Below are 57671 nucleotides of genomic sequence, written 5' to 3'. Positions count from 1 at the left end.
ATCTAAAATTTTTATAACTCTTGTGGGATGGGCAAGATGAGCGCCCTAATTATGCGATTTAAATGTGGAACAGCTTATAACTCCTCACTCCTAACTTGTTTTTGGCTTGATATATGCGATCGCATGTTTCCAAATGATGGTTTGCTGACTGTTTTCATCAGCAATACAGATACAGTGTGGATCTTGCCATAAAACCTTTCCTATGAGTACATCACCAGTCAGCAACTTTAATTCCACTGGCGTTGTTTCTTTAATCAGGTTTTGGACTTGTCTAATACTCGGTAAAGTGGTGTCAAATTCGGTAAGCATTTTTAGTAAAGATGAACCTACAAGGCAAAATAAAGAGTAACTAATCCTTGATAATTCATCCTTGAAGAAATGGCAATCGAATTTACTAAGTATCATGGTCTAGGCAACGACTTTATTCTGATTGACAATCGCTCGTCATCTGTGCCTGTAGTGACTCCAGAGCAAGCCATCAAGTTATGCGATCGCCATTTTGGTATCGGTGCTGATGGTGTCATTTTTGCCCTCCCTGGAGAAAACGGCACTGACTACACCATGCGAATTTTTAATTGTGATGGTTCAGAACCGGAAATGTGTGGTAATGGCATTCGCTGTTTAGCTGGCTTTTTAGCAGATTTAGAAGGCGAATCGCGGAATAAAGATTCATATCGCATTCATACTTTGGGTGGTGTCATGACTCCCCAACTCTTATCTAATGGTCAAGTTAAAGTAGACATGGGTTTACCCAGATTACTAGCTGGCGAAATTCCGACTAATCTTGCACCCGCCCAAGAAAAAGTAATTTCTCTGCCGTTGGAGGTGGCGGGACAAACTTGGAAAGTCACCTGTGTAAATATGGGAAATCCTCACTGCATCACTTTTGTAGAAGATGTAGCAGCAATTGAGCTAGAAACCATCGGCCCGAAATTTGAACATCACCCAACTTTTCCCCAACGCATAAATACCGAATTTATGCAAGTGGTGCGCCGTGACTATTTGAAAATGCGGGTATGGGAACGGGGTGCTGGGATTACATTAGCTTGTGGGACAGGTGCTTGTGCTTCCTTGGTGGCTGGAGTGTTAACTGGGAAATGCGATCGCACTGCCACTATAGAATTACCAGGTGGCCCGTTACAAATTGAATGGTCAGAAATCGACCAACGGGTTTACATGACAGGCCCGGCTGAAAAAGTATTCACGGGTAAACTGTAACTAACTCATTACTCATTACTCATCGGGTAAACTGTAACTAACTGAGCCATTCTAGTAGGGTGCGTTATGGATGTTAGTTCTAACGCACCCAACCCAAAATCTAAATGGTGCGTTAGCCTTTGGCATAACACACCCTACAAAACTTCATTTTCTTCTGACGATTTTATGGGGAGATTAACACTAGATTTAATCGATTCTTGATTAGAAATTCCTAGATATATACCCCCTAAAATTAAAACCAAACCTAGCAAGTTAAAAATACTCAATTTTTCCCCGAAAAGTATCCAAGCAAGAATCGCAACAATCACTGGATTGAGTAGCAAGAGTAAAGAGATGAATCCTGAAGAAAAAGTTTTCAGGCTGTAGACAATTAGCCCATGACCCAAGGCTTCGCAAATAGCAGCTAGAGCAAATATTACTAACCATCCCGACAAAGAAACTGGGAAAACTTGTTTTTCAAAGATTAGTACTACTGGAATCATCAATGAAGTTGCGATCGCACAGCGCCACAGAAGGATAGTAATAATTGAAAACTTATTGCGGATCTGCTCGATCAGTAAAAAGTTTGCTGCATAAAATATCGATGAGAAGAGGGCAACAGCATCACCTGTAAAATTATTATTAGAGCGTAATAAATCTTCAAATCCAACTGCGATCGCACCGAGCATGGCTAATATTAAACCGATGATAAATTTGCGCCCAAAAATTTGATTAAAAAATAGCCATCCCCCTAATGTAGTAAATAGCGGATTGAGGCTACCTAACACATTAGCATTAGCAGCGCCAGTCTGAGTTAGCGCCCAAGTCCAAGATAATCTACCTAATACATGAACTAAACCTACTGCTATTAATAAAATTATCTCTTTGATTGGATAACGCTGCTGTGGTAATACAGGTTCATCATCTTTGATCTGAGTCCATGCTTGATTAATTCCGCTCCCTAATCCAAAGATAATAGTTGCTATCCATAAGCGATTAAATAAGATAGTAATAGCGCTCATTTCGTTGACAGCAATTTTAATGAATATTGCTGTTGAAGATAAAGCTAATAATGCAATTATTACTATTATTATTGGTAAGATATTTAAAAATTTTTGAGATTTCTCTTCTGTTAGGTTTAATTGATTTTCTACCATTTATTTTATATTTATTAAACGAACCGCCAAGTTGCCAAGGGAGAAGAATCAATTATTAAGTGCAAGTTTGTTATTACTCAGATAGTAGTGCCATAGAAGTCTTGCAGCTACCGCCCGCCACGGTCGCCAGTGCTGTGTCATTGCTTCTAGTTGTGCTGGTGTTGGACGTGTTGCCAGGTTTTTGAGTTTTTGTAGAGCGATCGCGATCGCTAAATCGCCTTTAGGAAAGACATCAGGACGTTGCAGCGCCATCAGCAAATAAATATCAACTGTCCAGTCTCCTATCCCTTTAAGACGCTTTAACTCAGTTCTGATAGTCATTTCGTCCATTGTTTCCAGCTTGCTGAGGTCAAGCTGACCAGTTGCGATCGCATCCGCCAAACCACGACAGTATAGAATCTTTTGGCGACTGAATCCAATCCCTTTCAATTGAACATCATCCAGTGTCAGAAAGTTTTCTGGTGTCAGAGTTACAACAACCGCACATAATCGATTAAATATAGCTTTTGCAGCTGCTAAAGAAACTTGCTGTTCTAGAATGATGCACAACAGCGTTGCAAAACCTGGTTCTCTTTGCCACATAGGTGGAGGCCCCAGTGTTTCTAAAATTCCAGCCAAATCGCTGTCTAGATTGGCAAGCACCATTAAACCACGAGTGAGACTTTCTTCAGTCAGCGATTCTAGTTGTGGTGTTTGAGTCATAAAACCTCGCGGGATGTGGGAAACTCAGACACTTTAGTGCTGAGAGGGAAACGGCTCGTGCGGTAATAAAGGCAGTCAGGATTAATTGCACTGGATGAGTTATAATACTGTCATGACTCAACCCATCTCTGTTAAATGCAAGCTGATAGTACTCCCTAACTTTTGTGGCGATATTGACCGCACGATGGAAGGGTTTGCCGATGCTTGCAATCAGATATTGGAAGTAGCTAAACGTGAAAATTGCTGGAATACTACCAAGCTTCACCATTTGGTTTATAAGCCAGTGCGTGAAGTGACTGGATTGAAAGCTAACCATGTTTGTCAAGCTATCCGTCGAGTTATTGGTAACGCTAAAGCTGTTAAGCAAATCCACAAGTTTAGACCCACCTCTATCAGCTTGGATGTTCGCACCTTTGTTTATAAGGAAGAAAGCCAATCGGTAGGTGTGACTTTGATATGTGGACGGGTTCAGTTTAAATTGTCTATTGGTGGATATCAAATTGCACTGCTGAGGGGACAAAGCCCAACGAGTGCAACATTGAATAGAACTAAGCAGGGACAATATTTTATCAACTTCGTTGTGGATATCCCGACTCAACCCAGTGGTAAAACTCCAAGAGTGATTGGCGTTGACCTGGGGAGACGCGATATCGCCACCACATCCACAGGTAAGTCGTGGAACGGTAAACAGATTCAATCCGTTCGTGACCGATACAGTCAGGTTAGAGCTAACGTTCAATCCAAACCTCTTAAAGAGCTTCATCTTGTTTAACTCCTCTAAAATTCATTTTTTGAATTAGCTGAGAAATTTCTATTTGACGCTCAATCTTTCTATCAACTCCCCATCCAAGTTTGTTTTTCTTTAAACTACCTATCTCTTGCAATAACAATGCTTGAGGTTTTTTTAGCTTCAAGTATGGAATAATTTTTTCTAGCATCGAATTAAGTTGCTGACCACTACATTCGTAACGATGTAGATGTTACCAAGTTGGTTGGTTAATCCTGCTCTGTCCTGTTATTGACCCAACACCTGTAACTTCCCGCGCCCATTGAATTACCGTTTCATCGCACATGGAGACAATCAACTTGTAATTAACGACAACTGAATTACGTGATTTTCCGACGCTTGCTGTCAAGCAGCCATCTCCATCAATTAGCCCAGCAATGTATGCAGCATCAGCAACACTTAAATCATTGCACTGCTTTAAATCAGTTCTTCCTCTTAACTCTCTCTCGTTATTTTTTAAGAACGATCGCATAGAAGGTTCAGTCACGCCATATTCTTGAGATAATTCTTTTACTGAACTGCCGTCATCAAACCTTGCAAGAATTTCATCTTTATTAGGATGAAGCTTATTGGGTGTTGCCATTCCTTTAAGCCAATGTTCAATACAAATGTTGTAGCAGTGAACGTTAACTTTACTCGGTCGTCTAGGCGACTTTTGAGAAGGCTTTCTGGGAGAGAACAAAAGTTTCAAGAATGGTTGAATCACAATATCAGTAAGCAACTTGTTCAAGATGCGAAGCGAATAAACGCGGCGTTGGCTTTTGAAGATTTGACTAATATTCGACAGTCCTTGAATCAATTGCCACGAGGAAAGACTGAGCGCCGTAGAACCAATAATTGGGCGTTCTATCAACTGCGTTTGTTTGTTGGGTATAAGGCAAATATCGCTGGGGTAAAAGTGGTATTTGTCCCACCTGCCTATACTAGTCAAACTTGTTCCCGATGCCATCACGTCCACCCAATCAAGGGCAAATCGTATCGCAACGGAAAAGTTTTCAAGTGTGGACATTGTGGATTTGAACATGATGCTGATATAAACGGGGCGTTGAATATTGCTGCTTTGGGGTTGTCTGTAAGCCAGCCCGAAAGTCCGGGGATTGCTTGTCAATTAGAGGGACAATTGTCTCTATCGACCGACAGGCGAAATCTGGGCTGAAGCTCAGTGTCTTTAGACCTGAGTTGCTTACCTTTGAGTAATTTCGATTCTTGTATAAGCAGTTTTTGTTTGCGCTCAATTCCCCAGCGATAACCACCAACACTGCCATCACTCCGCAGCACTCGATGACACGGTACAATCAACGCGATCGGATTAGCTCCACAAGCATTTCCCACGGCGCGGACTGCGTGCGGCTTGGCAATATCACGGGCAATATCAGTATAGGTGCGGGTTTCGCTATAGGGAATTTTTTGTAATGCTTGCCAAACCTGTTTCTGAAATGCTGTCCCACGGACATCAAGTGGTAAATCAAGATGTGTTTTCTCTCCCGCAATCAAGCCGAGAATTGCTTGTATCCATTCTTTGTATATGTCGTCATCACGCATAATCTGCGCTTGGTGAAATTCCTGATTTAAAATGTGTTCCAGCTTATCTGCTTCATCACCTAGTTTAACGGCACAGATCCCCTTATCTGTTGTTGCCACCAGTAAATATCCTAGCGAACATGGAGCGATCGCATAAACAATGCTGATTGTCTTTCCAGCTTGCTGATAAGTTTTTGGTGTCATTCCCAGTTGTTTAGGCGCTTTCTCATACAATTGACTACTTGAACCATACCCCGTATCATAAACTGCATCAGCAATTTCCTCTCCTTCTTGTAAACGCTGTTTCAATCGTTGGCTACGCTGCGCATCTGCATATTGAAAAGGAGATACACCAATTATTTGCGTAAATACTTTTTGCAGATAACTGGGACTCATTTCCACCTGAGAGCATAATTCCGAGAGGGTTGGGATGTGGTCAACTTGTGCGTCAATATATCGACATACTGCTAAAACTTTTGCTTTGGCTGGATTTGGAACTGTTTCAGATTGTGGCTGACAGCGCTTACAAGGTCGAAAACCTGCAATTTCAGCCTCTTGTGCGGACTGGAAAAAACAAATTTGATTGCGATTTGGTCTGCGACTAGGGCAAATCGGTCGGCAATAAATCCCTGTAGAGCGAACACCATAGAAAAGCTTACCGTCAATTGTTGAGTCTCGATTGAGAACTGCTTTCCAAAGAATTTCTTCCAAAAATTGTGTCTGTTGTAATTCCATTCATGCCTCCTTGGATGTATTGCACAATATCCCCACTTTGGAGTGCCCGTTATTAGTTTTTGCCTTTAAGTAAAACTAGATTAAATGTATCGATAAACTACTTTCTATCTGATTGTTGCGATCAAAGTTGATTATCTCAGTTTTTTAATGTACCAACTCGCTGAACGGGTGTTCACTGCTACAGCAAATCGGGAACCTTAAATTAGGTCAACACAGGGGAATCAAAGGATTTACCTAGCTTATTTTGCCGACTCCAAGCTGTGAATTGATACGTTAAATCAGCATTACGGTCACTAGTACAACACGGCGTAAATAAGCCACCCATTTAAAATCGCTATAAATCTTACAAAATCAGCGTTTTTTCTTTTTACTTTTGCCTTGTTGTACTAGTACTACTCCCTGTTGGTGGCATAATAATTAATTCCCCTGAAGCTGTCCGCTCAAACTTTAAGGCTCGATTATTTTGACAAAGCTGAAAAAATTGCTCGTCAGTCAAGTCGATGTTTAATTGGAGGGTAGGAGGTAAACTGACGGTGATAGTATTTATATTATCAGTTTAAGTGGAAGCTATATATCTATTTTAGTAGTCTGTCAAGTCAACTCTGCTAAGTAAATAAACTTGTAATAAAGACTCAACTCCTTAACTGATTCGCTCTTTGACATCTTTGACAACTTGTTCACCCGATTGGGTGAATGCGATCGCAGCATCCAGAACTACTCTGAAAGTAGAGGCACTTTTTCTGCTGTTAGTGATAACGCTGACAGTCATAAAACTCTTAAAATGACTATGATTGCCTTAAATATTATGCCAATTGCTTATATATCAAAGGGTCTAAGAGTGGATGAAATTGTAAAATCACCCCATAAGCCAGATGTCCAACCAGAGAATATCACTCTGCTGGAAACAATTGCTGCCAATTTACCGGGGATAATTTTCCAAATTCTGCAACGGCAAGATGGTTCTGTGTTTATCCCTTATATTAGTTCTGGTTGTGAATATTTGTATGAATTAAAACCAGAAGCTTTACAGGCAGACTTTCAGGTGATATACAACCTAATTCATCCACAAGATATAAAAGCTTTTGCAGAATCTATTACTCTTTGTAGTACTACTTTTAAACCTTGGCATTGGGAAGGTCGGATTATTACGCCTAGTGGCAAACTTAAGTGGATTCAAGGTAGTTCGCAACCAGAACGACAACCAGAAGGCGATTTTCTTTGGAATGGCTTAATTTTAGACATTACAGACCGAAAACAAGCCGAAGAAAAATTACTTGAGAGTGAGGCACGCTATAAAGCAATTTTAGATGCTATCCCCGACTTGATGTTTCGCATCAGTCACGATGGCGAGTATCTAGATTTGAAAAGTGAGAATGCAAATGTCATTCTTTCGAGAGAAGAAATAGTTGGGAAACATGTGCAAGAGTTATTGCCTAGTGATGTTGCAGCCATTAGCCTAGAAGCGATGCCTACGGCGGGCTACGCCTACGCAAAAACTTTAGATTCTGGAACTTTCCAAACTTGCGAATATCAACTACCAACGCCTTTGGGAGTCAGAGATTATGAGGCGCGGTTGGTAGTGAGTGGTGAAGATGAGGTACTAGCAATTGTGCGAGATATCACAGAACGCAAACAAGCAGAAATCGCCTTACAAAATCTGTCCCAGAAATTTGCAAAAGCTTTTAGTTGCAGCCCCGATTCAATTACCATCAGCACGCTGCATGAAGGGCGCTTTATCGAAGTTAACGACAGTTTTGTAGAACTTTCCGGTTATGGGCGAGATGAAGCGATTGGTAAAACTTCCTTTGAGTTAAATCTTTGGGTAGACGATCGCGATCGCTTAAATTTGTTACAAGAGTTGCAAACTACAGGAGTTGTTCGCAACTTGGAATGTAAATTTCGGCAAAAGTCTAGCAAGATAATTACAACGCTGCTTTCAGCCGAAGTTATTGATTTGGATGGTATTCCTTGTATTTTAGCCGTCCATCATGACATTACAGAACGCAAACAGGTAGAAGCACAATTCCTTCTTTCAGCACAACGCGATCGCTTGTTGGCAGAAACCTTAGTGAGAATTCGATCTTCCCTTAACCTAGAGGAAATTCTGCAAATCACCGTGACTGAAGTCAGACAATTTCTGCAAACAGATCGAGTTTTTATTGCTTTAAATAATGCCAAATTAGGAGTCAGAACTCTTGCCGAATCAGTAGATCCCAAGTATCCATCAGTCTTAGGTTGGTCTACTAATGATGAAGCTTATTTACAAGAATTAAGAAACTTATTAAAAAATAATCTTGTGCGTGTGGTTGAAGACATTACACAAATAGCAGTATCTGCCAAAGTTAAAGCACACTATCAAAAATTTCAAACTAAGGCTAGCTTGGCAGTACCAATTATGCTAGACAATGAATTATTTGGGGCGTTAATTGCCAATCAATGCTCAGGTTCGCGTGATTGGCAGCCAATAGAAATTGATTTGTTACAGCAGATGTCAGAACCAGTAGCGATCGCCATTCAGCAAAGCCAGATATGCCAAAAACTTGCAGAACTTAACACTAATTTAGAACACCAAGTAGAAGAACGAACAGCACAGTTGCAGCAGAAAATGCAAGAAGTTGAAACATTGCATCGCGTCAAAGATGTTGTTTTGCACACAGTTGCCCACGATTTACGAACTTCAGTCATGGGTAACTTAATGGTGTTAAAGAATTTATTAAATCAGGGAATGGGGACTGGGGACTGGGGACTAGCGACTGGGAATCAAGAAAAAAGGGCACAAGGAAAAATTATTGCAGAAGTCTCTCCTCAATCTCCAATCCCCAATTCCCAATTCCCAATTCCCAATTCCCAATCCCCAATTTTAGTACCTCGCTCAATAATCGAGCGCATGATTCAAGGCAACGATCGCCAACTCGCAATGATTAACTCATTGTTAGAAATTAATTCTGGTGAAAAGTCGGGTATGGATCTCAAACCCGAACATGTAGACTTCAGCATCCTACTGCAAACGATTCTTGCCCAGTTGCAACCCCTGCTGACACAAAATCAAGCAACTTTGAAGAATTTGGTTCCCGCCCATTTACCGTTAGTGATGGTAGATGCAAGTCGGTTGGATAAATTTTTGGCACATTTATTAACACATAGCTTGTATAATAATCCACCAGGATTAAATTTTATTCTGAGTGCCACCGTTGAGGGCAGAATGCTTCACACTCAGATTCAAGATGATGGTGTGGTAATGAGTAAAGTAGAATGCGATCGCCTTTTCGATCTCCATGTCCGCGATCCTCAAGACTGTTGTTCTACAAGCATTGGCTTAAAAATGTATCTTTGTCGCAAATTTATTCAGTCACATGGCGGCGAAATCGGTGTTATTAGTAACCGCAAGCGCGGGTTAACTTTCTGGTTTACATTACCTTTAGCAACTTCATCCGCAACAAATCGCCCATAAATCACCAAAAAATGAGAGGGTGTTATTTATAGCAATATTGAGTAAGGAAACACCCTCAAGTTATGGGCATTGCTCGGATGCTAATGGCTACTCAATTTACAACAGTGCAAAGGTGGTGGAGACAAACCTTTTCTGCACCGACGAGAGATGAAACTACTACTCTTTACAGAGTTTGGCGTAACCGTTTTTTGTGGCAGAGATTGCGTTTATGGTTATGGCTGGCGCTGATTTGTTTGCTGTCTTTTACTTTCCGAGACATTTACGGCTTGTTTTTCCCATTCCAAGAGTTGCAGCAGTTGCCAGAAGTACTTAGAACTCAACGCCTTGTAATCAATATTGCAATGCTGCTGAGTATACTAATCTGTTTTGCCTTACATAAAACTAAATTAGGTCGTCATCGTCCAGATTTATTATTTTTAGGGTCTTCTTGGGCTATTAGTCTAGCATCGCAGTTGTTTGCCACCCTCAGAGGTTTTGCACTACCCGATCCGATTGGTTGGTCACTTCTGTTCTTGAGCCAAGCTGTATTAATGCCAGTCTGCTGGATTGTTCACTTGCTATCACAAGTGGGTGTACTACTTTACTATTTCAGTGTAAATACTCTACTTGGGCTAAAGACACCAGTCCCTGAACACCCAGAAATATATAGCGTCACATTTATTTTATACATTTTTTGGTTTTGTGCTATATGCGACATTGGTGTTTATCTATACGATCGCCTACAACGTTCTGAGTTTTACGCCCGTAAAGAACTGGAATCTGCCTATCAAAAACTCAAAGTTGCAGAAACTAAATATCGCACCATTTTTGAAAACTCTGTTGAAGGTATTTTTCAAAGCAGTCCCGATGGACATTACATTACAGCAAATCCTGCTTTAGCACGCATTTATGGCTACTCCTTAGCGGAGGAGGTGACAGCAAATTCCACTGATATTGAACAATTGTACGTCGATCCGAACCGCCGCGCAGAATTTGTCCGCCTGATGGAAAAGTATGGCAGCATTGCCGAGTTTGAATCTCAAATTTATCGCCGAGACGGAAGCATTGTCTGGATTTCGGAAAAAGCCTACGCAGTCCGTGACGAACATCTTAAACTCCTTTATTACGAAGGTTTGATTGAAGATATTACGCAGCGCAAACAAACTGAAGCAGAACTACGAGTATTTTTTCATGCAGTTTCTCACGACTTACGCAACCCAGTGCTGGGTACTTTAATGGTGCTGAGAAACTTGCTTAACAGTGAGGGATCTGGGGCTGGGGACTGGGGACTGGGGACTGGAAATCAAGGACAAGGGGGAATTATTGAAGAAGTCTCTTCCCAATCCCCAATCCCTGTTTCCCGCTCAATTTTAGAGCGGATGATTCAAAGTAGCGATCGCCAACTAAGCTTAATTAATTCGTTGATGGAAGCTCATGTCAGCGAAATTCAAGGTGTGGTTTTGCAATGTCAGCCTGTACAATTACTGACGGTTGTGGAAGCTGCGATCGCTGATTTAGAGCCATTGCTAGAGCAAAATCAAGCCAAGCTAACAAATCTAGTGTCCGCAGACTTGCCATTAGTGAATGCAGATAGCACGCAACTATGGCGAGTTTTTTCTAACTTAATTGTCAATGCTCTGAAACATAATGCTCCTGGTTTGTTCTTGACAATTAACGCTATTTGTGAAAATGAGATGATTTATTGTACTGTTAGTGATAATGGGGTAGGCATTAGTCAACAACAAAGCGATCGGCTTTTTGACCTTTACTTTCGGGGGGCAAATATCCGCAATTCTGTAAGTTTGGGATTGGGCTTGTATTTATGTAAGCAAATCATCAATGCTCACGGGGGCGAAATTGGTGTCAATAGTGCATTAGATGCAGGGGCAACTTTCTGGTTTACATTACCTATTAACTAGTACAAGAAGGCGAAAGAAAGAAGGCTTATTTTGTGGCGTTATTTTAGATGGTTAGTTTAATTTTATCTTTTCTTCGGGAAAGCAGCTAAATAATTCGTAATAGAGCCTCCGGCACGCTCCGCGTTAAGCGAAGCCATGCCGCAGGCTTTACGTAATTCGTAATTAAAGATTATGATATTAGGAGATTAAGATAATTTGTAATTAGTTAAATTAAAATCATAATGAAAAGTGGAAGTTCAATGGAAACTCTGTATGCTGACATTTACCCAACTTCAAGCACCTAATGAAGATGTAGTAGTTACTTTTACTCTGGCGCTAACAGCAGAAGAACGTACCCGCAGCCGTCATCGCTTTGAAACGGAAGATGGTAAAGTTGTGTTTTTACATTTACCCAGAGGAACTGTTTTACACGATGGTGATATTTTACTAGAAGAAACCCATAACAGTTTAATTAGAATTACTGCCAAACCAGAATTAGTAGTAACTGCCTTTGCCCAAACACCACTTTTATTATTACGCGCAGCATACCATTTAGGAAATCGCCATGTTCCTGTAGAAATTACGCCAACTTATTTACGGTTGTCCTCAGATTCGGTTTTACGCGCGATGTTAGAACAACTGGGGTTAGAAATAAAAGAAGAAATTTTACCATTTCAGCCAGAATTAGGAGCTTATGGACAACACCATCATGCTCACTGATAGCCATCTTTTGAGTATTTTGCAGTTGGCTAGCCCCGCTTTACCTGTGGGAGCATATAGCTATTCTGAGGGTTTGGAAATGTTAGTTGAAAATGGTACGATCGCTAACCACACACATCTCAAAAATTGGTTAAAAGCAGAGTTGCTCTACGGGGCAATTCGCTTAGAGGCGGCGGTGATGGTGCGATCGCAGCAATCTGCAAAAATGAATGATCTAGAGTCGCTCTGCCGTTGGAATCTCTGGTTATCCGCAGCTAGGGAAACAGAAGAATTACGCGCCTCTAGTTGGCAGATGGGGCGATCGCTGATCCAATTACTTGGTAAACTAGAACCGCAAATTAGACCTATTGCCAATGCTGTCGGTAATCCTTGCAATTATGCGATCGCTTTTGGTATTGCCGTTGCCCATTGGCAAATCAGTATCCAAGCCGCATTACTCGGATATCTGCATAGTTGGGCCAGTAATTTGATTACTGCTGGCGTGAAACTTATCCCCCTTGGACAAACAGCAGGACAGCAGTTATTGCTAGATTTACAACCATTATTTAGCGTTGCTGCATTAGAAATTTTAGCGTTGGAGGATGATGAACTCGCCTGTTGTAGTTGGGGTTTGTCCCTGGCGAGTATGCAGCATGAAACGCAGTATACAAGGTTGTTTAGGAGTTAGGTATTGGGAATTGGGCATTGGGCATGGGGCAAAACTAAGGACTAATAACTATGTACCAAAGACAAATGACAAATAACAAATAACAAATAACAATGAATGCATTTAGAGTGGGGGTTGCTGGCCCGGTGGGTTCGGGGAAGACGGCTTTAGTTGATGCTTTGTGTAAGGGATTGCGTGAGCAGTATCAGATTGCGGTGGTGACGAATGATATCTATACTCAGGAGGATGCTCAGTTTTTAGTGCGTTCTCAAGCGTTAGCAAGCGATCGCATTTTGGGTGTAGAAACTGGCGGTTGTCCGCATACTGCTATCCGCGAAGATGCTTCGATGAATTTGGCGGCAATTGAACAGTTAGAGGAACGTTTTCTCGATTTGAATTTGGTATTTTTGGAAAGTGGTGGCGATAATTTGGCTGCTACCTTTAGTCCCGAATTGGTAGATTTAACAATTTATGTCATCGATGTTGCGGCTGGTGATAAAATTCCCCGTAAAGGTGGGCCAGGTATTACCAAGTCTGATTTATTGGTGATTAACAAAACTGATTTAGCACCTTATGTTGGTGCAGATTTAAGCGTGATGGAACGAGATGCTAAAAAAATGCGCGGCGAAAAACCTTTTATTTTTACTAATTTGAAAACTCAGTCTGGACTTGCAGATGTAATTAACTTTGTTTGCACAAATATCTGTTAAAGCCAGAGAACCCCACCCTAACCCTCCCCGGATGTATTGGGGAGGGAACCAGATTTAATTTCTTATTTCCCCCCTTGTAAAGGGGGGATTAAGGGGGGTAACACGCCCTGGTTCTAAGTTGACTATCAAGCTCGTAAATGACGACTTCGCACCCGTTCAGCACTACCAGTAGGAATTGCAGCAATTAATTTTTGCGTGTATTCTTCTTTGGGTTCCAGGTAGATGCTTTCAGCTGTCCCTTCTTCAACAATTTGACCGCGATTCATGACTAAAATGCGATCGCTCATAAATTTCACTACACTTAAATCGTGAGAAATAAAGATATAAGTAAGCTGAAAATCTGACTGTAATTCTTTGAGAAGATTTAATACCTGCGCTTGTACAGAAACATCCAGTGCTGAAACTGATTCATCACAGATGATAAACTTAGGATTTAAGGCCAAAGAACGGGCTATGCAAATCCGTTGGCGTTGACCGCCAGAAAACTGATGTGGATAGCGGTTAATCGCATCTGCACTCAATCCCACCCGTTCTAAGAGTTCGGTTACTCGTTGTCGTCGTTGTTGTTTTGTCTTCCCAACGGAGTGAATTAACAACGGTTCCATCACCGCATCCCCAATCTTCATCCGGGGATCTAGAGAACTGAAAGGATTTTGGAATACTATTTGCATTTCCCGCCGCAGTTTTTGCAACCGTTCTCCTTTGAGGCTAGTAATATCTTGTTTTTCAAAGATAATCTCACCACTCATCGGTTCAATTAAGCGCAACAAGGTTCTGCCAAGGGTGGTTTTACCGCAACCAGATTCTCCCACCAAACCTAATGTTTCCCCTGGTTTGACATCAAAAGAAACGCCATTCACCGCCATGTTGTAGCGTTTTGTCCCACCAAACACCCCGCGCACTGGAAAACCAACTTTCAAATTACGGATTTGCAGCAGAGGTTCCTTTTCATTGAAGTTTGCCAATCTTGTAGCAATCTCTTCGGTGGTGACTTCTATAGGTAGTGCGGGTTCTTTCGCCTGAATTACTACTTGTCCCGTTGGTGTCTCTTCTGCACTCATGTAATCAGAAACAGTGAGTAATTTTTTGGGACGGCGGTTAAGTGTGGGGCGACAAGCTATCAAGCCTTTAGTATATGGATGCTGGGGTGTGCTGAAAATTTGCCGAGAAGTGCCAGATTCGACAACTTTGCCTTTATACATCACCGCTACTTCGTCAGCAATTTCGGAAATTAGCCCTAAATCGTGGGTGATAAAAATCATTGCCATATCACGGCTTTGCTGTAATTCTCGCAACAAGTCCAAAATAGTTGCTTGCACCGTCACATCCAAAGCTGTAGTTGGTTCATCGGCAATTAAGATTAATGGGTTGCAAGAAATTGCCATTGCAATCATTACCCGTTGCAACTGTCCCCCAGAAAGTTCATGAGGGTAGCGTTCCAGCATGGCTTCTTTGTGTTCTTTAAGCAACTGTGCCAACTTTGATGGTTGTGGTTTCGGTGAATTGCTGTTGGTTTGATGCCAAGTTTCGATATACTGCTGTTGTATCTCCTCATCGCTCGGTAGAAGTTTTACCTCTTGCAGACCTGCGATCGCAATTTGTCGTGATTGGGCTGCTGACACATTTTGATGCCGCCTAATCGCTTCTGTTAGCTGAAACCCAATGTTATAAACCGGATTCAGCGAACTCATCGGTTCTTGAAAAATCATCGCAATATCGCCACCCCGGTGTAGCTGCATTTGCTCAGGAGGCAATTTTACCAAATCGATGGGCTTGCCATTCTCCTGTGGACGAAACCAGATTTCACCGCCAGTCACTATACCGGGAGTTTGCAACAAACCCATCACAGCTAAGGCTGTGACTGATTTACCACTCCCCGATTCTCCTACTATTCCTAGAGTTTCACCTCGATGCAGCGCCAAGGAAATACCATCCAAAGCTCTGACAATATTGCCATCACCGGGGAATTCAACTTGTAAATTGCGAACCTCTAGGACAGTTTCTCTCATAGGAGTTTGGTATGAATATTAACTTAAAATTATTTGATTTTAACAATAGTTTTGATGTATATGTGGGTAAATTTGGTTTTTACACTCTTTGGCAGTTTTTCACATAGGGACTTCCACAATATACACACATTTGCGATGTCCAACTGCTTGTGATTTCTGCAAATCGTCATCGGCTCATGGTATCCTCTGTTTTCAGAGTTCCAGTCTTTACATAATAGAATTAACTAAAAAAATTGCCACCACGAACAAAACAGCCAGGAGAACAAATCCGTAAATTGGTTAATGAGCGTCGCCAGTCTGCAATGCTGAGTTATGCATTTGCAGTGCTTGTTCTCATGGGGACAGTACTGTTATTCAGTATCTTCAGAACTTCTTTTGTGGGGATGTTGCTCTCGCTAGGGGCATTGGTAGGCTCATCCTACCTGTATCGTAATGGGCAACACTTAATGAGAAGAGCGGGTGATGCTCAACGTGGTGCTACAGCCGAAACCGAAGTAGCTAAATTATTGCGCCTTTTGGAACATCAAGGATGGAAATTAGAATACAACCTCCGAATTAGGAGATGGGGAGATGCAGATGTAGTGTTGCACTCTCCTCAAAGTAAGTGGTACGTAGTCGATGTTAAGTCCCATAGCGGCACTAAAGTTTATGAAAGCGGTCGTCTACGTAAACGCTACGGCAGAAATACCTTTGATTTTAACGAAGGTGATTTGATAGCCAAAGTTAAAGGACAAGCAACAGAAGTAAAACACTTAAAAAGCGCACGGTGGGTAACTGCGCTGCTTTGTTTTACAAAAGGTAATGTCAATATTTCTAGCAATCAAGTTGATGGTGTTTATGTTGTAAATGCCGATGATTTAGTTAATACTTTGTTACATTTAGACAAATAATAGATATTCTCTGTAAAATTACTTAATTATAACTTATATAGATGGAGTTAAATGAAAGTGAGCGATAAATTTACTCATGGTTATGCATTATTAATTGGTGTAGGAGAGTCTAAATATAGTAAGCTTTCGCTGCCAGTAACAGTAAAAGATACTCAAGCAATTTATGCTGCTTTAATTGACCCGCAACTATGTGCCTATCACGATGATAAAGATCATATTCAGGTGCTGAATAATCAAGAAGCAAATAAAGCCGCGATTTTAGATGGATTGAATTGGTTAAAAGAAAAATCAACCACAGACCCAAATGCAACGGTATTTGTTTATTATTCAGGACATGGCTGGATAGATAAAAATACACAACATTATTATTTACTACAACATGATATTAAGCCAGCTAAACTTGCTAGCTCTGCACTTGCAGCTGAAACTTTCACTGATGCATTAAGGCAAATAAAAGCAGAACGTTTATTAGTTGTGATTGATAGTTGTCATGCAGCAGGAATGGCAACTTCTAAAGAGGCTGATTTGGAATTAGAAGAAGAATTTGAAGATTTTATTCGAGTTGCTCCATCTAAAGGTTTGATTAATGATTTGAAACAAGGTAAAGGTAGAGTAGTTTTTACTTCCTCTGAAGGTGAGCAACAATCTTGGATAAAAGATGAATCAAGCAGCATCTATACTTATCACTTTCTCGAAGCTTTGCAAGGTGCTGGCAATCAGCCCGGAGATACAGAGGTTCGGGTTTCTAATTTAATGAATTATTTAGGTAAAACTGTACCTGAAAGTGCGCGTAAGTTGTACAAAGCAGAACAAATTCCACATTTTGACATGGATGCAGGAGATTTTGTAATTGCCAAACTTCAGGGTGGTAAAGGTTTACCTGATAAGGGATGGGATGAAGTCAAGCCCCAAGCTACACAAAAGATTAATAAAATTGCCGAGACGATAAACCAGTATGGAAAGTTTATCACGAATATTAATAAAGCTAGTGATATCCATATTGGTGATATTTACAATAAATAACTGCTGCAAAACTATAAAGGGATAACTGATGACTACCCCAAATGAATTGAAGGATATTTTTGAAAAGATTGCAGCCGATACTCCTATCTTATTAGACTAGTAATAATACATAGAAAACTCAAGCTTGCATCACAACCTGGAGGTACTTTTGAACGCAGCCAGCAAAGTAGATAAAATTCTTAATGCGTGGTTCGATTACATTGCATTGGATGATTACAGTAATGCCAGAATTGAAGCCAACAGTGATAAAGTCAAACAGCGTGGTGTCAAGCTAGTAGGCGACCATATATTAATTGACATAGCCACTTTTTCAGAACTACAAAAAAAAGTTAACCAAAGGCAAAAATTTCAACAAGAAGCAGCGTGGGTTTTATCTTTTCCACAAGTTTTACATGTAGAAAAGGGAAAATCTTATCTTTGTCCTCTGTTTAGCTTGGATGTTACATCCATCCTCAAGGGAGAGTATCAAGAGCAAGGATGGAACTTAGATAGCTTGACACTCATAGAAGCCGGACAAAACTTAGCCACATTCTTTAAATTAGATGATGAACAGTGTGAACAATTGATTACTAAAGATGGGCTACAACGGTTTCTTGAAACAACTTTTGGGCTAATATTTAATAGCTACCAGGATTGGATGGAGCGAATTATTATACCTCGTCGTTTTAGTGACCAAATTCAACCTCAGCCCTACTTGTTTGAGTTTACAGGCGGCAGATTTAATGGTAATCTCCAGGACGATTTGAAAGATATTAAATTAGGCTCGAAAAATTGGTCAAAAGGACATCCAGCTTATGAATATTTGTTCGGTGTGCCTAACTCTGCAAAAGATGAAGTTATTTACATGGGAGCTTTCCCAACCCATGCACCGACTGATTCACAATCAACAGCACTCAAACACGCTCAAAGCGAACCTATAACAGCTGTACAAGGGCCTCCTGGTTCGGGTAAAACTACTCTTATTCTTCATGTTATTGCTCAACAGGTAGTCAACCGCGCACTCAGCTTAATTGAAACTGGTAAGAACATCAATAACCTGACAGTAGTGAGTAGCACGAATAACAAAGCAGTTGATAATGTTATTGAAAAGCTAGATAAATTTTTCAAAAATGAATTATTTTATCTAAAAGGAGGAAATAAAACTAATATTCAATCATCTAGTGGAGCCATTGAACAACTGCGGCAAGCTATTGATTTTTTACAAAAAAATAGCTTTGATGAACAACTATATAATTCCTTGAAACAGAGTATTAAAGCAATTAAATTTGAAATATTAGCAGAGGAGTCTAAATATTTAGAACTACGTCATCAACGAGATTTAGATGAAAAACGACACCAACATCTTTCCGAGAAAATTCAAACACTGCAAAAGTATTTAGATGAAATTATAGCTGCCATAACCCCCTTTCAAAGAGGAGCAAGAGCTTTATCAGAGTATAATCAACTACCAATCCAAACTTATCGGACAATAGAGAAGCACTTTAATAAGGCTGAATCACTGCTATCTGAAGGAAGATTAATTTGGTGGGTTCGTCTATGGCGTTGGCTGACTGGTAAAACAGAAGAACGTATTTTACGTGATGTCAATTCAGTTTGCCAATCAGCAATAGCACAAACATCTGGAACTAGTTTCCCTATAAAACCACTTAGCACTCGTGCTGATTTAATTCAACAAGTGCGATTAGTTAGAGAAAGAATAGATAAGGCAGATGAGTTAAAAAATATACAACAAATATTAGAGAAAAAGTATAACGATAGAGACAAGACAAAGCAACAAAGTGATGATGCTTTTAAGGAATTCCAGATATTAGAAGTTAGCTTGGCAACTCCACTAGAAGATTTTTATACTTCGTTTCATCAAAATTTTCACGACAAGCACCAAGAGCTATTTAAGTTATCGTGGCAATTTCTTAATCAGCAAGCACTATACAATAAAGACAGAGGAAAACAGACTTTAGAACTATATTCAAATGTTCTCTCAGGATATAGGAAAGATAAAGATAGGATGGCAGAAAACTTAGATGAACATATCAAATATCTGAGTTTAATTTTTCCTGTCATCACTACTACCTTACCCTCAGTACGAAATATGCTTCCGTGGATTGGGGAATGTGTTGACCGTACAATTGTAGATGAAGCTGGAATGATTGATCAGCATAAGACTTTTCCGTTATTGGTGCGATCGCGCAGAGCTATTATTGTTGGTGATCCTCTACAAATTGAACCTATTATCACTCTAAGTCAGCAGAGACGCGATAATTATCGCCAAACAGCGTTTCTTGGCAGAGGATTAACTGAAATTGATTACCATCGTTATAGTCCAGAAGAAGAGTATAGCGCTACTACTTATCATCGCGCCGCCGGAGCAAGTGGAGAAAATAATGATCAAGGCCACGGAATCTTTTTGAAGGAGCATTATCGTTGTCAGCCTAGTATTATTCAATATTGCAACGCTATTACTAACTATAATTTAGAAGTAAAAACAGAACCAGTAAATTCTTTATTAGATTCACACTTAATTGCTTACGACGTTGAGGGTAATATCCACAATAATGCAAATGAGGAAGAAGTTACTGCTGTATATGAAATAATTCAACATTTGGTTAAGCAAGGTTACTCATTAGAAGACATAGGCGTTATTTCACCCTTTAAAGTTCATGCTGCTGTATTAAAAGAACGATTAACAAAGAGATTCCCTAAACTAGACTCAAAATCTGTTGGAACAATTCACACCTTTCAAGGTTCTGAGAAGAGAGTAATTATCCTGTCTACAAAGGTATGCCGATCTCAAGATAATGTTTACTGGATTAACAAACGACCAAATCTTCTGAATGTGGCTGTATCGAGAGCAAAAGAACTATTTATTTTGGTTGGCAATCTTTACAAACTAGAAAAAGCAAATCTGACGCGTCAGCTAGTTGAACATATTCGGGAGCATGGGGTTGTTTTGGAATACAAATCTGAGGCTGAAATTCCCAAGGCTGAACCTGGAAATATTCTAATTTATGATTGTGAGCATTTACAGATTTTTAGAGAAGCTATTGAGCAAGTTGAAGAAGAATTGCTCATTGTCACGCCTTGGATTCGAGGCTCTGAATCAAAACGCTTTGTTAATGATGTTGTTTCAGCATTGGAAAGAGGGGTGAAAGTAACCGTAGTTTATGGAAATAAAGGCACTGAGAAAAATGATTATAATGAGACTGCTATTGAGAATAATTTGAGATATTTATTCTCACAGTATTCAGGTTCACGATTCAGTCGTTTAGGTGAAGGAATACATATAGAAAGTAGGGGAACAAATGCAAGAATTTTAGTTTGTGATACGAAACTTGCTGTTATGGGTAGTTGGAATTGGCTGTCTCATCCTTACAGAAGGCAGTGTAGCAGGTCATCAATGAATATTAAGCCTCAAATTCGCCAAGAGACAAGCATAAAAATTTCTGACCTATCATATATTGAAGATGTCAAAGCAACTATTTCTCGACTAATTACACCATAATAAAAAAATTATGTCAAATTACAAACAACCCGAAAACCAAATCTACTATCAGTAACGCTTGCCATTTCAGAAAAGCGAGATGCAGAACGACAACAGCTTGGAGAAGAATCCCAAGAACCACCGCGCAAAATTCGATATTCCTCATTGCCATCATTTAACCATGCACTCCCATCTAAAGGTGCGCCTTGATAGTCTTCATGTTCGTAGTCATCACACCACTCCCAAACTAGCCCGTGCATATCGCATAATCCAAAAGCATTAGCTGGAAAATTACCAACCTCTATTGTCTGCTGGTGATAAAAAGTATGAATACTTTCGTTGTGTCCACAATAATTTGCTAAATTAGCCGTAATTGTTTTGCCAAAATGGAATGGAGTTGATGTTTGGGCGCGACAAGCATATTCCCATTCAGCTTCGCTAGGTAAACGATATTTTCTTCCTGTCTCTTGTGAAAGTCGCTCACAAAACTCTTGTGCATTATACCAAGAAACCATTTCTACAGGTAAGTTATGTCCTTTAAAACAAGATGGCTCCAGTTTAAGACAGCGTTTAATTTTTGGAAGCTTTGCAATAACTCTCCACTGTGCTTGAGTAATAGGATACTTACCTAGAAAAAATGGATTTAAAGTTACTATGTGCTGGGGACGTTCATCTTCAAGTGATTCAGATTCATCTTGAGGTGCGCCCATTTGAAATTTACCACCAGCAATAGAAACCATTTGTAATATAATGCCATCTGCTAAATTTTCTGTAAAATACTCAGCTTGTTTAAGACAACGCTTAATTTCTATTCCTTGAGTATCTATAGTTACGACTTCAAACTCGAACTTTGTGATAGCTGGTAGGATTGAAGGAGTAGTTTGTTGCTTTTCTAAATTGCTTTTTGGTACTAAATCTTCATTTGTAATTTGAGATAATAAATTAGCTTGAAAATAATTTCCTTGAGGCAGTTTTTCTGGATTAATACTATGAATTAGCTCTGTTAATACTTCTTGAATAACAGCTTTGATAGTTTTGGCATCAGTATTATAGTAAGTGCGATCGCCAATATGAATATCCTTGCCATCGGCAATATTGATAATGTTTTTTCCTATTTGCAAAATATTCTGAGCATTGCTATTTTTAAGCCATTTTGTTAATAGTAAAATATCTCTTTCGTCTTGAATCCCATCGCGGATACGGTCAAATATGCCAACTAATTCGTCAGATGTATTCATTTACTATAAAGTGTTTAAACGCTGTTTAAAAAAAGTATATCGTTCTCTATCTGTGACTTACCGGTAAAATCAGCGATGTCTTATGACAAGATGCAAAACATCAACCCAGACAAAAAAATAGCACATCCTCAAGGATGGCTATTTGTAGAAATTGTCTAATCGTAAGTTAGCAAATTGCATAGACGCTCAACTACCAACTTTAGAAGGGAATATCATCTGGATCTGGTTCTTGCTCTTTCACTGCTGGATAAGTAGTTCGCTCATAATTTGTAGATTGAGGTACAGGTTCGTAACTTGTCGGTTGGGGAGCAACACCAACAGGATTTGCAGCCGGGGTAGGCGCTGGACGTGGTGACTCGTAAGTGTTAACTTCTTTCTGTGGAGGACGAGATGCTGAAGATGCTTGTCGTGGAGTGGTTTCAGTGAATGATGGAGTTACAGCTGCTGAAGGCAATGGATCGGTATTAAAACTACCTCCAACAGGTTGAATTTGTTGCACTGTCAATTCAGCGCGTTTTTCTTTAAAACCTTCCATCGGAACAGTGTTCATACCTAAACGCCCTACCAAGATGACGCGATCGCCTTGGTGGTAATTTTGCTGAATTTCTGTCGCTAAATTCCCCCAGCCGACAACTTTTAGGGTAGCTGGCGGATCTTCTGGTTTCAGGGAATTGGAAAACTGCACCAGCATTTCCGTAACTCCTAAATTATTGTCGGCTGTGTAGCGGAGTTGCGGCTCGTTAATAATTTCCGCCATTAAAACGCAACTATTCATTAAAATTACTCCTGACTGCAAAAAGTACTGATTGAAAAAGAGGGATTTTTCTATGTAGTGCCAATTAATATCTAGATATGTTTAAGTGTTCGCATTTTTTAATAATGCCTGAGTTTTTAGTTATTTCTAGCATAAAAGCCAAGCGATCGCTTTGAACAGCATTAAGTATACCGTCCGCCACTTTCGCTTGACTAAATTGAGCATTCAATTCTGCATGAGTAGTATGATTGTACCATTGATTCCAGAAAGATCAAAAATTCTTGGCAAAAATTAAGTCTTGACATGAGAGGGAAAAACACCGAAGGCAATTAACCTAGCTGGTAAGTCGCGCAAGATGGGGAAACGCAAAAATGCAGGTGGTACAAAGGTGCTATTTGAGGTGAGAACCGGGGCAAAAACCCGTTTTTGGATAAAAGTTTGAAACGCTTGAATGATGCGTGTGGGCAACTCGCGTTGACGTTGTACTTTTGCTAGGTCGCTAAGTTGTACTTTTTGGTTCTTAAGCGGTTTGCTGAGTACATTCGCCGCAACTACAGCATCTTGAATCGCGTAGTTAATGCCAACTCCACCCACAGGGGACATTATATGAGCTGCATCACCGATGAGTAATAGTCCCGGATGATACCAGCGTTTGACGCGGCTAGATTCGACCGAGAGAAAAGCTATTTGTGACCAATCATGTAAATTTTCGATGCGTTGCTGGAATTCTGGTACTACTTCCACAACAGATTTTTTTAATTCCTCCAAACCCTCAGCCCGCAGTTGTTGATAGCCTCCCTTGGTGATGACATAAGCAACTTGCCACTCATCACCACGGTCAAGCATGGCGATGATTTTACTTTGACCAAAACGCCCCATTCCCCCCTCTGGGTCTTCTGGCTGACGCGGTAGGCGAAACCAAAGGATATCCATTGGCGGCGAGGTTTCGATGGACTCAAACTCACCCAAATGGCGTAAACGTGAGTGGCGACCGTCTGCACCCACCGTCAGTATTGCCCGGACTTCATGCCAACCCCCACCTCCCCGATAGCGGACACCTTGAATTTCGCCATTTTCGGCAATTAATTCTTGTACGTTTGCACCCATTACCAGATGGAAACTTGGATATTTTTGTGCTTCTTGGGTGATGAACTCCAGAAATTTAACCTGGGGAAGCATTGTAATGTAGGGGTAGCGAGTTTTTAGGTGACTAAAATCTGCAAGAGTGACAGTATCTTCAGGAGTTTGAAACCTAATTTGGCGCATTTTGGCATGGGGGAGTTCTAGCAAAGCTTTACTAAGTCCCAATTCTTCCATAATTTCCATCACCGATGGATGAATCGTATCACCACGAAAATCGCGATCGAAGTCTTTGTGTGTTTCCAGCAGCATCACCGAAATGCCTTGACGCGCTAACAACAGCGCCAATACTGCTCCGGCTGGCCCCCCACCCACAATGCAACAATCTGTAGTTTGTGCGTCTACAATATCATGGACAGGGTTAACGCTTGGGTCTTGGGAAAGATTTTTAGCTACATCGGAAGTCATCACAACACCTTTTAATAATTCGTAATAGAGCCTCCAGCACGCTCCGCGTTAAGCGAAGCCATGCCGCAGGCTTTACGTAATTCGTAATTATTTGTTGACAGCCCTAAAATCTAGGGTAGTTTGCTTTTTATGGTGCAAGCTGTTTTTTTAACTTTTCGTATTTAAATAGAACGTGTATTATGATGGGCGCTAAACTGTCATTGGTCACTTGTCCCTTTTTTAATCCAATGCCCCATGCCCAATGCCCAATTCCCAAATAATTAATTGTGTCCCAAGTTATTTTAGAAAACGTTTATAAAAGTTTTTCCGCGCGGAAAGTGGAGGGTGTAAGTTCACAAACCCAATCTTCCCTCATGTCTGAGGATAAAACTGATGTAGCGCCAGAACGTGCGGGAAGTGTTAATGTCTTGCGACGGATTAACCTGACGATCGCAGATGGCGAATTTATGGTGCTGGTAGGCCCTTCTGGTTGTGGTAAAAGCACTCTGCTGAGATTAATCGCTGGGTTAGAAACGATGACTGGCGGTAATATCTGGGTAGGCGATCGCTTGATCAATGATCTACCACCCAAGGAACGCGACATCGCAATGGTGTTTCAAAATTACGCCCTCTATCCTCACATGACGGTGTATGACAATATCGCCTTTGGCTTACGCCGCAGGGGAAGCAGGGGAGCAGAGGAGCAGAGGAGCAGAGGAGAAAATACTCCATATCTTCGGGCGTGGGCTGAAAATCTTTTTGTAGGGGTGACAAGAAAGTTACCTAAAGGACTGCGCTATGTTTCTGATAAGGAACGGGCGGTGGATCAACAAGTGCGTAGTGTTGCTCAACTGTTACAAATTGAAACATTGCTGAATCGCTTACCCAAACAGCTATCTGGGGGACAAAGACAACGGGTTGCATTGGGGAGAGCGATCGCGCGTGACCCCCAAGTATTCTTAATGGATGAACCGCTTTCTAACTTAGATGCCAAACTGCGGGCAGAAACCCGCGCTCAAATTGTCAAATTGCAGCGCCAACTGGGGACAACGACAATTTACGTTACCCACGATCAAACAGAAGCGATGACAATGGGCGATCGCATTGCGATTATGTCTGAGGGTAAAATTCAACAAGTTGCTTCTCCCTTAGAACTTTACAACCGTCCTGCCAACCTTTTTGTAGCAGAGTTCATTGGTTCACCACCAATGAATTTTATTCCTGTAGAATTTCATGCCCCGCAGTTGATTACTCATTCGCAGTTGCGTTTCACTCTCCCAGAAGTTTGGGGAAAAGCCTTACAAAAATATGATGGGAAAACTTTAATTTTAGGTATTCGCCCAGAACACTTAAACTTGAGTATGCCTGCCACCAAAAATCTCCCAGTGCAAGTGGATTTGGTAGAGAATCTCGGCAACGATTCCTTTCTCGCTGTTAAGATTGCCGAACCTGGTTCTCAACCTGCTACTACAGCCAATTCCCTACAAGTGCGAATTCCACCAGACCGATTTGTCCAAGTTGGTGAGCAACTTTGGTTATCTCTAACTCCAGAAAAAATTCACTTTTTTGACCCGGAAACCGAGTTGGCGATATTTCCTTAAAACTATCCGGGTTCATATCAATCAAAATTTTCATGCACTTGTTAGAGGAACTTCTAAGGATAATTGTAGCGACTGTTTTAAAAGTCAAGCGATCGCTTTGTTTTTGGAGATTTATGAAAGCGATGCCTACGGCGGGCTACGCCTACGCACCTGTGTACTTGATCGCGGTGCGACAAAGTTTGAAGTACTCCAATACGATTTTCAAGTACTTCAACACGATTTTCAAGTACTTCAACATGATTTTCAAGTACTTCAACACGACTTTCAAGTAGTTCAACACGACTTTCAAGTACTTCAACACGACTTTTAAGTACTTCAACATGACTTTCAAGTACCTCAACATGATTTTCAAGTACCTCAATACGACTTTCAAGTACCTCAATACGACTTTCAAGTACCTCAACATGACTTTGAGGTATCTGTTGCTTATATAGCAGTCTTAAATCATTCGTGAGAATTTGAGATCGTTTTAACCCCCCTGTAGTCCCCCCTTGGTAAGGGGGGACGGCTCAGACATCAGACATTGAGATCAAAAGTGCGATGCCTGCTCTGGGCTACGCCATCGCCTGATATTGTAGGTTGGGTTGCAATACATACGGTTTGGTTAAGATCCCCCCGCCTGCGGCGACCCCCTTAAAAAGGGGGTAAAAGAGGTTTAAAAGCCCCCCTTTTTAAGGGGGGTTGGGAGGATCTTCGAGGAATAAATACGTTAACCGAACCGTATTAGGTTGGGTTGTAGCTTGCTTCTCCTAATTGGTAAATCAAAATTTTTATGCACTTAGGGACTTCCAACAAATAAATTACCCAATCTTGTATATGGGCGCTCATGTTGCCCACCCCACAAGAAGTAGTTGAGTATTTTTTTATTTGGAAGTCCCTTATGAGCGAAACTTCACTCTTCAAGTAGTATATTGTGTATTAATTGACATATCGCCTGGGTATTAGCAATGTAGCGTATGACTATGAATTCACCTCTTCCCCAGAATTATCAATATCAATTTGGTGGTAGTCTTCCTGCTAATGCACCTACTTACGTCACACGCAAAGCTGATGCAGATTTGTATCAGGCTGTGAAAGCTGGAGAGTTTTGTTTTGTTTTGAACTCTCGACAAATGGGTAAATCCAGTTTGCGTGTCCGCACAATGCAAAGGTTACAAAATGAAGGAATTGCTTGTGTATCTATTGATTTAACTGCAATTGGGACATCAGAAATAACATCTGAACAATGGTATTCTGGAATTATTGATACTATTGCTGGTTCTGAAAGCATAAAGTTAGGTGAGCAGTTTGATATAGATCAGTTATGGTCAGAAAATTCCCGATTCTCTCATGTGCAGATTTTTGGGAAGTTTATTGACAAATTACTAAAATTAATCTCCACCCAGATTGTTATTTTTATAGACGAAGTTGATAGTATTCTCAGTTTAAATTTTCCGGTTGATGATTTTTTTGCTTTAATTCGTGCTTTCTTTAATCAAAGAGTTGATATTCAGGATTATCAACGCATTACTTTTGTGCTTTTGGGAGTAGCTACCCCTTCTGAGTTAATTCAAGATAAAAAGCGTACTCCTTTTAATATTGGCAAAGGAATGGAATTAACCGGATTTGAATTTGCAGAAGCTTTACCTTTAATCAAGGGATTTTCTGGACAAACTAGCAACCCGGAAGCCGTACTAAAAGCGATTTTAGACTGGACGGGAGGACAGCCATTTTTGACTCAGAAAGTCTGTGAATTTGTCCGTCAATCTACAACTGTAATTCCTCCAGGTGAAGAAGCTGCTTTTGTAGATAATTTAGTCAGAAATAGAGTGATTCAGAATTGGGAATCTCAAGATGAACCGGAACATTTTAGAACGATTCGGGATAGGATTTTAAAAAGAGATGAACAGAAAGCAGCATATTTGTTAGATTTATATCAACAAGTATGGCACTCAGGCGGAATTGATATTGATAGTAGTATTGAACAGAGTGATTTACAGTTAGCGGGAGTCGTTGTTAAAAAAGAGAGTAAATTAGAGGTTTATAACCTGATTTATCAAACCATTTTTGACAGATTATGGATTGAGAGAACTTTAGCCAGTTTGCGTCCTTATGCAGAGAATTATCGTCAGTGGGTATTATCAGGAAAACAGGATGAGTCTCGGTTATTGCGGGGTAAAGCTTTAGTAGAAGCGTCGAATTGGGCAAGGCATAAAAGTTTAGGTTTTCAAGATTTAGAATTTTTAGCTGCTAGTCGGAAACGAGAGCGAGAAGAGGAACTAGCAGAAACAGAAATCCAGGCAGAATTAGAAAGGGAAAGAAAAGAAAAAGAAGCGGCAGAAAGGGCTAGACAAATTGAAGGTAAAGCTAAACAGAAAGCAGACAGGCAATTGGTAACTGCTAGAAAAAGAATGCGTTTTGGACTCGTGGTTTTATTTATCACTTTAGTGATTACAGTTTTGTTAGGAATAGGTGCATTTATCGGGCTTGAAACCGCTAACAGAAATACAAAGGTACTCAACCAATCAATTGATAAAATTAGAGAACTATCAGCAGTGGCTTCTAAGCTTCAACAAAAAGGGCAAACAAACGAAGCGAATCAGTTTTTGAATATTGCAGGGTTGGTTTTGCAGGATAAAATTAATAATCCCAAGCTAAAAGAGGCTTTATTGGATAGTTCTCTGGTTTTAGGAGATCAATATCTAGTTGATCAAAAAAATGAGGAGAATAAAACAAATGATTTAAAAAAAGCTGAAATATATTTTAATAAAGTTCTGCCAGAATTATCAGAAATAGAAAATAAAATTGAGAATAATCCAAACAATTTAGCTACTTTAGTTTATATTAACTACGTTAAAGGAAAATTACAGGAACGCTCAGATAAACATAAGGCTTTAGAAAATTACAAAAAAGCATTTAATTATCTCAAAATTCTAGAAAAAGGTAAATCTAATATTGATTTATTTACTTTAGACCTTAATATTCTCTACAATGGCAATGCTGATATTGTGGCTTTGCTTTATCGTAAACTTAAAAAATTAGATGGCTCTACAGTTTATGCTCAATCTTTAAAGGAACACTTATTAAATGAATTAGACTATTTGATGCAGCAGCAAAGATGGAGGGAAGCAGATGGGAAAAATTGGCAATTTCTTCTCTATTCAGCAGGAAGAGAAACAGGAGGTTATCTAGATTTTAAAACTTCAAACTTTAATTGTAATGATTTGAAACAACTAGATACACTTTGGGTAAAGAACTCCAAGGGGCATTTTGGCTACAGTATCCAGAAAAAAATATATTTGGCTAGTGGCAATTCTCTCGATTTTGATTGGGAGAAGAGAAAGTTTAAAAATTGGAACGAGAAAGGGTATAATTATTTTACGAAAAGAGTGGGATGGAAAGGAGAGGATGGAAAGTGGTTAAAATATGATGAATTACCCATGAACCTAGGAAAGAGGTCGGATGATTACAAAGAGGTATCTAGTGGGGAACTCCCAACTCCCTGGAGCCTGGAGTATGGGTATAGTGGGTATTATGGTAGGTTGGTGATGTATTATTATTATCTTTTTTCTTGCAGATACTTGTGAAGTATAACAGAGAAGGCTTTAAAAGAATTGTAAAGATTTATTATTAGGAAATTTTCCACACAATAATAAGGCTTTCGGAGATTCGATACCTTGCACCTGGCAGATACCTGAAAAAACAAATGAACACAAAGGTGAAAAGAGCTTTATAGTATCGTTAAAATTCCCAAAAATTCCCAAAAAAAGACATTTTTAGCGATAAATAGAGACACTACTCCTATCTTCATCTCAAATCATTGACTGTGATCTCGAAAAATCATCCCTGCAACTTGCGAATTGTAACAATTAGCAAAAACAAATTTCTCAGCCACATCAACAATTTCTGGATTATTTGCCTCCCAAGTATCCCAAGGTAATCGCATCTGTCCAGGTGATGCTTTTTTATCTTTGCCCTTAATTACTTTCGGCAAAAATTGATTACCCCAAGAATAGTGTTTTTCTGTTTTCGCTTTCGGTTTGTACTTCTTACAAAAACCGCGATATTTAGCAGCACATTCATTCAAAGTTTTACCCAGTGCTAAAAAAGCGGGATGCCAAGTTGTTAAACCATCATCCCCCAGTCGGTCATAGACTCCATAATTACTAAAATCATAGAAAAAGCCTTCTTGCATTCCCGCAGCTTTTGGATTCGCGTGAATATACCGCAGTGTATTCAATGCCCGTTTATGGTCACTTTGCTCAAATCCTGTGCTGTGATAACGTTTTTCCCAAAAATGTCCTGTACGGTTCAACATTCGGTTAAAACACATTGCCGTGTACCAGTTGAGCCAGTGCATGATTTTGGGTAAATCGTTCGGTTGTGCTGGCTCAAGAAGGTAGTGGACATGGTTAGACATAATACATACGGCATAAAGCTTAAATTGGAACTTAGCCAAAGCCTTTTTGAGAGCATAGAGAAACACCTGACGGCATTCGTGACGCGTTAATTTAAACTCGCGGTTATTGCACCAAGTAGTGACGCGGTCGCTGTATCCTAGTTTTGAGTCGCGCTGTGGCCGTGGCATAAGAAGAATTTGTCATCCTCTAATTCTCCCCATACTATCTATGCCCTTTAAAAATTTTTTTGGTCAAACCCCAAAACCTGAACCCGCAGAGATAACTGGTTTAATCAAAATATCAGGATGTGACAACCCTAAGCGGTGCGGGGATGTGATTTTTGTTCACGGGTTAGGTGGTCACGCACGAGGAACTTGGCATCCGCAAGAACTACGCGACGATGATAATTTCTGGTTAACGTGGCTGGGACAAGAAAGACCAGATTTAGGTATTTGGTCATTTGGCTACAAGGCTGAACCCTTTGAATGGAGAGGTTCAACAATGCCACTTTTTGACCGTGCTAGTAATTTATTAGAATATTTACAAGTTAATGATGTTAGCAAATACCCAATAATTTTTATCACTCATAGCATGGGTGGATTATTAATTAAAGAAATGCTGCGTAATGCTCAGACATTTAAAAAAACAGCAGTTATTGAACAGACAAAAGGTATTGTATTCCTCTCCACTCCTCACACAGGTTCTCATCTCGCCAACTTAGTCGATAAAATTGGGATTTTGGCACGAAGCTCTGTGAGTGTTGATGAATTGAAAGTACATATTCCACAATTGCGTCAACTTAATGAGTGGTATCGGCAAAATGTTGATGACTTGGAAATTGCTACAAAAGTTTATTTTGAAACGAAGCCCACCAAAGGCTTTTTAGTTGTAGACCCAGATAGTGCTAATCCAGCCATCAAAGATGTCCAACCTACCGCTACAGATGATGACCATCTTTCTATCACCAAGCCAACATCAACAAATAATTTAGTTTACAGGGGAGTTAGTCAGTTTATTAAGCAACAATTGCTAATTAATCGAGCCATTCTTGAACAATCAATACCAAAAGCAAAAGAGAATAACTCCTCAGTAATTTTTGAAAATCCTGATGGTCAAGTTCCTTTTAACTCTCCCTTTTATATCGAACGTCCAGAGGTGGAAGTTAAATGTTATGAATTCATCCTCCAACCAGGGGCGTTAATCCGCATCAAAGCGCCGCAAAAGATGGGCAAAACTTCCTTAATGAGTCGCATTCTTGACCATAGTAAGCAAAAAGGGTATCGTACAGTTTCTCTGAATTTATGGAGTCAAGAAAGTCTTACTGATCTCAGTAGTTTTTTACAGGGATTTTGTGCAATTTTGAGTGAAGAATTAGGATTAGAAGAACAAATAGATAAATATTGGAAAAAGCGATTAAGCAATCAAGTAAACTGCACTAATTATTTAAAAGAATACTTATTAAAAAATATTGATACACCTCTAGTATTAGGCTTAGATGATATTGATAAAATTTTCCCTTACCCCGAAATTGCTCAAGAATTTTTTGCTCTACTCCGAGCTTGGCATGAAAACGGTAAAAACGAAGTAATTTGGCAGAAATTTCGTTTAGTAATTGCTCATTCTCAAGAAGTATATGTTTCCCTAAATGTCAATCAATCCCCCTTTAATGTAGGTTTATCTGTCGAAATAGGAGAATTTAACGCTATACAAACAAAAGAATTAGTCCAACGACATAAATTAAATTGGTCAGATACACAAATCGGACAATTAAGGGGAATGGTTGATGGTCATCCTTATTTATTAAGGACTGCTCTTTATCAATTTGCCACAGGTAATTTAACTTTAGAAAAATTCCTAAAAGTTGCTCCCACTGACGAGGGATTATTTAGAGGCTTTTTACATCCCTATCTTTCACTGTTAGAAGAAGATAAATTGTTAAAAGCAGCGTTCAAAAAAGTTATCAAGAGTGATATTCCTATTAAGTTAGACTCTGTACAAACTTTTAAATTACGCAGTCTGGGCTTAATTGAATTTAAAGGAAACGAAGTTCAATGCCTTTGTAATTTATATCGCTTTTATTTCCGAGAAGGTCTATCTGAATAATTACACCCAGCTTGAGAGGATGAACGCATCTATAATTAGCGATCGCTCCACCAGCGCCAAGTGCGATCGCACTCCTGTATCTGAACGATTAATCATTTTACTAATTTGTAGAACTGCTAAAAGATAGTGCAGATGCTTCTACCAAATGCGGATGGTGGTGTTGCCAAAAACTCAAAATCTCTTCACCAACCTGTTGAGGATAGAAGTAGTGAAAAAAATGATACCCTTCTGGGCATTCCCACAGCTTATCTTCTGGCTTCAACCAATTCAACCAGTCATGCAATACAGTTGGGTTGACTACCGGATCGCTCTTGCTACCACATACCATCATTGGCATAGAAACTCCACCTTTGGCTAAATAAACTAACTTAAATAAAGAGTGTGACGAGGGAGATTGTTCTAAATCTTTATCTAAGGCGGCTACTAACTTCTTTGTGGTATGAGGTGATTGATTTCCAAAAAGACTGCGAACGGTGCTTGCTAAAACTAGCTCACGGCTGATGCTAAAAAGTTGTCGTTGAAAGTAATAGTGAGCTTGCCAATTGTTTGCAGGTTGAGCAGCTACAGCCAGCAGGGTGAGCGATCGCACTTTTTGAGGAAATCGTCGAGCAAAGGTTAAGGCGATCGCACCACTCATCCCATGTCCCGCTAAATGCACGGGGCGATCGCGGCATTCTAAAAACTCATACAGCAACTCCACAGCTTTATCTATAGAACTAGCTTCATCTTTGGTTTGCTGGTATTCCCACTGGGCGATTCTCATATACCCACATAAGTAATCGAGTAATGGTTCATCAAAACGCTTCAAAACAGGACTAGCATTTAACCACAGAACATCAAATGAATCAGACATAAATACCTATAACTTCTAAATTATCAATTTCAGCTAAAAGGACGTTAGAAACCGCATCTACACGAGTTAAAAAACCTTGATTTTCTCTTAGTCTGCGGAGGCGGACTACCCTGTGGGTTCGCCTTTGGCGTTCTCGTAGAGTAGCCGCAAAGCGTCTATATTTGTGTAGATGCGAATTCTATTCGCCCTGACTTCCTACAAACCAAATTCTGTCTTCAACTGAGCAACCCAAGTTTTAATTCGCTCGTCCGTGAGATCGGATTGACTACCTTCATCGAGTGCTAATCCAACAAATTTGCCATTTTTTAAAGCTCTAGAATTCTCAAAGTCATATCCCTCAGTTGGCCAGTAGCCAACAGTTTTACCGCCGCGCTGAGAAATTTTTTCTTCTAGAATTCCCATCGCATCCTGAAAATTATCGGCATAGCCATATTGATCTCCATCACCAAAATAGGCAACCAGCTTACCTTTAAAATCTATTTCATCCAGATCGGATAAAAAGCTTTCCCAATCGCTCTGAAGTTGACCTATATCCCAAGTGGGAGAACCAATAATCAGCAATCTATACTCATCAAAAGTGCTAGTATCCGCTTCGTAAATGGGATGTAATGTTACAATATCGCCACCAAACTCATCCCGAATTTTTTCCGCATCAGATTCAGTGTTGCCAGTTTGAGTACCGTAGAACAGACCGATTTTTTTCGACATATTTTCACCTGATATATAGTTTTGCGATCGCCAAGATACCTATTCGCCTTGTTGAAATATATTCCCAGCTTAATGAATATCTATCTCAATAAGTCTAGAGATATCCTACCAGGATTATTGACATAATTTATCATTTATTTAAGTAAACTTTTGTAACCTATTTCATAAAAAAAACTGAAAAGGTCGGCGGCGGTTCATCCCACCCCAACTTCAAGTGCTTTACGATCTCCTCACAAAAGATTCGAGATAATTACTGATTTAAAAATCAACATCGGTAAAGGAAGGTAGAGAAAATAAGTTTTGTGTGCATTTATAAAATTAATCCAAATACTAAAAGTAGTTGTAATTCCTGTTTTAAGTGTACTTAGTTTGTTATCTGCATCAAATCAAGCACTAGCTGACTATTTAACTAGTCAGGGTTCAGGAGGTAATCACCGTTATGAATTATGGTCTACTGATGATAATAATTATTACTATTTGAAAATTTGGTCATCTGAAGCTAGTTCAAACAGTGACGCATACTCCACAACTAGATCATTCACCTCTACTAGAGAAGCTTTAATTTATTTTGATTGTAAATACGCTGGTAGACATTTACCCGAATGTCAGAATATCCAATGATAATTTTGAACCCCTCTCCAAGTATTTTGGGAGAGGTAGTGATAGCCATCCTATTTGATTTGTGAAAACTCGCAGCTGTTCACATCCCCGACTTCTTTAAGAAGTCGGGGATCTAACTTTTCACGAGTAATTCAGGATTGCTATATTTTTGAGAACATAATTCGTAGTTCGTAATTAACGCTGTGTCAACTTTACTGTCAGACCTAACCCCCAACCCCTTCCCTACGAGGGAAGGGGAGCAGAAATCAAAGCCTCTCTACGTTTCGGTGAGAGGTTTTAAGAATAAGTCGCACATTGCGTTAATTAAAAATTAAATCACGAATTACGAATTACGAATTATGCTTCGGTGGGTTGATATTCTTGTTGTCTTTCCACAAAAGTCTGAACACGGGTGCGGTAGTTTCTTACAGTCTCATCTACCCATTCGCGATCGTTGCTGTTTGCATATAAATGCACCAGTGGTTCGCTAGCATCTGGTAAAACTAATAGCCAACTGTCATCATAAGGTTGACAAATTTTCACTCCATCAATTAATTCTAGATTTTGGGCTGGGTGAGTTTCCACCAAGTAACGCATCAAAGCACCCTTGGCTGTCCACGGACAACGGACTGTATAAGTTTTATGAATTACACGGGGCAATTCCGCTCGCGCCGCAGCAAGCGATCGCTCCTGTATAGTTAACATCTCAATGATCTTCGCAATGCAGAACATGGAATCAAATCCTGGATGCAGTTGTGGGAAAATAAAACCAGTTTCTCCACTACCTCCCAGCACCACATTTGGATTTTTTTGACAAGCTTCCATTAAAGCTGTAGGGTTGGCTTTGGTGCGAATCACTCTACCATCATGACGACGAGCGACTTGTTCAATAGCACTGGAAGCATGAACTGGGACTACTACTGTTCCTCTGGGGTTAGCAGTCAAAATCATGTCTACCATCAGGGCTGTTAAAGTTTCCCCACGAATTGGGTAGCCAGATTCATCAACTAAAATGAGTTGTTCTCCATTAGCTGATACTTGCACACCAAAGTTAGCTTTTAATGCTTCCACCACATGACCTAACTGAGTTAGCAGTCCTTCGCGATCGGTGATTGACATTGCTGTTTTATTGACACTGGCATTCAATACGACTGCATCAGCACCAAATTTATCCAACATTTGGGGTAAAACTGCCCCTGATACGGCATAAACATAGTCAATCACTACTTTTGCCCGACTATTACGGAGTGTATGAACATGCAAAAGTTTCTCAAAAGCAGTGCAGTAGCGATCCATCACTTGGCTGGGGTAAGACACATCGCCAATTTCATGAATTAGCGCCCGCCGCATATCTTCTTTAAAGTAAGCTCCTTCAATTTTCTTTTCCAGGGCTTTGGAGATATTAATGCCCTTAACATCCATAAATTCAATCAGAATGTAATCAGGGCGATCCGGGTGGACTCGTACATGGATACCACCAACTACCGACATTGTGGGTATAACTGTGCGGGCGATGGGGATAGCTGTAGCATCGAGGTTTTGAATATCAATACCTACTGACATTAAACCAGCAATGAGCGATCGCGTCACCATTCGAGAAATATTACGCTGGTCACGAGAAACCGTTACCTTAGAACCAGGTTTTAAGGTAGAACCGTAAGCAGATCCCAATTTCACGGCGAATTCTGGGGTGATGTCGATATTCGCTAATCCTTGCACACCACGTTGTCCAAATAAATTCCGTTGGGCGGTGTTCCCCCAAATCAAGTTAATGTTTAAAACTGCTCCTGACTCAATCTTTTTACTCGGCCAAACGCGCACACCAGGGCTAATTTGGGCTTCTTCTCCCACCGTGGAAAGCGAACCGACAACAGCAGCTTCTAATACATGGGCGCGGCGATCTACACGAGCGCCACGGGAAATTACACAGGCAGAAAGATGTGCTTCATCGCCAATAAACGCCCCATTCCAGACTATGGGACGTTTGAGATTCGCATCAGCGCCAATAGTGACATTATCTCCAATTACGGTTCCGGCCTCAATCTGCACTCTTGCCCCGATGCGGCAATTGTCACCAATCACTGCTGGGGTTTCAATCACAGCCGTCTGGTCGATGTAAGTATTTTGACCTACCCATAACTCATGAGAAACTTCTTTGTAGGCAAAATCAAGATTTACCTTCCGATCTAATGCGTCATACTGAGCCTCCCGATAAGCATCTAAGTGACCAACATCGCACCAGTAACCTTGAGCGATGTAACCGTACATTGGTTCATCTTTTGCTAGCAATAAGGGGAATAAGTCTTTGGAAAAGTCGCATTCAGTGTTTACTGGTAGATATTCTAAAACTTCTGGTTCGAGAATGTATGTACCAGTGTTGACGGTATCGGAAAAAATTTCACTACTAGAGGGCTTTTCTAAAAATCGCCTAATTCGTGCTTCCTCATCAGTAATCACCACCCCAAACTCAATTGGGTTGGGAACTCTCGTCAAAATCAAAGTAGCTTTTGACTTATTTTGTTTATGAAATGCGATCGCAGCCGTGAGGTCAAAATCTGTTATGCTATCACCGCTAATGACTAAAAAAGTTTCATCCAGAAGTTCGGCAATGTTTTTCACACAGCCTGCTGTACCCAAAGGCTGATCTTCTTCGACGGCATAAGTCATCTGAACGCCAAAATCGCTGCCATCTTGAAAATAGTCTCGCAAGACATCAGGTAGATAATGTAGTGTCGCAATAACTTCTGTAATTTGATGTCTTTTGAGGAGATTGATTATATGTTCGGCAATTGGTCGATTTAGGATCGGTACCATCGGTTTGGGCACATCGCAAGTTAAAGGGCGAAGCCGCGTTCCCGAACCCCCTGCCATCAGTACTGCACGCATAAATACTCCTTAACTGCTTGAAAACGTGTCAGATAAATTTTCTTCTTCTTTCTCTAGTCTCCTATGGATATCGATATTTGAGGAACTTCCAGAAGATGCATCTACATTGGGCATTGGGGATTGGGCATTGCGCATTGGGAAGAATGAAGAATATTGCCTAGTCCCCAGTCCCCAGTCCCCAGTCCCCAGTCCCCAGTCCCTAGGCTGTTGACTTTGGGTGTTTTGAGTCAATTTCAGAGAAAATTATTTATGCTACTTTTCTTTGTTGCAAAGCGGCTGGAACAGCCGCTTTGCAACAAAAACAGGCGACACATTTTTTGCATGAAGTCTTATAGGGTAAAGGGTTCAGAGTCAACACCCTACCCAGTCCCCAGTCCCCAGTCCCCAGTCCCCAGTCCCCAGTCCCCAGTCCCCAGTCCCCAGTCCCCTAACTCTCCTGGCAATGATAAAGTTGATATTCGTAGCCGTCCACACCTGGCAAAGACTGACTATCAGATATAACGCATGTTTTGACAGCTTCTGCTACAGGGGCGTGAAAGTTTACTAGCCACAAATCAAAAGGTCGTGGTAACTTCTTTAAAGTATTTTCTAGAGCAATAGTAGAAGTATTCGGATCTCGATCTTGATGGGCAAGGAGAAACAAAGAATTTTGGGGTGATTTGGCAAGTTTCAATTCCCTAGCTACTCCCATCATTTCCCCAGTGTGTACATAAGTTTTGTGAGTGGTGGCAATTAGTACTGGTACTGGGGATGTTTGTTGAATTAGCTGCACAAACTCGTCAGGGCGATAATATTTTTGATAGCCGAGATTACAGATTACTGTGACTGCACTAAAAAATCCCATTAACCAAATTAACATCACGGCTTTTTTACCGTTTATTCCCCATTTACCTATGGTTTTTATCCCATTTTTTTCCATCAATTTCTTGGGATAATGCCAACAAACTGCGAGGCTTGCCGCTAATAAAATAACGATCGCAGGAAAGTAAACAAAGTTATATCTAGCACCTCTAGTCAGATCAATCTCCAAAAAGTACGTAAAGATCAGGAATAAAGCGATCGCACTGGTTACAATTCCAATAAACACCTGAATCATAATCCGGTTTTCTGGGTGCTGTAGCTGAATCTTGATGCCACGCAGCAAAATTGGTACTGCCCAAATAAAGAAAGTCAACATTACTATTCCAGAAGGAATCACCACCAATAGCTGTGAAGATTCAACTGGTAAGAGCGAAATCATTGCAATCAATGTTCCTAAAGCTTGAAAAATGGGGCTTAACCAATCTAGCCCAACGCGCGAACCTCGAATCCAATCGGTTAAATTACTACGATTTCTATTCTCTAAAAAGATTGGTAGCCAAATTAAACTTGCAACAATTGTACCTGTAGCAACGGCATAGATGCGCCACCAGGTAGAAGAGAAGAAAAGCGAAAATTTTTTGCTCGTCTGCAATTGAAGCCAAGCAAGAAAAATCAAAACTACAGCTTCTGTGCAGAGAGTAAGGGTGAAGAAATAATGAGTTGCAACACCTAAAGCATTAATTCCTATCCAGAAAAGTGCTATCGAAATCGGTAAAGGTGTGCGGTTTTGAATATGACGTGTAGCAATTACTAAGCAGGTAAGAGAGGCAATTACCCATAAGGCTGCCAAACTGTAATGACGCGCTTCTTGTGATAAAAAGATACCGTAGGGTGATACTGCCATCATCGCAGCAGCCAAATGTCCCACTAATGAAGAACGAAACGCTACTTTTCCTAAGACGTAAATACACGGTATGGAAGCAGCACCAATAATCGCGGGTAGCGATCGCGCCCCAAACAGTGACACTAATCCGCCAACGCTTGGAAATAATTTCATCCACAGGTGAGCTAATACAAAATACAGTGGTGGATGAGTATCTTGTGTAACTAAGTTATGAACCACATCACCAATACTAGCTGCTGGGTTTGGTTGTAGTGGTTGTAATAGAATATCAGGTGCGATCGCTTGATCTAAGGGTACTGATAAAAAAGTATTCCCCAAGCTAAATACTAAAGTGGAAAATTCATCAGTCCAAGGAGGCTTTGCAGTCAAGTTGCTTAGGCGCAAGCTGATACCGATGATTAACCATATTAAGTTTAGAAAAAGGTGAAGCCAGGAAGGTGGTAGGCGAACCTGCAAATTATGCCAATACTTGCGTTGTAAGGCAGAGTTTGAACCTACCATTTGGAGGAAATGAGTAGCATGGGCAATAATTTTTCTGTAAGAATAAAATGCACCTTGGGAAATAACTCTCATTGCCTGGCCTCACACTTATGGATTTGTTGTAGATTTGACGTTTTAGATTTTAGTTCGTTCTAAAGTCTAAAAACAAAAATCAAAATCTCAAATCCATCATTGTGACTATTTCACATCGGTAATGCGCCAGCTAAGTTTCAAATTAATCCAGAAATTCCAGACTGTAGCAATTGCGATCGCAATAAAGTTAGCAATGTAGCGGTTAGGAATCAAGAAATTGAATACTAAATTTAATATCAGTACATTCAATATCAGTCCAGCCAGACAGATGGTGTTGAATTTCAAAAACCGCTTCAGGCGTTGCTGCCATTCTTGCTGTCTGGCGCTGACATCAGCAAATGTCCAAGCGTCATTCCAAAAGAAATTATTTAAAATGGCAATTTCACCAGCAATAATTTTGCTGCGTGTCAGTGGCCAAGCTAAGGTGGTGGGATCGCTGAGTAAATAAAGAATTGCCATATCGACAAATACCCCACTCAGCCCAACCAGCCCAAAGCGGAGGAATCGACCAACGGGGAAATTGACTTTTCTACTAAATCTTCCTACTCGCCCTGTGGAAAGCCGCAACCGCACTAGATGATGGATGTAATCTATATATTGCTTCCATGTAACCTTACTCTCACCTTCTTTGCGTTCGCAGAACACATACCCAACTTCGGCAACTTGGTCTACTTTTCCGCGCCCGATTACTTCTAAGAGAATTTTATATCCGACTGGATTGAGTGTCGCATTGGCGATCGCACTCCGGCGCACCATAAAATAACCACTCATGGGGTCAGAAACTCTGCCCAGTACTCCTGGTAATATCACCAAGCCTAACAATTGAGCGCCACGAGACAAGATACGTCTAGCAACACTCCAGCTACTAACACCGCCTCCTTCAACGTGACGGCTGGCTACCGCTAAATCTGCTCCCTGCTCAACACTACGCAACAATTGCATCAGTACTTCTGGTGGATGCTGTAAATCCCCATCAATCACCCCCAACACACTTCCTGTAGCTGCTTGCCATCCGCGAATCACCGCCGAAGACAGCCCCCGTTCCTGCTGCCGTCGCATTACTCGCAATTGAGGGTATTCTTCCGTCAAAGATTGTGCTATTTCCCAAGTTCTGTCTGGGCTATCATCGTCTACCACAATTAATTCATACTTTCCTGCAATCGATTCATCCAGTAACTGAGTCAATATACTGACCACATTTTGGATGTTGTCACGCTCTTTATAAGTAGGAATTACTAGAGAAAGATCAATAGATTCAGCACTTATACCCAGATGGTTAGGGGGTAACTCTGAAATCTTTAGTGGACCAGTTGGGACTGTTAACAGCGATTTGGATGAGTTAATCTTCATAATTTCACATTACAGAACGAGGATGTGTAAAGACCCAGGCAAATAAAGCCAAACGCTTGCTGGCCCTATTGATTGAAGTCGGTTAGTCAAAATTCGATGAACAGTTTTGTTAGAGTTAGCTGTTCTGAAAAGTTTAGTAATTCCCGCACCTCAATTCAAAATATTTTTATCAACTTCATCTAAACTTTACATTTCACCACTTGTCCTTATGGTAGTGCTTGTTTCCTTACAACATAATTTTTATACTGGCAATAGATACTGTACCATTAAGTCCACAAAGTCAGCAAATATACAGTTTATTAAAACTATGTGAAGACGTTTTAGTATTAGTAAGGCTAATGTATAAGTCTAAAATTATTACTGAAACCTAAACCTTGTTTACTCGTAATATTAGATACTATAGTGTGGGTTTTATTGCTGTTGGGGTGTTAATGTCTGTTTTACATAAATATACTGTTATTGTTCCTATTAGTCTAAGCATTGCTTTGTTGGTTAGCAGTTGCACTGAAAACAAAGTCTCCCAGTGTCAGCGACTGATTCGAGTTGTGAATGCGGGAAATTCTTTGATTGATAAGAATAAAGGAACGCAAGTGATCACGAGCATACAACTGTCTAAAGATTTAGAATTTGTGACTAAATCGATTAAGGAACTGAATTTAACAGATCCCAAGCTGAAAGAATTTCAAAGCGGTTTTGTGAAAATTTTTCAAAATCTCAGTCAATTGATCGCTAAAGCGGGTAGGGCGCTTGGTGTAACCAAGACAGCAGAAGCCTCAGCATCTGGTAGAGAAAAAATCCAAAAGGCGAGAACTGAAATTGACTCAGCACTGACAACAGCTACAACGCTTGGCAAGCAGTCGGATACGTTAGTCGAGCAAATGAATAAGTATTGTAAGTAGGTAGGCGTAATTAAATATAAGATCAAACCTCACCCTCAATCCCTCTCTTTAGTAAGGGGGGTAATTAGACTTGTGTGTACACCGTAGCCGATAACAAGGAGAGGGAAGCCGGAGGCAGGGTGAGGTTTTGTATTTAATTTTACCCACTTACTTAGCCAGCCAGAATAATCTATCTGGGGCATTGGATATTGAGGATTTATAGGGGCGCACAGCTAGCTATGCGCCCCTACGATATTAGGATGTTTTCTACTGAAATTCCCTTAGCGATCGCCCCTTAAGTACCAGTAGCTTATATCACCGTTTTTTTAAGCTGCGGTGTATACACAAGTCTTTGGTGAGGTCATTTCCGGTTAAGTCTCATAGTCCCTGAGATACCTCAAGAAAGCTTTTGCTATGCAAAACCTGCCCCTTTCCTTACTAAGGAGAGGGATTAAAGATAGGACAGGGTGGGGTTTTGAGGACTTGGGAATCGGATAACTTGTGTGTACACAGGGCGGCCTTGGCAAAAGCTCTCAGGTGCCTCTGGAACTCTAGCAGGGCAAAATGAAATTAATATAATAGTCAGGACAGGGGCAACATTGTAATTAAAAAAGTCCACTAGAAGTTATTTGCAGCGTTTTTGTTGCTCAGGCTTCGTTTCAGTGGGAGATTTTACCCCGATCATTTTCTGGCTATACTAGTGATTTAAGCTGATTGATTGATAAATTTCATCTCCCTCTATGAAAGACATAAAAACTCTAAACTTTAGACATATAACTAAGTGGGTCAAATTAAATATAAAACCTCACCCTGCCTCCGGCTTCCCTCTCCAAAGTATCGGAGAGGGATTGAGGGTGAGGTTTTATCTTATATTTAATTACGCCTACCTACTTATCAATGTGCATTTCCTTTTAAGTGACACAAAAGCCTTCTCTGTTCTTAGAGTAAATAAATTTCCTTGGGGGTAAAAAATCATCAGTCAATCACTGAAGTTAACACTAACACTACAAAGAAAATCTAGATCAATCAAACGTCTTCTGAGTTAGCACCTATGAAAGAAGAATTGATAGCCAGAGTTATACAAGTATTGCGAATTAATATGAGTTGGATGACTTGGAATTTATTTCTAGCTTTTATACCTTTAGCTTTGAGTGTGTGGCTATTTCGCATGAGGCGTGGTGGCACTTGGCTTTGGTGGCTAGGATTCTTAGTTTTCTATGCTTTTTTACCAAATGCACCATATTTGTTGACCGATGTAATTCACTTGATAGATGATATCCGCACGATTCAATCGGTGTGGATGATTACTTTGGTACTAATTCCTGTGTATTTGCTAGTAATTCTAGGTGGATTTGAAGCCTATGTAATATCGTTAATTAATTGGGGTCACTATTTACATAGGATCGGCAAGAGCCAATGGATTTGGCGCGTTGAGTTGATTACCCATTTTCTCTGCGCTGTTGGTGTCTATTGGGGGCGATTTTTACGTTTCAACAGTTGGGATTTTATTACTCAACCCGATGCCGTAATAACTAAAGGAGTAGAAGAAATTCTTGGTAAACAGCCATTAGTAATTATCGCTATCAGTTTTGTGATTCTTATCGGACTGTACTGGATTATGAAACGAGTGACTTTGGGTTTTGTTAGGCAACCCAAAAATGTATATCCTATCGAGTCACAATCAACCGATACTAACACTCCAAATGCTTGATGAGTCAAGTACTTACACCTGCTTTTGCTGCCCATCAAAACACTTCGCAAACGACGGAACCCTTGGCGAAGGGGTAGGTGTAGGCTTGTCACAACAAAAACCTAAAACCTGAACAACCAGCAACTAATTTAATTCTGAACCGCTTCTAACCAAGCCAGCAAATCAGCTAAACGTAATTAAGACTTTCATAACAACCATGATTGTGTATTGTATTTAATGAAGTTTTCGTCGTGCGGCTGCTAAAATTAGGCGTTGTTCAGCACGAGCGATCGCCTGATATGTTCGCTCCACTGCTTCCGGTTCAACAGAAATGGAAGTTATCCCCCATTCCACTAATTTATCAATGATTTCTGGATAGAGGGCTGGTGCTTGACCGCAGATTGAACAAGGTATATCGGCACTTTTAGCCATTTGGATCAGTTGAGCGATCGCACTCATCACTGCTGGATGACGTTCATTAAATACTTTTCCTAGCTGTCCTTTTTCTCGATCCACTCCTAGTAATAATTGCGTCAGGTCGTTTGTACCAATAGAAATTCCGGCTGCACCCGCTTTCACATATTCCGGCAATAAAAACAGGACACTTGGCACTTCTGCCATCATCCACAATTGAAACTGCGCTACCTGAGTTAAAAGAGCTTGCTCAACTTTGCGACGGCAAAAGACAAATTCTTCGACAGTCCGCACAAAGGGTAACAGTAGATTCACATTACTGTAGCCAGCTTGCTGTACATTCGCTAAAGCTTGTAGTTCTAACTCAAATACTGCGGGATTTCGTAAATAGCTGAAAGTGCCGCGTTCACCCAACATCAACTGCGGCGAAGATTCTAAATTATCGCTCAATGATGGTAAATCCTGCGATCGCCAATCTAAAGAACGATAAAAAATTGGTCTGGGTGCAAAACCACGAGCAAACTGCATAATCTGCTCAGACCATAGCTCTAATAATTCTGCCTGACGACCACCTAAAATCCAACGATTAGGATGTTGTCCGTCTAATATATTTAATATCATCAATTCTGAGCGCAACAATCCCACCCCATCCACAGGGAAGCTTTGCACTTCTTCTATTAAACTGGACTGACTCAAGTTAACCAGTAGTTGGGTAGCAATCATGGGTAGATGAGTAGTAACAGCAGAAGAATGGAGCGCTTTGGAGTAATTTGGGGAAAGAAAATTTTCTCCTCCCAGTTTTCCACCTTCCTGTTCTCTGCCTTTTTCCATCTCCTCCTTTGAGTCTCCTTTGATTCGATAAACTTCTCCTCTGTCGCCATCAAGCAGCAGTCGTTCGCCTGTTTGAATTAAAGTTGTAGCAAATTTTGCGTTTACGACGGCTGCGATCCTTAATTCTCTAGCAAGAATGGCAGCATGGCTAGTTAATCCACCTTGTTCTGTGATAATACCAGCAACTTGGTGTAGTAATGGTAGCCAATCAGGAGTGATTGTTGGTACTACTAAAATCACTCCCTTGGGTAGTTCTTCGGGTTTCTGTTGCGAATTAGTAATTACCAGGGCAGTCGCTACAACACGTCCCCCTGCTGCTCCTAGTCCTCTGATGAAGTGTCTGTGGGGAATTACGGATTGGGAAGAACTAACTTGTGTAATGTAGAGCTTGTTAGATGTGGTTTGTTGAGCAATAGTCCATTTAATGGTAAAAGTTTTACCTAGTTCACTTACTAGTTGAGTTCCCAGAGCAATTATTTGTTGTAAATATTCTTCTTGTAAAGCGTACTGTTTTTGCTGGGCTTCCTGAAGTACGTAGGTAATCAGACAAGTATGATCTGGGGTTAGCGCTGAGTTAGGCGCGGGTTGTGAAAAAGCTTCAGGTGCTGCATCATCCACACCATAAGCCAGCATTTTATTGCCCAATTGTTGCTCAAGGACAACTCCAGTTTCCTGTTGAATGTAGTAGACATCTGGCTGGATTTCACCAAGAGATATCGCAATTCCTAATCCCCAAGTAGCCTCAATTTCCCAGCCAGAAGAGTTGGCTTGGAGCAAACCACTGGCGATCGCATTCTCAACAGGTTGCACCAAAACTGCTAGATTTATTTGTTGCAGATTAACTCCTGCCCGTTGCCAATATAGGAGACTTCTGGCACGAAATATCTGGCTCCAGGTGCGTTTTAATGCCCAAGCGATCGCTTCAGGTTCGCACTGGCAAAACACCGACTCTAGCAAACCCGATATATTCTTCATCCCTGGGTTAGCAATTGATACTGCTAAAGTAGGTCGAAGAATCAAACAGCCAGTTTGCCACTCTCTAGCTGCTTGGAAAATTGTATTCACCCACTGCTGTGGCATTGTCGCAGTCAAAATTTCTTGACGTAAGCGACTCGCCACCTGCTGAAGTTGTCGCCAATTAGTGACATCTAGGTGTAATGAAGAATGGGGTAAGTCAGCCACTAATGACTCTGAACTGTTGAGATTTTCGAGAAGTTGTCGTAAGATTTCCCCTGAAACGACAAAACCAGACACCACCGGATAGCCACGCTGGATAATTTTGCTCAAGTGAAACGCTTTGTCACCTACTTTAGCGCGGTCTTGTAGTTTAATTTGGTCTAGCCAGTAGAGTTTATCCACTCAATTTGTTAGTTGTCAGTTGTTTATTTGTACCCATAGCTATGCCCTCCTGGTACGTTATCTGTCGTTAATCCACTGACTCCTGAATCAGCACTTCTGAATAGCAATAGTTTCTAGCATTTTCGTTGAATTTATCGACTTTGTTAGTGGCTAATTGCTATTTACGCAATGTATTACTGGTAATTAGACTCCTTTGGAAATCAAATTTTTGCCTTCATTTTGCCTCACTTCTCTATAATCGGAGATTTAGTTCTTTTACGAAATTGTACATGGTGGTATCATATTTAATTATTGAGTGTATGGGTTAAATCTAGCAATTTAAGGTAAAATTTTATATCATTTAGTCATTTTAAATAGTCGAAAAAGTATTTAATAAATTTAAAAGCCATGTAATTTGCCCAAATTATGAGCATTGCCATAATTTCACAATGCAAACCTCAATTTATTTTCCAGAAAGTATATTACAGCACTTACCGAACTTATTAAGTACACTAATTGATTCAATTATCGTTGATCTGGGGTAAAAAATTTCGTAGTCAGGACTTCAGTCCTGATTTTCTAAGCACGCTTTGTGCTTACTACAAACTTTTCATTACTAGCTTGACAGACTACTAATAGCATCTCAAGTATCTCTCCCTCATAGTAGTAGGAAGTGCTGTATTGAAAAATAACCCTAATAATAAAATATATTAATTAGTCGGTCAAAAAGCATTCATGAATTAATAAAATCAAAATATGAGAGCAGCTATTGCAGTGCCTCATTGGATTAAACTCTATTAATACAAATATTACCAGTTAACCTAGTATATAGAATACTCTATACGAGACTAAGCATTGTCAAACACTTACTACCTTGCAACTAATGATTGGCTAAATATCAGCCTCAGACTATGCATTGCATTGGCTATTGGAGCAATTATCGGCTTAGAACGGCAAATTAGTGGCAAACCGGCCGGTTTAAGAACTCATACGCTAGTGAGTTTAGGTTCAGCTATATTTACCTTAATAATTATTCAAGCAGGAGGATTACAAACTACTCCTGATGCACTTAGCCGCGTTATTCAGGGGATTGCGACTGGTATAGGATTTCTCGGTGCAGGAGAAATTGTGCGCCAATCTTCTCAAGAATCACAGCGACTTGAAATTCACGGACTTACCTCAGCAGCAGCTATTTGGATCTCAGCTGCATTAGGTATTGCTGCTGGCTGTGGTTTGTGGCAGTTAGGATTGATTGCTACTCTGCTGACTTTTCTGATTCTCCACGTTTTTAAAAGGTTAGAAAAACATCATCAATAGTGAAACAGGTTGAAATCCCCATTACAAAACATAATTACGAATTACGAATTACGAATTATTAAAAAAAGGCTGTCTTTTATAGCGGTTCCCATTCAGATGCGGTACAAGATTAATCGCGTAGTGTAAGAGCATAGTACTGCCCATTAGTGTCAACTTGACGTGAAACCCTTGTGAATAAACGATCTTAAGTTCACTCACTTGCCGTCAAGATCCGCGTCACCCCACCCCGGCTTTGCTGACGCAAAATCTCCCCTCCCCGATATTTTGGAGAGGGGATTGAGGGGTGAGGTAAAACGCCTGTGGGATAAGTGTTTGAGCTTAAGTTGACACCTATAGGCACTGCCGTGCCTCTACGGGTGTAACTCACTCAACCGAGAACCGCTATATAACTTGTTATGCCCGTGAAAACTTTTTGCGTAGCTGTCCCAATGGCAACTCTATAAAGTGGTAAATTATATATGCTAATCCAAAAGAAATTAATAGAGCAATTCCTGCTTGAATAAATTTATTGAATTGGGGTAAATATGTGCCAACAGCAAAAATCACAGTGTAATGGACAAGGTACAGAGAGTAGGATAGCATACCCAAAAAGCGCATCCAATTTAAATTGAGTAGAGGGAATAATCCCCAATTGGGAAAGCGAATAGCGGTAACAAAGATGGGATATAATCCAATTCCTTGTATAGTATAACGAAAGGTTTGTTGGAACTCAGGTATGCGATATACAAATGAAAAAATAATCAAGATTATTCCTATAGGCAGCAAGAAATAGTTCAATATTTTTTTAGAATAATATTGTTCATCCAGCATGGGGTTATTATTAACTGCCAATGCACAACCGAATAAAATACTATCTACCCGAGTATCTGTCCCATAAAATATACGATCTGAAGATGCTCCAAAACCATAAACCAGAAGACACCGCCAGAGTAAGACCGCTAAACATAATCCCCAAAGAATTAGCATTTGTCTGTGTGGAGTTACATGCAGCTTACGTAGAGCCAGATACAGCAGTGGGAAAAGTAAGTAAAAGTGTTCTTCGACAGCTAGAGACCAATATACGCCACTGCCGGGAGTAGTTCCATTGCCATAAAAAATTGTATAGTAATTGTTATAGTGTAGACACTGAGACAAAAACCCTGATAAATGAATTTCTCCATGAATAAATCCTACGATAGTTAAGGCAGTTCCTAACAACAACACTAGGTAAAATGAGGGCCAAATACGCAGAACTCGTCTAGTATAAAATAATTTAAAATCAATAGCTTGATAGCGATCGTACTCTCGCCTGAGAATAGTTGTTATTAAATAGCCACTGAGAAAGAAAAATACTGTTACGCCAAAGCCTCCGGGAAAAAGCTCGGCAACTTTTGCATGGGATAAAAAGACAATTAGGAAAGCAACAGTTCTTATCCCATCGAGAGATGGTATGTAGAATTTTGAGTGTGCATTTGCATCAGCCGAAGTCTTTGGATTACTTCCAGGGGAAGATTTTAACGATTTTTCCAAGAATCTTTACTCCTTGATGGTGCGACAAAACAAGCTGAATACTTTGTGAGATAAATAATCCAGTAAGTTATTTGAGCATACCGCATTTATACAGGCACATTCTATTTTTTCTTAATTTTGATTATATAATACTCCAGACAAAGTTTTGACATAGCAGAAACTCAACTTAAGTAAAAATACTTATGATACTACCACTTGCAAGTTGTTTTGTCAAAATCCTAATTTTACCTGAGTTCGATATAAGAAATTAGCTTGAAAATTTGGTCTGATAAGCTTTCAGACCAAATGATATAGGCGCTTTCTTACAGCGATTATTGATAATTAAAGGTATTTGTTGAGAATAGAATATTTATTATCATTATAGGAGCCTTGTTGAAAACAAAGACCGAGTGTGTTTTTCAGTGAAAAGCCTTATAGATAAGGCTTTTGGGCATTTTTTTACGTCGAACTCAGGTAATTTTGATCAAATGGCAATAAAAAGAGATTTTTGGAGTCACCTCGAAAGGGCTAATCCTAAATCACGATCAATTTGGGATTATTTCTCCGGCTTTCACAAAAATAATTTGGGAAGACTTCAACCATTGGGAATCAAAAGAACCCAAGTGAGTAGTAGTAATTAGAGTTTGAAAGCGGTCTTGAATGGCATCAAGTAATTGATTTTGACGGGATAAATCAAGTTCTGCAAGAACATCATCAAGTAATAGCAATGGTGGCTCTTTGACGACTTCTTCAATTAATTGTAATTCTGCTAGTTTTAAGGCTAGAACTAGCGTTCGTTGTTGACCTTGAGAACCGTATTGACGAGCGGGTGTTTGGTTAATAGTTAATTCGATTTCGTCTCTATGAGGGCCGACAAGAGTAGTACCTTGGTGCATTTCAGCAACGGCTCGCTGTTGAATTTTTGCTAAGAAAGCTTGCTGCACTTCTTCTGGATGGTTATCTTCTGAAGGAATATTAGGCACGTAATTGATTTGCAAAATTTCTGTACTGCCGCTAATACTAGCGTGCCAAGCACTAGCAATAGGGGCTAATCTTTGTATAGCGCGATCGCGTCGTCTAATTACCCTAGTTCCTGTTGTAGCTAACTGTGCATCCCACACCGCTAGTTCTGAGTGCTGAGTAATGAGTTCTGAGTCTTGAGTTTTTTTCAAAAAGGCATTTCGCTGGCGTAAAACATGGTTATACTGCTGCAAAATGTGAGCATAAACAGGTTCTAGTTGAATTAAAAGTGTATCTAGCCAATTGCGGCGACCTTCGGGGCCGCCACGTACTAGGTCTAAATCCAAGCTAGAAAACTGGACTGCATTGATAACGCCAAGAAAATCCATTTGACGGCGGATAGATTCACCATTTATCGCAACGCTGCGGCGACCATTGCGGCGCAGGGTTAAAGTCAGTTCACTAACACCTGCTTGTCGCTCAAGGGTGGCATTAATTTGGGCTATGGCTTCCCCTTCTTGAACCAAATCGCGATCGCGGGTCATCCGGTGCGATCGCAATGTCGCCAGCAACTCTACCGCCTCCAACAAATTCGATTTTCCCTGAGCGTTATTACCTACCAAAATAGTTTTAGCAGCATTAAACTCAATCTTTTGGTCTTGGTAATTGCGAAATTGTCGGAGATTTAGAGTTTTCAGGTACATAGATGAGGATTGGGCATGGGGCATTGGGAATTGGGCATTGGTGGGACTTGTACTGAGCGTTCGCCTAGCCTCTCGTAGAGAAGTATTGGACATTGGAAAGGAGAAAGACAAACAAGAAGCAGGAGAGCAGAGGTACAGAGGAGAATAATTAATGCCTCATGCCCCATACTCAATGAATGCCCAATGCCCAATTCCCAATTCCCGATTTACACAGCCTTCTTGCCCATAATCCGCAAAAATATCTTCTCCGCTTCAATCCAGACAAACATTAAGGCACTGAAGCCAATACAAACTCCCAATTCTTGCATATTGAGATAGTGAGTACCAAAGAAATCTCGCAGGGGTGGGACATAAACTAGCATCAACTGCAAAATCGTGGTGACAACAACAGCCACTAGTACAAATATATTAGAGAAGGGATTCATCTCGATGGTCAGTCGGTTATTGGAGCGAATAGCGATCGCATGTCCCATTTGGGCAATACACAAGGTAGTAAATACCATCGTCTTCCAAGTCTCTGGATCTCCTTGATACCCAGCTGCATGGGTATGTTGATAAGCCCACCACATCAAAGCAATGCTGATAATGGCAAAAATGATCCCAATGCGAATCATATAAGAACCCAATCCCCTAGCGAAAATACTTTCACGGGGACTAAAAGGCGGACGTTGCATTACATCTGGTTCTGGAGGTTCCACAGCTAATGCCAAAGCTGGTAAACCGTCTGTCACCAAATTCATCCACAAAATTTGTAAGGGGGTAAGGGGAACGCCTCCCAAACCAATTAAGGGTGCAGCTGCAATTGTCAGAACTTCACCAATGTTACTGCCCAGGATGTATTTAATAAAGCGGCGGATATTGGTGTAAACAACTCTACCTTCCTTGGTTGCACTGACAATGGTGGCGAAGTTGTCATCAAGTAAGACCATATCGCTGGCTTCTTTACTGACATCAGTACCAGTAATACCCATTGCAATCCCAATATCAGCTTGTTTGAGGGCTGGGGCATCGTTAACACCATCCCCCGTCATCGCTACGAATCGACCCCGACGTTGCAATGCTTGGACAATTCGCAGTTTGTGTTCTGGGGAAACCCTAGCATAGATGCTCACCAGGTCAACATTTTGCTCTAGTTCTTGGTCACTCATTCGCTGCAATTCTTGACCTGTGAGAACACGTGCGCCTTCCTCAGCAATTCCCAAATCGGTAGCGATCGCTCGTGCGGTTAATTGGTGGTCGCCAGTAATCATCACTGGGCGAATTCCAGCTTCTCGGCATTCTTGCACGGCTGCCCTTACCTCTGGGCGTGGCGCATCTAGCATTCCCACTAATCCCAGCCATACCAATCCTTGCTCAGATGTTTCGTCTGAACCTTCTGGTGGAATTTCTGTGAGGGGTTTGTAGGCAAAACCTAACACCCGCAGACCTTTACTCGCCTTAAGGTCATTTTCTGCCAAAATGTTCTGGCGTTGTGCTTCAGTCACGGGGGCTGTGTCATCGCCCAAATGAATCTGAGTACAACGTGCCAAGATTAACTCTGGAGAGCCTTTGGTAAACATTAAGTAAGGTTCAGATTGGAGAAAACCAGCGTTCACCTTTGGTGTGCCGGAGGCATTCGCTGGATCAATGCCTCTCGAAGATGCTTCACCTGTAGCAACTCCCTCTACCTGAGTAATCACGCTCATCCGCTTGCGTTCTGAGGAAAAGGGAAACTCCCTAACTCTGGGTAATTTACTGTTCCACTGGTCTTTTTCGATTCCAGCTTTTCCCGCCAGTGTTAACAATGCCCCCTCTGTCGGATCTCCCAAAATCGCCCATTCGCCTTGTTCTTTTTGCAACACAGAGTCATTACAAATAGCACAGGCGACTGACAAGGCTGCAATTTCTGGAGAGTCCTCTAAGGAAACTTTTTGACCATCTAACTGAAAGTCTCCTGTGGGAGTATAACCTTCGCCGGTGACGCGAAAAGTTTTGTTATTGGTAAAAACCGATTGCACCACCATTTTATTTTGCGTCAGTGTACCGGTTTTATCCGAACAGATGGTGGTTACAGAACCCAAAGTTTCCACTGCTGGCAATTTGCGAATCAAGGCATTTTGGCGTACCATTCGCTGGGTTCCCAGTGCCAGAGTTACGGTAATTACAGCAGGTAAACCTTCTGGTACCACAGCAACCGCCATACTCAAGGAAACTTCCAAGAGTTCTTGGATGTTTTTAAAACCTCTGTCCTTGATGACACCACCGACGACGACGATCGCCACCAGAATTAAAGAACCCGTAACTAGGACGTTACCCAGTTGAGTCATCCGTTGCTGTAACGGCGTAGGTTCGCTTTCCACCGCTTGCAACATGGTGGCAATTTTGCCTAATTCTGTTGTCATTCCGGTGTTAGTCACCAGAACTTTGCCGCGTCCTTGGACTACTTCGGTTCCTTGAAAGACGACATTTAGGCGATCGCCTAATGATGTTTCCTCCGGCAATTTTAGTGATGCCTGTTTATTCACCGCTTCGGCTTCACCAGTCAATGCCGACTCACGTATTTGTAAATTAGACTGTTCTATCAAACGTCCATCTGCGGCTATTTGCATCCCAGCTTCTAGCAGCATTACATCCCCTGGCACTAGTTCCTTGGCTGCTATCTCCACCAGTCTAGCGTCGCGGATGACTCGCACTAAGGGAGAGGTCATTTTTTTCAAAGCTGCCAAGGCTTTTTCGGCACGGCTTTCTTGGACATAGCCTAGTATGCCATTGAGGATGACAATTGCTAAAATAGCGATCGTATCTTTAAATGGCACTTCACCTGGCTTCAAATGGCCTGACTGCAAACGCATCAGGTCTAAAAACCCAGAAATCAGGGCTACGCCAATCAGCATCAACAACATAATGTTCTTGAACTGATCCAGCAAAATTTCCCAAGTACTACGCCCAGCAGTTTCTTCAAGTTCGTTGGGGCCGTACTTTTGCAACCTCTCTTCAATTTCTTGGGGTGTTAAGCCACTGTCTGCATTACTATCGAGCAGGTCTAGCGCTTTATCAACTTCTAAACTATGCCAAACGGCGGCACCTTCAGGCAGAGAATTAGCAGACATCGTGTAGGTCACAGCAAATGGTTACAAAATTCGATCATAATTTAGTGATGGCAGGAATTGCATCTCCTAAAGTTACATTAAGGCGATCGCCCAGTTATATGAATGTATATGTAATTCTTAAGATTTGTAAATTCCTCCTAGCTTGACATAGTATTATTTCTCACGAAAGAGTTAATCGCAACATATTTTACCGATAATTTTGAGTAATAGAGCTTTAAAGCTTTGTTACAGAGGATATGCCACAATTAATTTTAGGCTGCCATTCCTTGCATTTATATCCTGTAGTCAATAGCCAGGATGCATGGCACGATTGCATTTCTCTATTTTTAATTTTGCGGAAAGTTGAGCCAGTCCTTTGTGTATTTCGCTACTCTAGTAAACTGGAGTGCCATTAGGGTTTCTTGATCTAGCAAACTTTTCCAGCCGAATTTTGAATTTGGAATTACCCAGGCGTGCTAAACCATTCAACAAATATGCTTAATATGAGTTTTGCACTTCCCACGACCGTTAGCCAGATGTTTGGGCAAAAAACAATTCGACCGCTTACTGCTGCTACCCTGTGTGGCATTACTTTCATTAAAGATAGACTTATTGCCATTGATAGTATTAAAGGGCATCTACTGGAGATCGATCCCACCTCTGACAACAGCAAAATTATCAACCCCCATCAAGTTAAAGAATTTACCGATGTGACTGGGATAGCTGTGTGGGAGGATACCCTCTGGGTGAGCCGCGAAAATAGTGTTTACTTTTGCAAACTCAATGCCTTGGGTTTAGAACATTTTGTGACATTGCCTTATCAGGCTGATGGTGTTGCTGTTTGGGAAACAACAGTTTATGTCAGTTCCCAAAGGCTCGGCTACATTCTGATTTATGACCGCGAAACCCGAAAAGAGATTACCAGATTTTATGCCCCTGGAGTTGGGATAGAGAATTTGGCAGTGACTCAGGAAATGCTCTGGATTTGCGATCGCACCGAACAATCAGTTTACGCGATGGACAGGGCCACGGGAGAGCTGCAATTTAGTGTTCTAACACCTTTTGAATGTCCAACAGGCATTGCAATCCATAAAAATGGCGAAACAGGCAAAGAAACAATCTATGTCGCTTATGCCTCAGAGGAGGCTTATATTCGGGATAATCCCAATGCCGATCCGAGTTATGAGCTAACGTTCCGCGATCGCACTTTCATTCATCCCCTGTATTATCATTACCAGCCAGATAAGCGCTACGCTCTTTCTAACGGCTATCTGATTGAAATGTCTTATGCCGAGGAAATTGCCCCTTTAGACGAGGTTTATTTACCTGATGTAGAATGGCGCATCGCTCTACCATCAGAAACTGAGCGTCAAAAGGTAAAACACGTTGAACCAATTGGTATACCCTTTACTGAAGAAGTCGTAGAAGGGCAACGCGTAGCAGTCTTCAAATTTGATTCTCTTGCTCCAGGAGAACGACATATATTTGGCTGGAAAGCACTTTTGGAAGTTCGAGGAATTAAGTATCGCATCACACCCAGAGATGTAGAAGATATACCCGAACTTTCCCCAGAATTACAAACGCGCTACTTAGTAGATGACGACGATTTATCAATGGATACTCCCATTGTTCGCCGTGGTGCTAGAGAAGCCATTGGTTCTGAAACCAATGTGTTGCGGAAAATGCACAGCATTCGTAATTACGTCTACGATCAGTTATCTTACGGTATCAAACCTTACATTGACACACCAGATATAGTTTTAGAACGGGGCGTTGGTTCCTGTGGCGAATATGTAGGCGTTTTACTTGCCCTATCTCGTTTAAATGGCATCCCCTGCCGGACTGTCGGTAGGTACAAATGCCCTGCCCATAGTGACTTACTAGGAGTGCCGCTACAACCCGACTTTAATCATGTTTGGCTGGAATTCTACGTCCCGAATATTGGTTGGTTGCCAATGGAATCAAATCCTGACGATATCGGTGAAGGTGGCCCTTATCCGACGCGCTTTTTTATGGGTTTATGCTGGTATCACATTGAAATTGGCAAAGGTATCACCTTTGAAACCGTCACAAGCAAAGGTGCGCGGTTAAGCAAAGAAGATATCCCCATCGGTGATTTGGCGATTAATCATATTCGGTTCACAATTCTTAAAGAACTGCCGCCCTTTTAAATTAGGGCATTGGGAAAAGAACCCTGAAAAAGTAGGGTGTGTTATGCCATAGGCTAACGCACCTTAATACTCTCTGCTTAACCACAATTTTCGTCTACTTCTCAACTCTTGTTCCTATTCAAGTATTCTTCAAATAATTCAAAAAATTTCTGTAGTGCCTCATTGACCTGAGTTAATTCCATATTTTTCTTGAACCCATGATTGAAAACCTTCAAATTCTCTTTCTGGCTCAGTTGGAGGTACGCCAACTTCTCTTCGAGCAAAACTATATCCTCATAAAAGCATATCTAGTCTAATAATTGAACTAGTTCCTAGATACATTCCTGGTCTTTTCTTTATAGCACCTAAAATCTCCTTGTAAATATCAAACTGAGGAAACATCAAATCCTGACGAAGCCTAAAAATGTCTTCACTTTCTTGCTTTTTTGAATTATTTTTCTGCTTTATGAACTTTTCAAATAATTCAAAAAAATTATAGAAAGCATCTTTTTCACTACTAGAACGAAACAGAATTATCTGAAGCCAAGATTGAGTTGTATTAATTTTTGCTCTTTCTTGCATCCATTCATTAAATCCTTCCATTGGGTAGCCTTCGGGAGTTAATCCTAAGTTACTTAGTTGACTTAAATACCCCCCCAACAAAGAAATCAAGGCAAGTAATTGATGGCTTATCTATGTATATAACTGGGTTATTTTTAATCTCTTGGAGAAGTCTAGAGAAATTATTCATATTGATTACTTCAATTTAATCTAGCGAATAGGGTGTGTTATGCCGTAGGCTAACACACCTTAATACTCTTTGCTTAATCACTATTTTAGTCTACTTCTGAACTCTTGTTCCTATTCAAGTATTCTTCAAACAATTCAAAAAATTTCTCTAGTGCCTCGGACTCGTCTAGAGAATAGAAAAGGATTATCTTAGACCATGACTGACCTGACTTAATTCCATATTTTTCTTCAATCCATGATTGAAAACCTTCAAATTCTCTTTCCTGGTAAGTTAGGGGTAAACCAACTTCTCTTTGAGCTAGACTATATCCTCGTAGAAGCATATCTAGCTTAGTAATGGAATTATTACCTAAGTACATTCCAGGTCTTTTCTTAATACTACCCAGAAGCTCATAGAGAGGACGTACAGAAATTCTCAAATCATTACCAGAATAGTTAAGACTTCTTCCATTCTCATCTTTTTTTGAACTCTCGTCATGTTTTAAAAACCTTTCAAACAGTTCAAAAAAACTATGGAAAGCATTTTTCTCACTACCACAGGAAAATATAAGTATCCCAGCCCATGATTGTGAAACATTAGTTTTTTCTCTTTTTTGTATCCACTCTTGAAAGCCTTCAATTCCAGAACCTTCTCTATCTAATCCCATCTCAGTTCGAGTACTTAAATACCCAATTAGGAATGAATGGAGATAAGTAATTGATGGCTTCTCTAAATACATGACTGGGTTATCTTTAATATCTTGAAGAAGTCTAATGAGATTATTCATATTGATTATCTCCACTTTGATTTAGAATAAATATCCTGATGCAGAAGTGTTGAATGTTAAGAAAAATCTGATAAAAATAACCCAAAATATGGTAGTTTTGGGCGAATGCTTAAAATATATTAGTTTGATTGTGATT

Annotated in this window: 45 protein-coding genes and 1 pseudogene; 21 read left to right on the top strand and 25 right to left on the bottom strand. The window is 40.6% G+C overall.

All coding sequences use genetic code 11. From position 1 onward, the window contains the following. Nucleotides 1–90 precede the first annotated feature (90 nt). Nucleotides 91–309 (bottom strand): Hfq-related RNA-binding protein, encoded by a 219-nt coding sequence (locus tag V7K38_RS06665; RefSeq protein ID WP_334856415.1) that lies wholly within the window; start codon nt 307–309, stop codon nt 91–93. Nucleotides 310–378: 69 nt separating this feature from the next. Between V7K38_RS06665 and dapF the strand changes: the two genes are divergently transcribed. Next, nucleotides 379–1218 carry a diaminopimelate epimerase gene (gene dapF, locus V7K38_RS06660; protein WP_334856413.1) on the top strand — a complete coding sequence of 280 codons (840 nt, stop codon included), beginning with the start codon at nt 379–381 and terminating at the stop codon, nt 1216–1218. A 134-nt stretch (nt 1219–1352) separates the two neighbouring features. Here the strand turns inward: dapF and V7K38_RS06655 are convergent, their stop codons facing one another. Together V7K38_RS06655 and V7K38_RS06650 are read right to left on the bottom strand one after the other, a co-directional pair. Then, nucleotides 1353–2354, bottom strand: a complete 1002-nt coding sequence (locus V7K38_RS06655) for a DMT family transporter (RefSeq protein ID WP_334856411.1) — start codon at nt 2352–2354, stop codon at nt 1353–1355. A gap of 48 nt (nt 2355–2402) precedes the next feature. Beyond that, nucleotides 2403–3056 carry a DNA-3-methyladenine glycosylase family protein gene (locus V7K38_RS06650; RefSeq protein ID WP_334856409.1) on the bottom strand — a complete coding sequence of 218 codons (654 nt, stop codon included), beginning with the start codon at nt 3054–3056 and terminating at the stop codon, nt 2403–2405. 94 nt (nt 3057–3150) lie between these two features. Here V7K38_RS06650 and V7K38_RS06645 point away from each other — a divergent pair, with 94 nt between their 5' ends. Further along, nucleotides 3151–3828 (top strand): hypothetical protein, encoded by a 678-nt coding sequence (locus V7K38_RS06645; RefSeq protein WP_334856408.1) that lies wholly within the window; start codon nt 3151–3153, stop codon nt 3826–3828. On the opposite strand, the gene V7K38_RS06640 is transcribed toward V7K38_RS06645, so the two are convergent. Together V7K38_RS06640 and V7K38_RS06635 are read right to left on the bottom strand one after the other, a co-directional pair. Continuing rightward, nucleotides 3806–3994, bottom strand: coding sequence for a hypothetical protein (locus V7K38_RS06640; RefSeq protein ID WP_334856407.1), 189 nt, complete (start codon nt 3992–3994; stop codon nt 3806–3808). The two genes, V7K38_RS06645 and V7K38_RS06640, sit on opposite strands and share 23 nt — an antisense overlap. A 42-nt stretch (nt 3995–4036) precedes the next feature. Then, nucleotides 4037–4426, bottom strand: coding sequence for a hypothetical protein (locus V7K38_RS06635; protein ID WP_334856405.1), 390 nt, complete (start codon nt 4424–4426; stop codon nt 4037–4039). On the opposite strand from V7K38_RS06635, the gene V7K38_RS06630 reads away from it, so the two are divergent. Then, nucleotides 4403–4999: an RNA-guided endonuclease InsQ/TnpB family protein gene (locus V7K38_RS06630; protein WP_334856404.1), complete on the top strand. Its 597-nt coding sequence runs from the start codon at nt 4403–4405 to the stop codon at nt 4997–4999. The genes V7K38_RS06635 and V7K38_RS06630 overlap by 24 nt on opposite strands. Here V7K38_RS06630 and ada read toward each other — a convergent pair. The 3 genes and pseudogenes from ada to V7K38_RS06615 form a co-directional block, all read right to left on the bottom strand. Then, nucleotides 4948–6099 (bottom strand): bifunctional DNA-binding transcriptional regulator/O6-methylguanine-DNA methyltransferase Ada, encoded by a 1152-nt coding sequence (gene ada, locus V7K38_RS06625; RefSeq protein WP_334856403.1) that lies wholly within the window; start codon nt 6097–6099, stop codon nt 4948–4950. The two genes, V7K38_RS06630 and ada, sit on opposite strands and share 52 nt — an antisense overlap. A gap of 388 nt (nt 6100–6487) precedes the next feature. Then, nucleotides 6488–6646: pseudogene (locus V7K38_RS29610) on the bottom strand (Uma2 family endonuclease); the annotation flags it as partial. Nucleotides 6647–6739: 93 nt separating this feature from the next. Beyond that, complete coding sequence (locus V7K38_RS06615) at nt 6740–6868, bottom strand: hypothetical protein (RefSeq protein WP_334856402.1); 129 nt, start codon at nt 6866–6868, stop codon at nt 6740–6742. A 12-nt stretch (nt 6869–6880) separates the two neighbouring features. On the opposite strand from V7K38_RS06615, the gene V7K38_RS06610 reads away from it, so the two are divergent. From V7K38_RS06610 to ureG, 5 genes are all read left to right on the top strand, one after another. Next, nucleotides 6881–9550 (top strand): sensor histidine kinase, encoded by a 2670-nt coding sequence (locus tag V7K38_RS06610; protein WP_334856401.1) that lies wholly within the window; start codon nt 6881–6883, stop codon nt 9548–9550. 62 nt (nt 9551–9612) lie between these two features. Then, nucleotides 9613–11448 (top strand): PAS domain-containing sensor histidine kinase, encoded by a 1836-nt coding sequence (locus V7K38_RS06605; RefSeq protein ID WP_442940753.1) that lies wholly within the window; start codon nt 9613–9615, stop codon nt 11446–11448. A 252-nt stretch (nt 11449–11700) separates the two neighbouring features. Then, entirely contained in the window at nt 11701–12147 is a 447-nt protein-coding gene (ureE, locus tag V7K38_RS06600; protein ID WP_334856419.1) for an urease accessory protein UreE, read from the top strand. Then, nucleotides 12122–12814 carry an urease accessory protein UreF gene (locus V7K38_RS06595; protein WP_334856400.1) on the top strand — a complete coding sequence of 231 codons (693 nt, stop codon included), beginning with the start codon at nt 12122–12124 and terminating at the stop codon, nt 12812–12814. The genes ureE and V7K38_RS06595 overlap by 26 nt, the downstream gene beginning before the upstream one ends. 92 nt (nt 12815–12906) lie before the next feature. Beyond that, complete coding sequence (gene ureG / locus V7K38_RS06590; protein WP_334856399.1) at nt 12907–13503, top strand: urease accessory protein UreG; 597 nt, start codon at nt 12907–12909, stop codon at nt 13501–13503. A 125-nt stretch (nt 13504–13628) separates the two neighbouring features. Here the strand turns inward: ureG and V7K38_RS06585 are convergent, their stop codons facing one another. After that, nucleotides 13629–15512, bottom strand: coding sequence for an ABC transporter ATP-binding protein (locus V7K38_RS06585; RefSeq protein WP_334856398.1), 1884 nt, complete (start codon nt 15510–15512; stop codon nt 13629–13631). A gap of 233 nt (nt 15513–15745) precedes the next feature. On the opposite strand from V7K38_RS06585, the gene V7K38_RS06580 reads away from it, so the two are divergent. From V7K38_RS06580 to V7K38_RS06570, 3 genes are all read left to right on the top strand, one after another. Further along, the gene (locus V7K38_RS06580; protein WP_334856397.1) at nt 15746–16402 is read left to right on the top strand and encodes a nuclease-related domain-containing protein; all 657 of its coding nucleotides are present in this window, start codon (nt 15746–15748) and stop codon (nt 16400–16402) included. 57 nt (nt 16403–16459) lie between these two features. After that, nucleotides 16460–17425 (top strand): caspase family protein, encoded by a 966-nt coding sequence (locus V7K38_RS06575; protein WP_334856395.1) that lies wholly within the window; start codon nt 16460–16462, stop codon nt 17423–17425. A gap of 148 nt (nt 17426–17573) precedes the next feature. Further along, nucleotides 17574–20924, top strand: a complete 3351-nt coding sequence (locus V7K38_RS06570) for an AAA domain-containing protein (protein ID WP_334856393.1) — start codon at nt 17574–17576, stop codon at nt 20922–20924. Between the two features lie 8 nt (nt 20925–20932). On the opposite strand, the gene V7K38_RS06565 is transcribed toward V7K38_RS06570, so the two are convergent. From V7K38_RS06565 to V7K38_RS06555, 3 genes are all read right to left on the bottom strand, one after another. Then, nucleotides 20933–22141, bottom strand: coding sequence for an SUMF1/EgtB/PvdO family nonheme iron enzyme (locus tag V7K38_RS06565; protein WP_334856391.1), 1209 nt, complete (start codon nt 22139–22141; stop codon nt 20933–20935). Nucleotides 22142–22340: 199 nt separating this feature from the next. Continuing rightward, nucleotides 22341–22916 (bottom strand): single-stranded DNA-binding protein, encoded by a 576-nt coding sequence (locus tag V7K38_RS06560; protein ID WP_334856389.1) that lies wholly within the window; start codon nt 22914–22916, stop codon nt 22341–22343. Nucleotides 22917–23186: 270 nt separating this feature from the next. After that, complete coding sequence (locus V7K38_RS06555; protein WP_334856387.1) at nt 23187–24443, bottom strand: FAD-dependent oxidoreductase; 1257 nt, start codon at nt 24441–24443, stop codon at nt 23187–23189. A 266-nt stretch (nt 24444–24709) separates the two neighbouring features. On the opposite strand from V7K38_RS06555, the gene V7K38_RS06550 reads away from it, so the two are divergent. The 3 genes from V7K38_RS06550 (at nt 24710) to V7K38_RS06540 (ending at nt 29589) form a co-directional block, all read left to right on the top strand. Further along, nucleotides 24710–26023, top strand: a complete 1314-nt coding sequence (locus tag V7K38_RS06550; protein WP_334856385.1) for an ABC transporter ATP-binding protein — start codon at nt 24710–24712, stop codon at nt 26021–26023. Beyond that, entirely contained in the window at nt 25989–26333 is a 345-nt protein-coding gene (locus tag V7K38_RS06545) for a hypothetical protein (protein WP_334856383.1), read from the top strand. Before V7K38_RS06550 ends, V7K38_RS06545 begins: the two co-directional genes overlap by 35 nt. A 652-nt stretch (nt 26334–26985) precedes the next feature. Next, nucleotides 26986–29589: an AAA-like domain-containing protein gene (locus V7K38_RS06540; protein ID WP_334856381.1), complete on the top strand. Its 2604-nt coding sequence runs from the start codon at nt 26986–26988 to the stop codon at nt 29587–29589. A gap of 230 nt (nt 29590–29819) precedes the next feature. On the opposite strand, the gene V7K38_RS06535 is transcribed toward V7K38_RS06540, so the two are convergent. Beyond that, complete coding sequence (locus V7K38_RS06535) at nt 29820–30590, bottom strand: transposase (RefSeq protein WP_334856380.1); 771 nt, start codon at nt 30588–30590, stop codon at nt 29820–29822. Nucleotides 30591–30630: 40 nt separating this feature from the next. Between V7K38_RS06535 and V7K38_RS06530 the strand changes: the two genes are divergently transcribed. After that, nucleotides 30631–32505 carry an AAA-like domain-containing protein gene (locus tag V7K38_RS06530; RefSeq protein ID WP_334856378.1) on the top strand — a complete coding sequence of 625 codons (1875 nt, stop codon included), beginning with the start codon at nt 30631–30633 and terminating at the stop codon, nt 32503–32505. A gap of 100 nt (nt 32506–32605) precedes the next feature. On the opposite strand, the gene V7K38_RS06525 is transcribed toward V7K38_RS06530, so the two are convergent. Then, nucleotides 32606–33358: an alpha/beta fold hydrolase gene (locus tag V7K38_RS06525; protein WP_334856377.1), complete on the bottom strand. Its 753-nt coding sequence runs from the start codon at nt 33356–33358 to the stop codon at nt 32606–32608. A gap of 195 nt (nt 33359–33553) precedes the next feature. Beyond that, the gene (fldA, locus tag V7K38_RS06520) at nt 33554–34066 is read right to left on the bottom strand and encodes a flavodoxin FldA (RefSeq protein ID WP_334856376.1); all 513 of its coding nucleotides are present in this window, start codon (nt 34064–34066) and stop codon (nt 33554–33556) included. 369 nt (nt 34067–34435) lie between these two features. Between fldA and V7K38_RS06515 the strand changes: the two genes are divergently transcribed. Then, nucleotides 34436–34687 (top strand): hypothetical protein, encoded by a 252-nt coding sequence (locus tag V7K38_RS06515; protein WP_334856375.1) that lies wholly within the window; start codon nt 34436–34438, stop codon nt 34685–34687. A gap of 336 nt (nt 34688–35023) precedes the next feature. On the opposite strand, the gene V7K38_RS06510 is transcribed toward V7K38_RS06515, so the two are convergent. The 3 genes from V7K38_RS06510 to V7K38_RS06500 form a co-directional block, all read right to left on the bottom strand. Further along, nucleotides 35024–37552 (bottom strand): mannose-1-phosphate guanyltransferase, encoded by a 2529-nt coding sequence (locus tag V7K38_RS06510; RefSeq protein WP_334856374.1) that lies wholly within the window; start codon nt 37550–37552, stop codon nt 35024–35026. 427 nt (nt 37553–37979) lie between these two features. Further along, nucleotides 37980–39830, bottom strand: coding sequence for a glycosyltransferase family 39 protein (locus V7K38_RS06505; protein ID WP_334856372.1), 1851 nt, complete (start codon nt 39828–39830; stop codon nt 37980–37982). A 105-nt stretch (nt 39831–39935) separates the two neighbouring features. After that, nucleotides 39936–41180, bottom strand: a complete 1245-nt coding sequence (locus tag V7K38_RS06500; protein WP_334856370.1) for a glycosyltransferase — start codon at nt 41178–41180, stop codon at nt 39936–39938. Between the two features lie 431 nt (nt 41181–41611). On the opposite strand from V7K38_RS06500, the gene V7K38_RS06495 reads away from it, so the two are divergent. Both V7K38_RS06495 and V7K38_RS06490 read left to right on the top strand, forming a co-directional pair. Then, on the top strand, nt 41612–42079 hold the full coding sequence (locus V7K38_RS06495) for a hypothetical protein (RefSeq protein ID WP_334856369.1): 468 nt from the start codon (nt 41612–41614) through the stop codon (nt 42077–42079). A gap of 1030 nt (nt 42080–43109) precedes the next feature. Then, complete coding sequence (locus V7K38_RS06490; RefSeq protein ID WP_334856368.1) at nt 43110–43769, top strand: DUF1361 domain-containing protein; 660 nt, start codon at nt 43110–43112, stop codon at nt 43767–43769. A gap of 213 nt (nt 43770–43982) precedes the next feature. On the opposite strand, the gene V7K38_RS06485 is transcribed toward V7K38_RS06490, so the two are convergent. After that, the gene (locus tag V7K38_RS06485; protein ID WP_334856366.1) at nt 43983–46352 is read right to left on the bottom strand and encodes a putative PEP-binding protein; all 2370 of its coding nucleotides are present in this window, start codon (nt 46350–46352) and stop codon (nt 43983–43985) included. 834 nt (nt 46353–47186) lie between these two features. On the opposite strand from V7K38_RS06485, the gene V7K38_RS06480 reads away from it, so the two are divergent. After that, nucleotides 47187–47648 carry an MgtC/SapB family protein gene (locus V7K38_RS06480; protein ID WP_334856365.1) on the top strand — a complete coding sequence of 154 codons (462 nt, stop codon included), beginning with the start codon at nt 47187–47189 and terminating at the stop codon, nt 47646–47648. Between the two features lie 190 nt (nt 47649–47838). Here V7K38_RS06480 and V7K38_RS06475 read toward each other — a convergent pair whose 3' ends face one another. The 4 genes from V7K38_RS06475 to V7K38_RS06460 all read right to left on the bottom strand — a co-directional run bounded on the left by V7K38_RS06475 (nt 47839) and on the right by V7K38_RS06460 (nt 53889). Further along, the gene (locus tag V7K38_RS06475; RefSeq protein WP_334856363.1) at nt 47839–48015 is read right to left on the bottom strand and encodes a hypothetical protein; all 177 of its coding nucleotides are present in this window, start codon (nt 48013–48015) and stop codon (nt 47839–47841) included. A 26-nt stretch (nt 48016–48041) separates the two neighbouring features. Beyond that, nucleotides 48042–49157: an acyltransferase family protein gene (locus tag V7K38_RS06470; protein WP_334856361.1), complete on the bottom strand. Its 1116-nt coding sequence runs from the start codon at nt 49155–49157 to the stop codon at nt 48042–48044. Nucleotides 49158–49681: 524 nt separating this feature from the next. After that, entirely contained in the window at nt 49682–50800 is a 1119-nt protein-coding gene (gene recF / locus V7K38_RS06465; RefSeq protein WP_334856418.1) for a DNA replication/repair protein RecF, read from the bottom strand. A gap of 206 nt (nt 50801–51006) precedes the next feature. Continuing rightward, the gene (locus V7K38_RS06460; protein WP_334856359.1) at nt 51007–53889 is read right to left on the bottom strand and encodes a cation-translocating P-type ATPase; all 2883 of its coding nucleotides are present in this window, start codon (nt 53887–53889) and stop codon (nt 51007–51009) included. Between the two features lie 17 nt (nt 53890–53906). On the opposite strand from V7K38_RS06460, the gene V7K38_RS06455 reads away from it, so the two are divergent. Beyond that, the gene (locus tag V7K38_RS06455) at nt 53907–54035 is read left to right on the top strand and encodes a hypothetical protein (RefSeq protein ID WP_334856357.1); all 129 of its coding nucleotides are present in this window, start codon (nt 53907–53909) and stop codon (nt 54033–54035) included. Nucleotides 54036–54371: 336 nt separating this feature from the next. Beyond that, the gene (locus V7K38_RS06450) at nt 54372–56039 is read left to right on the top strand and encodes a transglutaminase family protein (protein ID WP_334856355.1); all 1668 of its coding nucleotides are present in this window, start codon (nt 54372–54374) and stop codon (nt 56037–56039) included. A 273-nt stretch (nt 56040–56312) separates the two neighbouring features. Here V7K38_RS06450 and V7K38_RS06445 read toward each other — a convergent pair whose 3' ends face one another. Next, a complete protein-coding gene (locus tag V7K38_RS06445) occupies nt 56313–56690 on the bottom strand; it encodes a hypothetical protein (RefSeq protein ID WP_334856354.1) in 378 nt (125 codons plus the stop codon). Nucleotides 56691–56854: 164 nt separating this feature from the next. Then, nucleotides 56855–57535: a hypothetical protein gene (locus V7K38_RS06440; protein WP_334856352.1), complete on the bottom strand. Its 681-nt coding sequence runs from the start codon at nt 57533–57535 to the stop codon at nt 56855–56857. Nucleotides 57536–57671: the final 136 nt, after the last annotated feature.

Origin of the sequence: Nostoc sp. (genome assembly GCF_036917465.1) — a bacterium.
Classification (GTDB): Bacteria; Cyanobacteriota; Cyanobacteriia; order Cyanobacteriales; family Nostocaceae; genus Nostoc.
This window is presented reverse-complemented; position numbering and strand designations above follow the sequence as displayed.

Coding starts and splice junctions, on each gene's coding strand:
- V7K38_RS06665 (WP_334856415.1), bottom strand. CDS start 309: ATGCTTACCGAATTTGACACCACTTTACCGAGTATTAGACAAGTCCAA.
- dapF (WP_334856413.1), top strand. CDS start 379: ATGGCAATCGAATTTACTAAGTATCATGGTCTAGGCAACGACTTTATT.
- V7K38_RS06655 (WP_334856411.1), bottom strand. CDS start 2,354: ATGGTAGAAAATCAATTAAACCTAACAGAAGAGAAATCTCAAAAATTT.
- V7K38_RS06650 (WP_334856409.1), bottom strand. CDS start 3,056: ATGACTCAAACACCACAACTAGAATCGCTGACTGAAGAAAGTCTCACT.
- V7K38_RS06645 (WP_334856408.1), top strand. CDS start 3,151: ATGAGTTATAATACTGTCATGACTCAACCCATCTCTGTTAAATGCAAG.
- V7K38_RS06640 (WP_334856407.1), bottom strand. CDS start 3,994: ATGCTAGAAAAAATTATTCCATACTTGAAGCTAAAAAAACCTCAAGCA.
- V7K38_RS06630 (WP_334856404.1), top strand. CDS start 4,403: ATGAAGCTTATTGGGTGTTGCCATTCCTTTAAGCCAATGTTCAATACA.
- V7K38_RS06635 (WP_334856405.1), bottom strand. CDS start 4,426: ATGGCAACACCCAATAAGCTTCATCCTAATAAAGATGAAATTCTTGCA.
- ada (WP_334856403.1), bottom strand. CDS start 6,099: ATGGAATTACAACAGACACAATTTTTGGAAGAAATTCTTTGGAAAGCA.
- V7K38_RS06615 (WP_334856402.1), bottom strand. CDS start 6,868: ATGACTGTCAGCGTTATCACTAACAGCAGAAAAAGTGCCTCTACTTTC.
- V7K38_RS06610 (WP_334856401.1), top strand. CDS start 6,881: ATGACTATGATTGCCTTAAATATTATGCCAATTGCTTATATATCAAAG.
- V7K38_RS06605 (WP_442940753.1), top strand. CDS start 9,613: ATGGGCATTGCTCGGATGCTAATGGCTACTCAATTTACAACAGTGCAA.
- ureE (WP_334856419.1), top strand. CDS start 11,701: ATGCTGACATTTACCCAACTTCAAGCACCTAATGAAGATGTAGTAGTT.
- V7K38_RS06595 (WP_334856400.1), top strand. CDS start 12,122: ATGGACAACACCATCATGCTCACTGATAGCCATCTTTTGAGTATTTTG.
- ureG (WP_334856399.1), top strand. CDS start 12,907: ATGAATGCATTTAGAGTGGGGGTTGCTGGCCCGGTGGGTTCGGGGAAG.
- V7K38_RS06585 (WP_334856398.1), bottom strand. CDS start 15,512: ATGAGAGAAACTGTCCTAGAGGTTCGCAATTTACAAGTTGAATTCCCC.
- V7K38_RS06565 (WP_334856391.1), bottom strand. CDS start 22,141: ATGAATACATCTGACGAATTAGTTGGCATATTTGACCGTATCCGCGAT.
- V7K38_RS06560 (WP_334856389.1), bottom strand. CDS start 22,916: ATGAATAGTTGCGTTTTAATGGCGGAAATTATTAACGAGCCGCAACTC.
- V7K38_RS06555 (WP_334856387.1), bottom strand. CDS start 24,443: ATGACTTCCGATGTAGCTAAAAATCTTTCCCAAGACCCAAGCGTTAAC.
- V7K38_RS06540 (WP_334856381.1), top strand. CDS start 26,986: ATGAATTCACCTCTTCCCCAGAATTATCAATATCAATTTGGTGGTAGT.
- V7K38_RS06535 (WP_334856380.1), bottom strand. CDS start 30,590: ATGCCACGGCCACAGCGCGACTCAAAACTAGGATACAGCGACCGCGTC.
- V7K38_RS06530 (WP_334856378.1), top strand. CDS start 30,631: ATGCCCTTTAAAAATTTTTTTGGTCAAACCCCAAAACCTGAACCCGCA.
- V7K38_RS06525 (WP_334856377.1), bottom strand. CDS start 33,358: ATGTCTGATTCATTTGATGTTCTGTGGTTAAATGCTAGTCCTGTTTTG.
- fldA (WP_334856376.1), bottom strand. CDS start 34,066: ATGTCGAAAAAAATCGGTCTGTTCTACGGTACTCAAACTGGCAACACT.
- V7K38_RS06510 (WP_334856374.1), bottom strand. CDS start 37,552: ATGCGTGCAGTACTGATGGCAGGGGGTTCGGGAACGCGGCTTCGCCCT.
- V7K38_RS06505 (WP_334856372.1), bottom strand. CDS start 39,830: ATGAGAGTTATTTCCCAAGGTGCATTTTATTCTTACAGAAAAATTATT.
- V7K38_RS06500 (WP_334856370.1), bottom strand. CDS start 41,180: ATGAAGATTAACTCATCCAAATCGCTGTTAACAGTCCCAACTGGTCCA.
- V7K38_RS06495 (WP_334856369.1), top strand. CDS start 41,612: ATGTCTGTTTTACATAAATATACTGTTATTGTTCCTATTAGTCTAAGC.
- V7K38_RS06490 (WP_334856368.1), top strand. CDS start 43,110: ATGAAAGAAGAATTGATAGCCAGAGTTATACAAGTATTGCGAATTAAT.
- recF (WP_334856418.1), bottom strand. CDS start 50,800: ATGTACCTGAAAACTCTAAATCTCCGACAATTTCGCAATTACCAAGAC.
- V7K38_RS06460 (WP_334856359.1), bottom strand. CDS start 53,889: ATGTCTGCTAATTCTCTGCCTGAAGGTGCCGCCGTTTGGCATAGTTTA.
- V7K38_RS06455 (WP_334856357.1), top strand. CDS start 53,907: ATGGTTACAAAATTCGATCATAATTTAGTGATGGCAGGAATTGCATCT.
- V7K38_RS06450 (WP_334856355.1), top strand. CDS start 54,372: ATGAGTTTTGCACTTCCCACGACCGTTAGCCAGATGTTTGGGCAAAAA.
- V7K38_RS06440 (WP_334856352.1), bottom strand. CDS start 57,535: ATGAATAATCTCATTAGACTTCTTCAAGATATTAAAGATAACCCAGTC.